A 55484-nucleotide genomic window follows, 5' to 3' on the forward strand; every position below is an offset into this window, starting at 1 on the left:
CCGAGGACCTTCTGGCTCTCCATCGCCAGGGAATCCCCGAGGTAGAGCACCGTGGGCGCCCGCTTGCGTTCGGGGCCGGGGGAGGCGGCGGAGGCGGGGGCGCGCTGATGGGTGGGGGCCGACGCACCGGGTGCGGTCGGCGCCGGCTCCTCGGGGGCGGACGCGGGATCGCCGCACCCGCCGAGGAGCACTCCGGTCAGCAGAACTCCCACGACCCACGGCTTGCGCATACGGCGACTCCCGCCCCGGCCAGCGAAACGGCACTCAGGCAAGCACAGTCGGGCCCCGGGGGGAAGACGTACACCGGTCGCGATGGCCGGGACCGGTCGGGGGACGGCGCGCACCCGCTCGCCGCGCGGGCCGGGCCCCGGGTGACTAGCGTGAGGAAGCGGACGATTCCACTCATGCGGAGAGGGCCGTGACCATGGCCGTGCAACCTGAGGGAACCCCCTGCTGGGCCGACGCGATGTTCGGCGACCTCGAAGGGGCCAAGAGCTTCTACGGAGACGTGCTGGGCTGGACCTTCGCCGAGGCGTCGGCGGACTTCGGCAACTACACGGAGGCCTATGCGAACGGCAAGGCGGTCGCCGCCGTCGTCCCGCCCATGCCCGGACAGGAAGGCCTGTCGCAGTGGTGCCTCTACTTCGCGTCGCAGGACGCCGCCGCCACCGCCGCCCGGATCGGTGAGCACGGCGGCGAGGTGCTGATGGAGCCGATGCGGGTCGCCGACTTCGGCACCATGTGCCTGGCCCGCGATCCCGGTGGTGTCGTCTTCGGCATCTGGCAGGCGGGCACCCACGAGGGCTTCCAGGCGATGGGCGAACCCGGCGCCTACACGTGGGCGGAGGTCTTCACCCGCGAGCCGGAGAAGTCCGACGCGTTCTTCCCCGCCCTCTTCCCCTACCGGCAGCGGGACATGGAGGACGGCGAGACGAACTTCCGGATCTACGACCTGGGCGAACACACCGTGCTGGGCCGGATGAAGATGACGGAGGAGTTCCCGCCCGAGATGCGGCCGTACATCAACGTCTACTTCGGCGTCGAGGACTGTGACGAGGCCGTGGCGAAGGCGACCGGGCTCGGCGGCGTCCTGCGGTTCGGCCCGATGACCACGCCGTTCGGCCGGTTCGCGGCGATCAGCGACCCACAGGGTGCGAACTTCTCGGTGATCGACACCTCGACCACCGAGGGAGAGATGCCGAAGCTGACCGACGTGGGGTAGGCGCCCGGACCTCGCGGCCGGACGGTCCCCGCGGCCATGGCATGATCGAGCGCATGCGTGAACGTGTTGTGGCCGCGTGTGACGGGGCTTCGAAGGGAAATCCCGGGCCCGCGGGCTGGGCCTGGGTCGTCGCCGACGCTTCCGAGACACCGGAGCGATGGGAGGCGGGGCCGCTCGGCAAGGCCACCAACAACGTCGCCGAACTCACCGCGCTGGAGCGCCTGCTGGCGGCGACCGACCCGGACGTGCCGCTGGAGATCCGGATGGACTCGCAGTACGCGATGAAGGCCGTCACCACCTGGCTGCCCGGCTGGAAGCGCAACGGCTGGAAGACCGCCGCCGGCAAGCCGGTCGCCAACCAGGACCTCGTCGTGCGCATCGACGAACTCCTGGAGGGCCGCTCGGTCGAGTTCCGCTATGTCCCCGCCCACCAGGTCGACGGCGACCGGCTCAACGACTTCGCCGACCGTGCGGCCAGCCAGGCCGCCGTCGTCCAGGAGCCCGCGGGCAGCGGCCTCGGCTCCCCGGAGCCGCCGCCCGCCCCGGACACCCCGGCGAAGGCCCCCCGGTCCCGCCCGCGCGGCGGCGCGGCCCGCACCGCCAAGACGGCGGGGAAGGGCTCCGCGCGCACGATCAAGGCGAAGTTCCCCGGCCGCTGCCAGTGCGGCCGCCCCTACGCGGCCGGCGAGCCCATCGCCAAGAACGACAGCGGCTGGGGCCACCCGGAGTGCCGCGCGGGCGCGACCGTCTGATCAGACGTCGAACGTGTAGTGCGGCGTGTGGTCCAGCAGATCCGCCGGACTCGTGTCGTGCCACGGCCGCATCGTCTCGTTCAGGTCGATCACGTTCGGCGTGCCCGCGGTGGGCAGATAGACCGAGCCGGGGTGCCGGCGCTGCCACTCGGCCCACAGCTTGTCTATGTAGGCGTGGTGCAGCCAGAACACCGGGTCGTTGGGGGAGACCCCGGTGGCCATCTGCCCGCCGACCCAGACATGGACGCGGTTGTGCAGATTGACGCCCCGCCACCCTTCGAGATGGTTGCGGAAGCCGTCCGAGCCGCTGTTCCAGGGCGCCATGTCGTACGTGGACATCGCCAGCACCGACTCGACGTCGGCCCGGGTCGGCAGCTCGCGCGTGCCGGAACCGAGCGCGCGCCGCAGGAACGTGCGGCCGTCGACCCGCACGGTGATCGGCCAGTTCCCGCTCGCCGCGGAGAACGGCCCGTCCGTCACCCGGCCGTCCCGTTCCCGCCCGGTGCCCCCGAGGAAGTCGGGCGCCCACAGCGAGGCGCGCGCGGTGCGGTCGACGGTCCAGTCCCAGTAGGGCAGCGTCACCGACGCGTCCACCGACTGCAGCGCCCGCTCGAACTCCAGGAGGAATCTTCGGTGCCAGGGCAGGAAGGACGGCGAGCGGTGCCCGGTCCGCTCACCGGTGTCGGTGTCGGAGACGATGAACGCGTTGTGCGTCGTGACGAACGCGTCGTAGCGGCCGCTGCGCTTCAGCTCCAGCAGCGCGGCGACGAAACGCCGCTTCTCGTCGGCGGTCAGGGTGGACTGGTTCTTGCGGACAGCCATGTGCGGGTGCTCCAGATGCCGTGCGTAGCGGGTCAGTTGGCGGGGAAGGGCAGCAGGGTCGCGCCCTGCAGCTCGTCCACCGCGGCGCGGGCGGCGGCGCGCGGGGTGGCCACCGGGTCGTAGTGGCTGACGACGCTGATCCAGCTGCCGTCGGCGTTGCGCATCACGTGCAGCTCCACACCGTCGACGAACACCGCGTATCCCGCGCCGTGATGGTGGTGACCGGGCCCGGCCGGCCGGCCCTGTATCCGGCGGCCCTTGTAGACCTCGTCGAAGGTCCCGGGGGAGTCGTGGTGTCCGGCGGCCGAGGCCGGGACGGCGGCTGACAACGCCCCGGCGCTCGCGGTGAGGACGGCCGCCGCGGTGAGCGCGCGGCGACGGCTGAGTTCCGGCACAGGGACCTCCTGTATCGATTCGGCTGATGACCCCGCATGCCTACCGGCCGGCCCGCTACCGGGAGAAATCCACGCGAGCCGGTTGGCTGCGATCAGGGCAATTCCCCTCACGCCGTGCAAGATTGAACGAAGATGATCTTGTCGTGGAAGGTCCGTACGCCGCGACGGAAGGGGAAATTCCACCCACAGGGAGTGCCGCGCCGGATGTTCCTGCCGGTGCGCTCCACGACCCGTGGTGCACGTCACGCCGCAAAACTGGCGCGATTCGGCGGTCCGGTCGACGGTGCCCGCGTGCTGCTACTCTGCGTCGGCAATCGACAGCTCTCGGTCATTCTCAGGGGTGTGCGTGAAGGTCGCCTGTGTCGGCGGCGGGCCCGCCGGTCTGTATCTCTCGATCCTGCTCAAGCGGCAGGACCCGTCCCACGACATCACCGTCCACGAACGTGACCCGGAGGGCTCGACCTACGGCTGGGGAGTGACGTACTGGCGCGAACTGCTCGACCGGCTCCACGAGCATGATCCCGAGTCGGCGCGCGTCCTGGACGCCGATTCCGTCCGCTGGAGCGACGGCGTCGCCCACGTCCGGGACCTGACGACCCGGCACCACGGCGACCAGGGCCACGGCATCGGCCGCCACCGGCTCCTGGAGATCCTCGCCGGCCGGGCGCGCGACCTCGGTGTCCGCCTGGAGTACGAACGCGAGATCACCGCCGGAGATCTGCCCTCCGACGCCGACCTGGTCGTGGCCGCCGACGGTGTCCGCAGCGCCCTGCGCACCCACCGCTCCGCGCACTTCGGCACCCGGCTCACGGCCGGGCGCAACCCGTACATCTGGCTCGGCACCACCAAGGTCTTCGACGCCTTCACCTTCGCCTTCGTGGAGACCGGCCACGGCTGGATCTGGTTCTACGGCTACGGCTACGGGCCCGACCGCAGCACCTGCGTCGTCGAGTGCGCGCCCGAGACCCGGGCCGGGCTCGGACTCGACCGGGCGAGCGAGGCCGACGGGCGCGCCCTGCTGGAGCGGCTCTTCGCCGGTGTCCTCGACGGCCACCCCCTGCTGGGCCGCCCCGGCGGCACCCCGTGGCAGACCTTCCGCACCCTCACGAACGACACCTGGCGGCACGGCAACCTCGTCCTGCTCGGCGACGCCGCCCACACCACCCACTACTCCATCGGCGCCGGCACCACCCTCGCCCTGGAGGACGCCATCGCCCTGGCCACCGCGCTGCGCGAACACGCGGATCTTCCGCAGGCCCTCGCCCGCTACGAGCGGGAGCGCAAGGCGGCCCTCCTGCCCGTGCAGAGCGCGGCCCGCTACAGCGCCCAGTGGTACGAGAACCTGCCGCGCTACATGGACCTGCCCCCGGAGCGCATGTTCGCCCTGCTCGGTCAGCGGCACTCGCCCCTGCTGCCCCATGTCCCACCCCGGCTGTACTACCGGCTCGACCGCGCGGCGGGACGGCTGGAGCCGCTGCGCCGGTTCAAGCGCTGGCTCGGTCCGAAGGTCGCGCGGACGGTGCACGCGCGGGCGCTGTCTTCCCGGGAGCGGCCCATGAGCCCTGGGTGAGTCGCTGTTTCACCCGCCAGGAACTCGGCCCGCACCCGGTCCGCACATGGCGGTCAGCCGGTGTGCGCGGGGCGCCGACCCGCTGCCGCGGATCCGTTCGTACCCCTGCCCGGCGGGCCGGGCGACACCCCGCACGCCAAACGGGCCGTCGCCATCCTGCTCGGCCCGGGTGTGAGGTCCGGCATCGCGCGCGGCGCCGAACCGGGAGGCGAGCACCGCCCGACATGCTGGTGGACCGGTACGCCCCGACCACGCCAACGGGCCGTCGCAGCCTGCTCGGCTGGGCGGCGTGAGATACCGCATCGCGCGTCGGCGAGCCGGGGGGTGAGCACCGCCCGCTGGTGGACCGGTACGCCCCGACCGGGCAGGCGCACACCACGCCCTAGTCGAACAGCCGGTCCAGGAAGGCGTTGCCGTACACCCGGTGTGGGTCGAGCCGGTCCAGCACCGCGTCCGCCTCCGCCCACGCGGCGTGGCCGACCGCCGCCGGAACGACGTCGCCCAGCACCTCCTCGTCGCTCCACACCGTGTCGTCCGTGTACGCCCAGCCCTTGGACCACTCCACCCGGGTGCGTGCGAACCCGCCGTCGAAGGCGCGCAGCAGGAACCGCTCGATCTCGCGCAGGAACGCCTCCGCGTCCGGCGTGCCCGGCAGCGTCAGGACGTCCAGCCATACGGCCGTGTCCCACTCGGGGTGGTCCTCGGGCGGCCGGAGGGCCGACAGCAGCGGCGGACGGGCCCCGGCCACCCCCGTGTCGCCCGGGTCGTCCAGTCCGGTCACCCGGATCTCCACGGAGCCGTTCACCGGGAAGCTGCCCCGGGCGGAGTAGGCCGTCAGCCGCTCGCGGTAGAACGCCGCGAACGCGGAGACCACCCGCTGCACCCGGTCCCGCGAGGTGAGGACCGCGTAGCCGTTGGCGTGCACGCGCAGTGTGGTCGGCTTCAGATAGAGCAGCGTGTTCTTGGACGGCCCCCAGAGGTCGGCGGACAGCGTGGTCACCAGCCCGAGCGCGGCGGCCTCGTACTGTGCCGTGCCGAGCACCGGAGCCAGGTACCAGGCGGACTCCGACGTCATCCGGCCGACCAGCGCCGCCACCGGCTCCGGGATGTTGTCCGAGAAGGGGTAGTTGTACGGCCGGGTCACCTTCCGCGAGGTCAGTGGCCGGACCGGGGAGACGCTCCACACCTTCAGCCAGGGGTGCTCGGTGAAGGCGAACCAGATCGCCTCGACCCGGCCCGCCTCGTCCAGGAAGCTCGCGAAGGTCCGCCCGTCGTCCGAACCGGGCGCGGCGAACAGTTCCCCGGCCGGGATGTCCGTACGGCTCACGCACCTGAGGTGTGTGTTCGCGCCCACCCGCAGCACCACCTCGGTCACCAGGGACCGCCCGAGATGGGCCAGCAGCGCGGCACAGTCGGCCTCGTCGCGGTGGAACGTGCGCAGCACGTACGCGCCGGCCCGCGGGTCCCACACGACCGCCGTCAGCGAAAGAACCAGGTTGCTGAGTGAGCCGTACGTGTGCCCGGGCCGCCGCCGCTCGCCGCGCGCGGGTACGGCGGTGCCGTGCGCGTCGACGGCGAGGGCACCGCCCAGGGTGAGTACGCCGGGAGCGGGGGTGGCCGTGACGCCGAGGCCGTGCTCCTCCAGGAAGGTCAGCAGCGCCTCCAGGGTCACACCGGTGCCCGCGCGCACGGCGGTGGGGGAGTCCAGGGCCAGGCCGGTGAGATGGGGTGCGGTGTCGACGAGGAGGACCGGCGCCCCGGACGGCGTCCCCTCGGTGACCGTCAGGGGCGACCAGCCGTGCGAGGCGCCCCGGGCGCGTACCCGCCAACCGTGCCCCCACGCCCAGTTGACGACGGCGACCACCTGGTCCGGGCCGTCCGGCGCGCAGGCCCACAGGCCGTCGGCGGTGATCTCGCCGACCCAGTTCCGGTAGGCCGAGTGGTACAGCGCGACGTCGGCGGGGAAGTCCGGCAACTCGGCGGCGGCGACCGCCGGATCCGCGGGCAGACCGGGCACGACGGCCAGGGCGGCGGCGGTGAGGAGAAACCCCCGGCGGGTCCAGGGCGACGCGTCCGAAGGGTGGTTGTTCGCTGAACCAGTGGTCACGGCAAGCACGCTAGAGGCCGGTTGACACGTGACGCGTCCCTGTCGCATCTATTCACTCGTGTGAGTGAATAGAGCCGGGTGGGCAGGCCGGAGCGATCTGTTCCGCGCAGTGCCCCGGCGGATGACAGACTGACGCCCATGGACGAGCGCACATTCGACAGATCGGGTCAGCACGCTTCCGTCGTCGGTCTCGGCACCTGGCAGCTGGGTGCCGACTGGGGAGACGTCGACGACAAGGAAGCCCTCTCGGTACTGGAGGCGGCGGCAGAGGCCGGGGTCACCTTCTTCGACACCGCCGACGTGTACGGCGACGGCCGCAGCGAGCAGACCATCGCCGCGTTCCTCAGCGGCCGCCCGGACCTGCACGTCATGGTCGCCACGAAGATGGGCCGCCGGGTCGACCAGATTCCCGGGAACTACGTGCTCGACAACTTCCGCGCCTGGAACGACCGCTCCCGGCGCAACCTCGGCGTCGACCGCATCGACCTGGTGCAACTGCACTGCCCGCCGACGCCCGTCTACTCCACGGACGAGGTGTTCGACGCCCTCGACACCCTGGTGGAGGAAGAGCGCGTCGCCGCGTACGGCGTCAGCGTCGAGACCTGCCAGGAGGCGCTGACCGCGATCGCGCGGCCGAACGTGGCGAGTGTGCAGATCATCCTCAACCCGTTCCGCATGAAGCCCCTGCGCCACGTGCTCCCGGCCGCCCGTGAGGCGGGCGTCGGCATCATCGCCCGGGTCCCGCTCGCCTCCGGCCTGCTGTCGGGCAAGTACACCCGGGACACCGTCTTCCCGGAGAACGACCACCGCACCTACAACCGGCACGGCGAGTCCTTCGACGTGGGCGAGACCTTCTCCGGCGTCGACTACGCCACCGGTGTGGAGGCGGCCGCCGAGTTCGCGGCGCTCGCCCCCGAGAGATACACCCCCGCCCAGCTGGCCCTGCGCTGGATCGTCGAGCAGCCCGGCGTCACGACGGTGATCCCGGGCGCGCGTTCACCCGAGCAGGCACGGGCCAACGCGGCCGCCGCCCGTCTCCCGGAACTGCCCGGCGAGACACAGGCGGCGATCCGCGACCTGTACGACCGGCGGATCAAGGACCAGGTCGAAGGCCGCTGGTAGGAAGCGGTCCCGGCTCACGGCTCCAGGAGCAGCTGCCTCTCCTGCTCCTGGTCGCCGGAGGCGGCGCCGTCGTCGCGTGCCGTGAATGCGGCGGTGAGGGTGTCGCTCGCCCGCCGCACGGCCTCCGGGCTGCCCTGCACGGTGACGGTCACCGGCGCCGACAGCCGGTCGGCCCCCTGACCGTCGCCGTCGCCGGGACCCGCCTGCGCCTCACCGCCGAAGGTCGCCGTGTGCACCGTCGCCTTCTCGTCGGCTGGACGCTCGTCCGGCGCCCCGAACGTGCCTTCCAGGGCGCGGACGACCGCCCGCGCGTCGTCGGCGCCTCCGCCGCTGAGCGTCACGGTGAGCTGCGTACCGGACATGCGTCCACGACCTCCTAGAACTCTGCGACATTCGCGCCGTCCGTGTAACCGTCCCCTGATCGCTCAAACCGTCGCGGAGCCCGGGAAGAGGAGTCGTTACGGGGAACCCGGGAAAGAGGAGGGCTCACGGCTCACACCGGGAGGAACAGTGGCGGACGCGTCAGAGGGCGGGATCATGCGCCGGGGGCGCAACGAGACGGAGGAGGAGAGAGCGGACCGGATGTGGGTGGAGCTCATCCAGGAGGTCCGCGTGGCACAGATGGGTGTGCAGATCCTGTTCGGCTTCCTGCTCACCGTGGTGTTCACCGAGAAGTACGACGACCTCTCCGGCACCGACCAGACCATCTACCTCGTGACGGTCGTGCTGGGCGCCTGCGCGACCGGAGCCCTCATAGGCCCGGTGTCCCTGCACCGTCTCGTCTCCGGCCGGCGCGTCAAGCCCCAGGCGGTGCGGCTGGCCTCCCGGCTCACCCTCCTCGGCCTCGTACTGCTGCTCGCCACGACGACCGCCTCACTGCTGCTCATCCTGCGCGTGGCGACGCACGACGGGTTCGTGCCCTACCTGGTCGCCGGCGTGGTCGGCTGGTACCTGCTGTGCTGGTTCGTCCTGCCGCTGTGGACCCGGCACCGGTACACGTCGAAGTGAGCGCGCCTTCGCCAGGTGCCGTTCGTGCGCCCGGCCGAGCCGCAGCACGGACGCGGTCGCCCCGCCCAGCGCGCAGAAAGTGGCGCGAGGCCGCCGCCCAGCGCAGACGCACCAGCAGCTCGCGCACCAGCACGGCAGGCACGAAGCCCCCGCCTCCTCGTACCGGCCGCGTCAACTCCCGGCGATGACGTCGGCCAGGAAGTCGTCGACACGGACCTCCTCGCAGCCCTGCGGGACCACGTCGTAGGTCTCGCGCAGGAAGGCCGCGAAACCCGGTGCCCATGCGAACACCACCGCGTGGTGCCGGCCGCCGTCGGGGCGGGCGTCGCCGAGGAACTCCATGCGCAGCTCCCGCCACATGCCCCGCGTCTCCGGACGCATCCGCACGTCGCCCACCCCGACCGGACGCCGCAGCGCGTCCCCGAGCATCTCCCGGTCCAGTTGCCACCGGGCGAGAACGCGGCCGTCATGGCTGAAGACCACGGTGACGGCGAACGGGTCCGCGGCGTCGTAGCTCAGGTGGGCGAGCACGGAGAAACGGTCCGTGTCGCCCGCCTGGAGCTGCACCACCAGGGTCTTGTGGACGAACGAGTTCACGAGGAGGCCTCCGGGAAGAACCGACGTAGACACCCTCTAGTACCCCCGATCCGGCCGGAATGCTCAGCCGACCGGGTGATTCCCGCGAGCGCCCCGCAGCGACTCGATACATACGGAGACGGCCCGCTGGAGTTCCTCCAGGCGCTGCACCATGTCGTCCTCGTAGAACTCCCCGGCGTCGTCGAAGGTCAGCTCCTCGAACACCTTGGTCGCCTTCTGCAGGCTGCTGTAGAACTTCGTGCGCCGCTCCCGCACCCGCAGCCCCGGGTCGGCCTCCACGACCTCGACGACGCGGGACTTCATCGTGTCGTACGCCTCCGCCGCCCACTCGCCGGCGTCCTCGTCCTCGTCCAGCTCGTCGAGGAGCGACAGGTGCCGCTCGGCCTCCTGGCGCAGGTCGGCGGGCGCGTCGACGGTCTGCCCGGCGGGCGTCTTGATCTGGCCCGACTCGACGATCTGGCGCACGTACCCGATCCGGTCGGCGGCCCTGCTCTCGCCGGCGACGGCCTTCTTCAACTCATCGGTGCGCACCACGTCACGGGCCAGCTCCGACTGGAGGCCGGGGTCCTCGCGCACGCGGTCCAGCAGGGCCTGGCGGGCCGCGCGGGCGGTGGCGGGGTCGGCGAGAATCGCGGCGCGCAGGGCGGTGGGGTTCTCCGCCACTTCCAGGGCCTTCGTGGGCCGGATGCCCTCGGCCTCGGCGGCCTCCGAGATGGCGGTGCCGCGTTCGGAGGCCGCGCTGCTGCGGGAGACGTAGTAGCTCAGCCACACGTCCGCGTCCGGCAGGTCCACCTCCTGGCCCGGTGCCAGCGCCTCGAAGTGCGGGACCATCCCGTCGTCGGCCGCCCGGTCCCATGCCTTGTAGTAGCGCATGACCCGCTCCGGGGAGCAGCCGGCGAGTTCCGCGAACTCCTTCGCGGACACCTTCGACGTCTCGTCCGCGCCCTGACCGCCGGGGCGCACGCTGCGCGCCACCTTCAGACCGAAGGCCCACCCTCCGGTCCGGGCATACGCCCCGAACTCCCGCGCGTCCCGCGCGACCGGGTCGCAGACGGGCTCCGGGGCAGCGGGGGACGTCTCGGGCGGGGTGATGGCTACGGTCACGGACGACTCTCCTGGGGTGGGGCAGGTCGGACTGCACGAGGTGCGGGCGGAAGCCTAGCGGCACCCGCTGACCTCGCCGTTCACCCCCGCGCGGCCCGGCCGAAAACCGCTGTCCCGGCCGGGCCCCGGTGCGCGAGGATGCCCGGCACGGTGCGACACTGCTCGTCCGGCGTCTGCTGTTGCCCCTTCTCCTGGCCGGGTGCCCACCCACTACCGAGGAGGCCCGGCGGATGAGCGCGCCCGTGAAGAAGAGCCCCCCGGGGCGGAGGGCTCTACTGGTCGAACAGGTCGTGGAGGCCCCGGCCGGGTACGTCAGCCGAACGCGTCGCGCAGCGCGGGCAGCAGGGTCTTCTCCGACCAGTCCAGATACGCCGGCTGCGTGTCACCGCCGATCTGGACGAGGGCGATCTCGGTGAACCCGGCCTCGGCGTACGGGCGGACGGCCTCGACGAAGGCGTCCGGGTCGTCACCGCACGGGATGGACTCGGCCACGTCGTCCTGCGTGACGAACTGGGTCGCCGCCTCGAAGGAGTCCGGGTGCGGGAGTTCCGAGTTGACCTTCCAGCCGCTGCCGAACCAGCGGAACTGGGAGTGGGCCCGCTTGACGGCCGTGTCCCGGTCCGGGTCGTAGCAGACGGGCAGCTGGCCGACGCGGGGCTTGCCCTGACCGCCGTGCCGGTCGAACGCCTCCAGCAGCCCGGCCTTGGGCTCCGTGGCGATCACCAGGTCGCCCAGCCGGCCCGCGAGTTCGCAGGACCGCTCGCCGGAGACGGCGATGCCGATGGGCGGCGCCTGGTCCGGCAGGTCCCACAGCCGGGCGGACTCCACGTCGAAGTGCGTGCCGCGGCGGTTGACGTGGCCACCCTCGAAGAGCGCGCGGATGATCTCCACGGCCTCCTCGAACATCTCGTGCCGCACATCGACGGACGGCCAGCCGCCGCCCACCACGTGCTCGTTGAGGTTCTCGCCCGAGCCCAGTCCGAGCCGGAAGCGCCCCTCGGACAGAAGCTGAAGGGTCGCCGCCTTCTGCGCCACGACCGCCGGGTGATAGCGGAACGTCGGGCACGTCACATACGTCATCAGCGGGATACGTGACGTGGCCTGGGCGGCGGCGCCGAGCACGGCCCACGCGTACGGCGAATGACCCTGCGAGCGCAGCCACGGGAAGTAGTGGTCGGAGGTCACCGAGAAGTCGAAGCCGGCCTCCTCGGCCCGCACCACGTGGTCGACGAGCTCTCGGGGGCCGGCCTGTTCGGTCATCATCGTGTATCCGATTTGCACCATAACCGGCGAGTCCCCTGAGAGAGAGCCCGGAAACGGCTCGATCAAGGTCAGCCGACGGGTGCAGGATGCATGTATGAGTGCTTCCGCCCTGCCGACGTCCCCTCCCGCCGCCCAGGGGGTCGACGCCTCCGGCGTCCAGGCCTTCCTCGACGCCCTCGAAGCCGCCCCCGAGATCGAGCCGCACAGCCTGATGATCATGCGGCACGGGCGTCTGGTCGCCTCCGGCTGGTGGGCGCCGTACACCGCCGAGCGCCCCCATCTGCTGTACTCGCTCAGCAAGAGCTTCACCGGGACCGCCGCCGCCCTGGCCGAGGCCGAGGGGCTGCTCGACTTCGACGCGCCGGTGATCTCGTACTTCCCGGAGTTCGAGGCGGACATCACCGACCCGCGCAGCCGGGCCATGCTCGTCCGGCACGTGGCCTCGATGGCGAGCGGCCACCGGCGGGACACCGTCGACGAGGCCTTCGGACGAGGCGTCGCCGAGCCCGTCCGGCAGTTCCTGCTGCTGCCCCCGGACGGCGACCCGGGGACCGTCTTCGCCTATAACCAGCCCGCCACCTACACGCTCGCCGCGATCGTCCAGCGGGTGACCGGGCAGCCGCTCACCCGATATCTGCGGTCCCGGCTGCTGGACCCACTGGGCATCGGAGAGGTGGCCTGGCTGCGGGACCGCACCGGCCGCGAACTCGGCTTCAGCGGTCTGCACGCCACCACCGACGCCGTCGCCCGGCTCGGACAGCTGTATCTCAGTGACGGGCTCTGGGCGGGTGAGCGGCTGCTGCCGCGGGGATGGGCGGCCCGGGCCTCGCGACCCCGCACGCAGACCGCGGGAGCCATGGGGGCGACGGACCGGCAGGACTGGGACCAGGGTTACGGCTACCAGTTCTGGACGTCCCGGCACGGCTACCGGGGCGACGGCGCGTTCGGCCAGTTCTGCCTGGTGCTGCCGGAGTACGACGTCGTGATCGCGGCGACCGCGGCGACCGAGCGGATGCAGGAGTACCTGAACCTGGTCTGGAAGCATCTCCTGCCGGCTTTCGGACCGGAGCCGCTGACCGGTCGTGAGGCCGCCGACGCGGAGCTGCGGGAGCGCCTCGGCCGGCTCGCGCTGCCGACCGCGCCGGGCCGGCCCACACCTGCGGAGGGGGACGGGGAGTGGGCGGCCACGCACTTCACGCCCTCCGCCGGCACCGGACCGGTCCGGTCGGCCGGGCTCGTCCCGGACACGGACGGCTGGACGCTCACGCTCACCGGAGCGGCGGACCGCCCGGACCAGCCGGACCGGCTGGACCTGCGCCTCGCGGAGGACGGCTGGACGGTCGCCGAGGAAAGCGTGCCGACCGCGGTGAGCGGCGGCTGGACCGGGCCGGGCACGCTGGCCGTGGAGGTGGTGTTCCTGGAGACCCCGCACCGCCTGGCGCTGACCTGCTCCCTCGCGGACCGGACGCTCACCGCGCACTGGCGCACCCAGCCCCTGCACGGCGGCCGGTTCACCTCCCTGCGCGCCCCGCGCGGCTCAGTCTGAGCCGGGCCGGAAGGTCTTGAAGAACGTGCGCAGTGCCTCCTGGTTGGCGGCGTCGTCCCAGTCGGCGTCGGGGGTCGTCCAGCGCAGCGAGAAACTCCGGCCCTCACCGAGCAGGAAGCCTCGGCCGTAGGTGTGCACGCGGGTGCCGTCGACGTCCGCCGTCCACTCCATGTCGGCGGCCTCGCGTCCCTGGTACCTCGTCGCACGGATCGTTCCGATCCGGTCGTAGCCGTCGGCGCGTTTCAGGTTCGGCTCGACGTCGTCCCGCCACACGACCACGGGGTCCGGGCCGACGCGTGCGCTGTAGGTGACGGCCAGCGTGCGGTCGTCACCCTCGGCGCCGAAGACGACCCGGTAGGCCAGCTCGCCCTGGCGGTCGGTGTCCAGCCGCTTCCAGCCTTCGGGGAGCGCGACGGAGAAGCCCTCCGCCGCCCGGTAGCGCTGGAAACCGCCCGGCAGGGCCGTGGCCGGACCGGACGGCGTGGGCGTGGGGGTGGGTGCCGGGGACGACGGAGTGGGGCTGGGGGAAGAGGACGGGGGCGGGCTGGGCGCCCCGGAGGGTTCGGGGCTGTCGCCGCCGGTGCCCTCGCCCGGCGTGGCGGCGGAGGCCGGCGGCCGGACCGGCGATCCGGCGGTGTCACTGCCGCCGTCCGTGCCGGGCAGCCCCTGGGTGGCGACGAGCACGGCGACCGCGACGGTGACGACGGCCAGGGCCGTGCCCGCCACCACGGTCCGTCTGCTCCACGCCGGGCTCCCCGGCCGCAGCGCGGCGTAGGCGCCCCGCAGCCGCGGGACGGGCGCCGAGGACAAGGCCGCCTCGGGGTCCTCTCTGAGCGCGCGGGTCAGCGCCTCGCGCACCACCGGACGGGTCAGCCGCTCCCGTGAGTCCTTGCGGAGCAGCCCCTGCACGACCTGGGTGAGCGGCCCGGCCCGCATCGGCGTGCGCAGCGGCAGCCGGTCCACGCCCTTGAGGGTGTTCTCCGGCCGCCCCCGGTCACGGAACGGCGGACGTCCCTCGACCGTCGTGTAGAGGATCGCGCCCAGTGCCCACAGATCGGCCGTGGGGCCGATGCGCTGGTCGCGGGCCTGCTCCGGGGAGGCGTACGCGGGCGCCGTGAGGCGGGGGGCGAGGGTCGCGCCGGCCAGGCCGAAGCCGGTGACGACGACCGAGTGGTCGGCGCGTACGAACACCTGGCCGGGGCTCAGCTCGCCGTGCGTGATGCCCTCGGCGTGCGCGGCGTCCAGCACGTCGAGCAGTCCGAGACCGATCCGTGCCGCCCGCACGTAGTTGAACGTGCCCTGTTCCGAGAGGAGTTCACCGAGGGGGGTGCCGTCGATCCACTCGTTGACGGTCCACAGCGCGCCGCCCTCCTCGACGGCGTCGACGACCGCGGCGATCCGGCCGGGGCACAGCAGCGCCATGCTCTCGGAGGTGCGCAGCAGACGGGAGGCAGCCCGTCGCTCGGCCGCGCGCGGGTCCTCCGGAAGCCCGACCTGGGTCACCAGACACGGGCGGGAGATCTCACCGGCTCCGGTGTCCTCGGCGTACCAGCAGATGCGGTTGGTCTCGCGCTGGATGATCTCGAGCAGCCGGTACCGGCCGGCGACCAACTGGTGTGTGGAGACGTGCGCCCTGCCCATGGCCATCCCTCGCTGGAAACCTGGCTCTCACCTTTTCCAGAGGTACGGGGAGCGGGGCGGCCTGCGTTCAATCCGATCGCAACTCCGCGGTCATTCTTGTCTTTTGTTCAAGGGATGGGAGCATGTGTGCGAAGAAAAGCGGTCTTTCGGGGGCGCGGGTGCGGTTTCACCTCGCCCGCGCTGGGCACGGCGGGGGCGGAGAATTCTCCGCTCCCCGCCCGGGGATTCACAATTCCGGGCCCGGCCAGCTGGTAACCGGCGGTAAATGCGGGACGTGCGCAACCTCTGTACGGGGAGCCCTCCGATGAATTCCAGGCGGATTCCCCGAGAGGGGCCGGGGCTTCAGCGCAGACCGAAGCGGCGCGACCAGGCGAACACATCACCGGTCGTCGCGTTGCCCCCGCACACCACCAGGCCCAGGCGCGCCCCCTCGCCGACCCGCTCCAGGACCTGCCGGGCGGCGGGCAGCAGACAGCCGGCCGCCGGCTCGGCCCACACCTTGGCATGGTCGGCCAGGTCCAGCGAGCCCTGGACGGCATCCCGGTCCGGGACCACGAGCACCTCGGTGACCAGGGCGGAGACATGGTCGTACGTCAGCTGCGAGACGGACGGGGCGCTGAGCGTGGAGACGATCGACGACAGGGCGACCGGCAGCGGGCCGCCCGCCGCCAGCGCCTCGGACATGGCCTGAGCGCCCTCGGTCTCCACGCCCCACACCCGCACCCCGGGCCGGCGCGCCCGCAGCGCCGCGGCGACCCCGGCGATCAGCCCGCCCCCGCCGATGCTCACGAGCACGTCGGTGAGCTCACCGGCGTCCGCGGCGAACTCCAGCCCGACCGTGCCCTGTCCGGCGATCACCTCCGGGTCGTCGAAGGGGTGGACCAGGGTCAGGCCCTCCTGCTGGAGCCGCGTCATCAGCGCGAACGCGCCGTCCATGTCGTCGGCCAGCCGCACGGACGCGCCGGCCGCCTCCGCGATCTCCACGGCTCGGGCGGGCGCCGAACGCGGCATCACCACGGTGGCCTTCACATCGAGGGCCGCGGCCATGACCGCGAGGGCGATCCCGTGGTTGCCTCCGCTGACCGCCACCACCCCGGCGGCCCGTTCCGCCTCGCCCAGCGACAACAGCTTCGCCGTCGCCCCACGCGCCTTGAACGAGCCGGTGCGCTGCAGCAGCTCCAGCTTCGCGGTGACCGGGGCGCCGAGCAGTGTCGACAGCCCCGGGCTGTCCACGGTCGGGGTGCGCACGACGTGCCCGGCGATCCGCCCGGCCGCGGCCTCGATCTCCGAGATGCCGATCATGACTGTCATCCTTCCGGCGCGGGGTCGCGGAGCACGCCGAGTCGAACCCTGACGTGTGAAAGGGAGCGAGGTCAACGCGATGTCCGAGGGAAGGACCGGCCCGTGCCCGCGTGTGGACCGGCCCTGTCGTGCCGAGCGCCTTGTACCGGTCGTGCTGAGGGCGGCCGTTCGGCTGGTGTGGACCGGCCGTGTCATGTCGAGCGCCTTGTACCGGTCGTGTTGAGGGCGGCCGTTCGGCTCGGTTCAGACCTCGCGCCTTAGCAGGTAGCCGAGCAGCGATCGGAGCTCGTCGGCGGGCGCTGCGGCCAGTGGCACTCCGGCAAGGGCTGTCTCGACGACGGTCATGTGCCGCCGGGCCTCGGCCATGGCCGTCGAGCGCCCGCCCGCCTCCTCGATCAGCGCCGCCGCGCGGGGCGCGTCGCCGGATTCCAGGAGTGCGGCGATCCGGTCACCCGCCGGGGAACCGAGCGCCACCAGCACCGGGAAGGTCTTCTTCCGCTCACGCAGATCACCGTGGACCGGCTTGCCGGTGACAGCGGGATCGCCCCAGATCCCCAGGACGTCGTCGACGATCTGGAACGCGATCCCCAGATGCCGGCCCACCCGGTCGAGCGCGCCGGCCGTCTCGGGGCCGGCGCCGCCGAGCACGGCACCGAGCGCTGCGGCGCACCCCAGCAGCGCGCCGGTCTTGTGCTCCGCCATCGCCCGGTACTCCTCGGGCCGTACCCGCTCCGGTCCGGTCCAGGGGCGTTCCGCGAACAGGAGATCGTCCGCCTGCCCGCGCACCAGGTCGGCCAGCGCCGCGGACAGCGTCCGCACGGCCCCGCCACCTCCCGGCTGCGCGGCGAGCGTCTCCACGGCCAGCGCGAACAAGGCGTCGCCGGCGAGCACCGCGGGCCCCGTGCCGTAGGCCTTCCACACGGCCGGACGGCGCCGCCGGTCCGCATCGCCGTCCATGATGTCGTCGTGCAACAGGGAGAAGGTGTGCACCAACTCCACCGCGACGGCCGCCGCCACCCCGGCCCGCCCCGGCGCACCGGCCGCCTCCGCCCCGAGCACCGCGAGCGCCTGCCGTACGCCCTTGCCGCCGGAGGCGGCGGCCGGCGCACCGCCGACCTCGCACCAGCCGAAGGAATAGGCGGCCATCTCACCGACCCAGGGGTGCAGCCGGCCGACGGCTTTCTCCAGAGCGGGCCGGGTCAGGGCGCGGCAGCGGTCGAGAACCCGGAGCGTGTCGTCGGCACCGGCCAGGAGATCGTGTCTCCCGTCCAGGCGTGTCGCTCGTCCCGCGCCAGGGGACGGTCGCGTCCGCGCGGCCGGGGACGAGCCCGTCGTGGTGCCCCCGCGTGCCCCCTCCACCGTCGTCGGCAGCGCTGTCACCGTGCCGCCTCCGTCGCCCGCGCGTCCGCCGGTATGCCGAGTTCCTCATGAGCCCGGGCCACCATCTCGCGGGCGTGCCGCAGGCCGATCCGCTCCAGCAGGCCGGCGAGGTCGGCCAGTTCGGCCGCCGTCTCGGCGCGGTCGCGGCCCAGCCGGGCGAGGGACTTGGCGAGGCCCAGCCGGGACAAGGCCTCCCCGCGCGGCTCGCTCATCTCGCGGAACTCCGCGAGCGCCCGCTCGTACAGCTCGCGCGCCTGCGTGTAGCGCCCCGCCCGGTACAGGATGTTGCCGCGCATCTTGTGGTTGTAGGCCAGCGCACTGGACAGCCGCATCGCCCGGCAGGTCGTCTCCGCCTCGCTCAACAGCTCAAGGGCCCGCTCGGTGTCCCCGTCACGGACCGAGACCACATCGGCCAGCCCGCGCAGCGCCCAGGCGTGACCGCGCCGGTCCTCGGCGCGAGCGGCGATCTGGGCGGCCTCCTCGAACAGGGCGTACGCCGTGTCGTAACGCCCGGTGTTGCGGTGCATCTGCGCGATGCCCTCCAGTGCCCACACCGTGTGCCGCGCCTCCCCGCGCCGCCGGGCCTCGGCGAGCAACTGCTCGTGCAGCCGCTCGACGGCCTCGTAGTCGCCCTGGATCCGGCCGGTCTCCGCCAGGCCTGCCAGTGAGTAGCCGCGGGCGACGACGTCCCCGCCGCGTTCGCCCAGGTCGGCCGCCAGTTGGAGCAGCCTTCGGGCCAGCGGGAGCGCGCCGCGCTGCCGGGCCAGCGTGCCGCCGCTCCACAGCGCCCAGGCCATCGCCGCGAGGTCGCCGGCCTGCCGGGCCGCGCGGTAACTCGCCTTCCAGGCCCGGTCCGCGTCCTCGACCCGGCCCAGCCGGCGGTACGCCTCGGCCACCGCCAGGCCGGAACGCGCCACCTCCCCGGGCTGTCCGGCACGCTCGGCGGCCTTCAACTGCTCGGTGCCGGCGGCCAGGACGTCGGTCAGTGAGGAGTTGACGGACAGGGTGGTGAGAGCGCCCTGGTACTCGGGGGCGAATGCCTTGCCGTACATCGGTGCCTTTCAGTCCGTACACACCCCATGTGTACACAGTGTGTATACATGGCATGTATAGAGGGGTGGAAGCGTGCCCTGGCCCAAAGGCCAGGGCATCACCTGTTGCCGATCAAGACGTCCGCGGAACGGACCGGGTTGCCTCTGAGGCGCAGATCACCGTGGGCGTCTCACCCAGGTCGAGCGAAACCGGAAGCACACGGGGGGAGTTCAGTGCTGACCGGGCTTGTGCGGAGTCGCCTCGCTCGGCCGGACGACGACGTACCCCTCGCCCTGGAGCAGCAACTGCACGGCCTCGCCGGAACCGCCGCGGAGCATGGACCCGATGGACTGGGAGCGGTGCAGCGAGGTCTGCAGGCCCGCGGTCCAGCCGACGATCGCGTCCGTGTCGACGTACACCGGGTACTGCGGTGAGACCGGGATGACGAGCGGGTTGCCCTCGCACACCAGGCCCAGCTTGCCCTGCCCGGTGAAGACGCTGTTGAACAGGCCGCCGCCGGTGATGCCGGCGCCCTTCACGGTCGCGATGCGGTACGACAACGTCGCGTCGAAACACAGGACGTTGCGGCCGTTGACCGTGAACTCGTCACCCGGTTCGACGTCGACGACGAAGCAGTTCTGCGCCTCGTGCGCGAACCACGCCTCGCCCTGCCCGCGCACCGCCATCAGGGGCAGCCCCTCCCCGGTGACCGCGCGCTTGAGCATGCCGCCCACGCCCTGGCCCTTGCGCTCGAACTGGAGGTTGCCGCGATAGGAGATCATCGCGCCCTGCCGGGCGAGCATCTCGCCGTTCACCGTGTATCGGATGCACTTGGCGTTCTCGACGGTCATGCCCGGCGCTACGGCCGGCTGCACCATGTGCTCACTGGAAAAGAGGTCACCCTTCATACCGGCATCCTCGCCCGAAGCGTCTCCCTCCGCCAAGATCGCGCGCGGAAGGGGCGGCCGCGCTCGCCATGATCGACATGCTCGCCCGGTCGCGACCGGGACACGTCCGGTCGCTGCCCGCCCTCCGGAAGGCCTGGGCCGGTGACGGCCGCGTCCGGGGCGTCGGCGTGCCCGGCGGCTTCCTCCTCGACCCGCGCCGGCGCGACGGCACGCCCGTCGAGGCCACCCCCGCACAGCGTCGACGGCCGCGCCACTACGGTGGCGTACGCCGCGACGACCCGCAGGATCAGCCTCGCGCCCGGCGGCTCCGTGACCCTCCGGAACCTCGCCCGGTGACCCCGTGCGCACACCACCGACCGGCCGAAGGAGCACCGACGATGCCCCGCACCGCACGCCCCCACGGGCGCGCCGCCCTGACCGCCCTCTCCACCTGCGTCGCGCTGGGCTGCGGGACCGGCACGGTGCCCGGCGAACAGCCGAGCCCGACGCCCGGCGGCCCGACAGCCGCCGGGCGCGACGTGGTGACCTGGGCCTCCTCCGCCGACCACGTCGGCGAGGCGGCCGACGGCCGGGGCTACCGGCTGATGGTGCACACCAGCGTCGGGGGCAGCGGCCTGCGGGTGCGGCTGTCCAACGCCTTCGGTGACCGGCCGGTGACCTTCGGCAGCGCCCACGCGGGCCTGCAACGGGACGGCGCCTCGCTCGTCCCCGGCAGCAACAGGCGCCTGACCTTCGGCGGCGCCCGCTCCGTCACCGTCCCCGCCGGCGGCATCGTCTACAGCGACCCCCTGCCCGGCCGCGTCCCCGCCGCGCGCACCCTCGCCGTCAGTCTGTACGTGGCCCGGGCGGGCGGCACGCTCACCGGGCACGGGATGGCGCTGCAGACGTCGTACACCACCGACGGCGACCACACCGCGGAGGAGGGCGCGGCCCACTGGAAGCAGCGGACCGGCTCGTGGTACTACCTCGACGCCGTCACCGTGCGGCCGCGCAAGGAGACGGGAGCGGTCGTCGCCCTCGGTGACTCCATCACCGACGGCCGGCAGTCCACGCCCGACCGCGACCGTCGCTGGCCCGACTACCTGGCCCGCCGCCTGAGCACGTCCGGCGGCACGGTCGAAGGGGTGGCCAACGCGGGCATCGCCGGGAACAAGGTCCTCCTCGACGGCCCCGGACAGAGCGCCCTGAACCGCCTGCGACGAGACGCGCTCTCGCTGCCGGGCGTGCGCACGGTGTTCCTCTTCCAGGGCGTCAACGACATCAAGGCCGAGCCCGGCGCCACGAGTGCCGGGCTGATCGCCGGATACCGCAAGCTGATCGACCGGGCGCACGCGGCCGGGAAGTGCGTCGTCGGCGCCACGATCGCCCCCTTCAAGGGCTGGCCGGAGTGGGACCCCGCGGGGGAAGCGGTGCGGCAGCGGGTCAACGCCTTCATCCGCGACAGCGGCGAGTTCGACGGGGTCACCGACTTCGACCACGTCCTGCGCAGTCCCCACGACCCCGAGCGGATGCTCCCCGCGTTCGACGGCGGTGACCATCTGCACCCCAACGACAAGGGCATGCGGGCGATGGCCGACGCCGTCGATCCGAAGACCCTCGACTGCGGGACCGGCCAGCGCGCCGGGAACGACGGGCCGGGCGGTCAGCCGGACGCCGACGGCCCCGGGGCGATCAGGCCCTCGCGGTAGGCGACCGCCACGGCCTCACCGCGGCTCGACGCGCCCAGCTTGGCGAGGATGTTGGAGACATGCACGCTCGCCGTCTTGCCGCTGATGAACAGTTCCTCGCCGATCTGCCGGTTGCTGCGGCCCAGGGCGAGCAACCGGATCACGTCCTGCTCACGTGCGGTGAGCACGGTGGCCCGGACGCCGTCACCCGGCCTGTCCGACAACCGGCCGCGTCGGATCAGGGTGTCCACCCGCTCCCGCAGCGGGGTGGCGCCGAGGAGGTCCGCGGTCTCCCGGACCGCCCGGGCCTCGGCCGCCGCCTCCTCACGCCGCCCGGCGGCCACCAGAGCCTCGGCGTAGCGCAGCCGGCACCGCACCCGCTCGTAGACGTCGCCGTAGCCGAACGCCGTCACCACCTTCGCCCAGGCGGCCGCCGCGTCCGGCCCCGCCGTCGCCCGGATCCACTCCGCCTCGGCCCGGGCCAGCCACGCCTGCCCCTCGGGGCCCTGAGGCGTGCCGTCGTCGCGGGTGGCCATCGTCCGCGCCAGTTCCACCAGTTCGGTCGCGGTCTCCGTCCAGCGGCGGGCCCCGGCCTCGTCACCGGGCCGCCGCTGTCCGACGGCCGCGTCGGCCACCGCCGACAACGCCAGCGCGGCGAGCCGCACCGTGACGTCCGGGCGGGCACCCGTCTCGTCGGTGAGGGCCGTGACCGTGGACCGCATCCACCGCACCGCGTCCTCGGGGTCCCGGCGCAGCGCCGCCGCGTCGGTGAGCACGATGCCCGCGACCAGGGTGGCCATCCAGTCGAACGGCCCCTCCAGCAGGGCGCGCGCCCGGTCGGCGGCCGCGAAGTCGCCCCGCGCGAGCATCACGAACAGCGCGGGACCGGCCGTGTAACCGCCGGCGGCCGGCAGCACCTCGGCATCGGCCGCCGCCGCGCGCACGCACTCGTCCCAGCGGCCCAGCACGTTCAGCACCAGCAGCCGTAGATAGCGCATCTCCAGCGGGTACGGCGACGACAGCAGACCGGCGCGCCGGGCCCGGTCCAGGCCCTCCGTGAGCCAGGGCACGCATTCCGCGAGGTTGCCGTTCTCGTAGCAGCCCATGGCGAGGTTGAACAGGGCCCGCAGCTCCACGGCCGCGTTGCCCGAACGCGCGGCCAGTTCCCGGGCCCGCAGCAGCCGTTCACGGCCCTTCGGGCTGCGCCTCCCACCGTCGTCGAAGCCGGCCAGGGAGATCAGCAGGTCGGCCTGGGCGTCGGTCACCCCCAGCCGCTCCGCCACGTGCAGGGCCCGGCGGGCGACCTCCAGCGCGGTGTCGTTCTCCCCGACGTAGCGGGCGGCCATGACATGCGTGGCCGCCGCCCACACCCAGGTGTGCGACGGAGGATCCTCCGGGATCATCGCCAGGGCCTCGCTGCTGTAGGCGAACGCCGCCGTCAGGCTGTCGACGCTCAGCAGGTTCCCGGCGAGGGTGTAGCGCACCCGCGCGGCCAGCTCCGAGTCGGCGTCCTGGCCGAGCTGGGCCAGCGCGGACCGGGCGAGGGACACCGCGCGGTGCAGCTCCCCGGCGTGCGCGGCAGCCGCAGAGGCACGCAGCGTCAGCGTGGCCCGGTCGGTACCCGCGCCGGAGGGCCGGGCCTCGGCACCGACCGCCGGCCACAGGTCCAGGGCCGCTTCGAGATGCCGTTGCTCCTCGGCCGGCGCACCGACCCGCTGGGCGTGATCGGCTGCCTCCAGGGAGGCGGCCAGCGCCTCGGCGAGGTCATGGCTCTCCCGGTAGTGGTGGGCGCGCTCGGCGGCACTCTCGGCGAGGTTCCCGCGTCCGGCGAGCAGCCGCGCGAACGCGCCGTGCAGCCGTGCCCGTTCCCCGGGCAGCAGATCGGCGTAGACGGCCTCGCGGGCCAGGGCGTGCCGGAAGGAGTACGTGTCGTCGTCCCCGGCGACGAGCAGCTGCCGCCCCACCGCCTCGCGCAGCGCCGACTCCAGCTCCGGCTCCGGCAGTCCGGCCGCCTCCCGCAGCAGACGGTGGTCCACCCGGCGTCCGGCGACGGCGGCGGTCCGTAGCACCTGCTGCGCGGTCTCGGAGAGCTGCTCGAAACGGATCAGCAGCACATCGGCGAGCCCGCTGGGCACCCCACCGGACGGGGTGTCGGTGGCGGCGAGCAACTCCTCGGCGTAGAAGGCGTTCCCCTCGGCCCGCTCCACGATCCGCCGCACCGTGGTGTCCGGCAGCGGCCGGCGCTCCAGGGCCCGCACCAGCCGGTCCACATCGGCATCGGCCAGTGGCCGCAGCTCCAGCCGCTCGACCGCGGGCAGCCGTATCAGCTCCGCCAGCAGCGGCCGCAGCGGATGCCGGCGGTGCAGGTCGTCCGCGCGGTACGAGGCGAACACCGCGAGCCGCTGCCGGAGCACGCCCCGGCCGAGCAGGAACCGCAGCAGATCGCGCGACGACTGGTCGGCCCAGTGCAGGTCCTCCAGCACCAGCAGCAGCGGCGCGGTCCGCGCGACCTCGGCCAGCAGTCCCGCCATCCCCTCGAACAGCCGCAACCGCCCGTCCCCGTCCCGTGCGGAGCCGGACCCGGCCCCCAGCAGCCGCTCGACCACGGGGTGATCGGCCAGGGCAGCCGAGAACCGCTCGTCGGCGGCGAGCACTCCCAGGATCTCGGTGAACGGCAGATAGGGCAGCCCGACGTCCCCGAGATCCACGCAGTGCCCGGTGACGACGGCCATCCCGGCGTCCCCGGCCCGTTCCGCGATCTCGTTCAGCAACCGCGTCTTGCCGACTCCGGCGTCCCCGCCCACCAGCACGGCCCGCGCGTCGCCGGCACGGGCGCGCTCCAGTACCCCGGACAGCCGGGCGAGTTCGGGATCGCGTCCGACAACCGGCGTGACGGATGAAGCCTGCGGCACAGAACCAACCTTCGTTTCCCAGGGCGCGGAAGAGGGACGGGGTGCGGCTGCGTCGTCCGCACGGTCAGCGTCCCCTCCCCGCCCGCGGGGCCCGGCGGGGTACGTACGCGCCGGGTCGGCGGCCTGTGCCATACGTCCCCACACCGGGCGGTCGACCCACGGCGCGGCGTCCCGGGGCACCGCGCCGACCTCCGCCCATCGTATGTTCGATCGCCCGGGCAGCGCTCCGATACGGAGATCGACTCCGGCGGGGTGGGCCCCACCGGGGGTAGGGAAGACTGGGCCGCGGCACGTAGTGATCGCGACAAGGGAGGCAGCGGGATGACACGCCCGATCACCGCAGGGGTCGACGGATCGCAGGAGAGCCTCGCGGCCCTCGCCTGGGCGGCGCGGGAGGCGGTACGGCGCGACCGGCCGCTGCGCGTCGTGCACGCCTGGCGGTTCGAGCCGCGCGAGGCGCTCGCAGCGGGGATCGAGGGCGACGCGGACAGCCATGCCGAGTGGGTGCACAGCGCGGTCGCCGAGGCCGTCGGAACCGTGAGCGAACGGCATCCTGACCTCGCGGTGACCACCGATGTCATCGAGGGCGCGGTGGTCGACACCCTGGTCGCCGCCGCGGCCGACGCCGAAACGCTGGTACTCGGTTCGCGCGGGCACGGCCGCATCGTCGGATTCCTGCTCGGCTCGGTCGGCCAGCAGGTGATCGCCGCGGCGACCCGGCCCGTGGTGCTCGTCCGGGCCGGTGACCAGCCCTCCTGCGAGGCCGCCGGGCGGGAGATCGTCGTGGGTCAGCAGGGCGACCCGGGGGACAGCGCCGAGGCGCTGCGTTTCGCCTTCGAGACGGCCGCGGCGCGCCGGGCGACCGTACGGGTCGTACGGGCCTGGAACCTGCCGCCCGTCTTCGCCTACAGCCCCGGCTCGCTGAAGCTGCTCGACGAGGCCGGGGGACTGGAGCCGTACGAGAAGAAGGCCTTGGCCGCCGCGGTGCGGCCCTGGCGGGAGCGCTTCCCGGAGGTGCCGGTCGAGGAGCACGTGGAGATGGGCAGCGCGAGTCAGGTTCTGCTGTCGGTGGCCGGGACGGCCCAGTTGATGGTCGTCGGTCGCCGGGCCCACCGCACGGCCGTCGGCGCCCGCATCGGCTCGGTGGCGCACGGGATGCTGCACCACGCGGACTGCCCGGTGGCGGTGGTGCCGCACGGGTGACGGCCCCGGCCGCTCACTCCGCCGTCGGCTGGAGCGTCTTGCGCGCCTTGGGCAGGATGTTCCTGATGTAGTCCTCGACGGCCGTCTCGATGCCGATGTCGTGCTGGGCCCGCTCGGACATGTACCAGCGGTGTTCGAGGAGCTGGTGGTAGATCTCCGCCGGGTCCATCGCACCGCGCAGTTCGAGCGGCACCGCCCGCACGGTCGGCCGGAACACCTCCCGCACCCAGCGGTGGGCCAGCACCTCGGGGCGGGCGCCATGGGGGTCCCCCCTGTTCGAGCGAAGCCGAGAACTTGGGGGAGGGTCGCCCGGCGCGTAGTCGTCCTGGGTCGCCATCCAGCTCTCCAGGTCGTTCAGCAGCCGCCGGGCCTGGTTCTCCTCCGTGTCCAGACCGGTCAGGCGCAGCAACTGCCGCTGGTGGTGGCCGGCGTCGACGACCTTGGGCACGAAGCTGACCGTGTCGCCGTTCGAGGCGTGCTCGATCTGCATCTCGGCGACGTCGAAACCGAGGTCGTTCAGGCGGCGGATCCGGCGTTCTATGTAGTGGTACTTGCCGGCCGGGTAGACGGAGGCCCGGGTCAACTCGTCCCACAGTCCGCGGTAGCGGGCGCAGATCTCCCTGCCGAACTCGATCGGGTCCACGGACGGGTGCAGTGCTCCCGAGGCCTCCAGGTCCAGCAGTTCCCCGCTGATGTTGACCCGGGCGAGGTCGAGGTCGTACTCGCGCTGCCCGGCGCTGAGCTGCGGATGCAGGTCACCGGTCTCGGCGTCGACGAGGTACGCGGCGTAGGCGCCCGCGTCGCGCCGGAAGAGGGTGTTGGACAGCGAGCAGTCGCCCCAGGCGAACCCGGCCAGGTGCAGTCGCACCAGGAGCACGGCGAGCGCGTCCATCAGCCGGTGCATGGTGGCCGGTCGCATGGTGGTCTCGAACATCGAGCGGTACGGCATCGAGCCGCCCAGGTGCCGGGTGACCAGGACACTCTCCAGCGGGGCGCCGCTGTCGTCGGTACGGCCGGTGACCACCGCCAGTGGGTCCACCGCGGGGATGCCGATCCGGTCGAGGCCGCGCAGCAGCTCGTACTCGCGCAGCGCGGGCCGCTCGGCCAGTTCCTTGACGGCGATCACCTCCTCGCCGGCGCGGGAGTAGCGCACCACGTGCCGGGAGATGCCGCGCGGCAGCGGGACGAGGTACTCCTCCGGCCAGTCCTCCAGGGGCAGGTGCCACGGCAGTTCCAGCAAGAGCGCGGGGTGCTCGGGATTCGTCGCGCTGATCTGCAGTGCCATGCGCCGGGTGTCCTTGTCTCGCCGCCGATCGTCGCCTCACTCTAAAGGGCGCGTTCCCGGGCCCGGTGCGCGGCGTCCCGCAGCGGCCCGCGGTGGACCGGCCCGTGCCCGGGGAGCAGCAGCTCGCCCTCCAGCCCGGCCAGGACGTCCAGGGAGGCGAGGGCCCGCGCCCGCTCCCGGTGGAACATGTCCGGCAGCAGTTGCGGTCCCTCGACGCGCGAGGTGGGGTGCCCGCTGACCAGGGCGTCCCCGGAGATCAGCGCACCGTCGGCGGGCAGGTGGTAGGCGCAGTGCCCGTCGGTGTGGCCCGGCGTGTGCACCGGTACCGGCCGTCCCGGCAGGTCCAGGGCGCCCGCCGCCGGGAACGCCCGCGGGGCGGTGACCGGGACATGGGCGGTGCCGCCCGAGCGCAGCGCGTGCACGGCCCAGGACAGTACCCCCGGCCGCCGGCCGTTCCGCAGTACCGTCCCGACGGTCACCTGGTGCAGGAAGTCCCGGCGGGCGTGCGGCATTTCGGCCTCATGGAGGTGGACGGGTGTGCCGTACGCGGCGCTCAGGTACTCGGCGGAACCCAGGTGGTCGTTGTGCGCGTGAGTGATCAGCACGGCCACGACCGCCTCCGGGGAACTGCCCACCTGCGCGAGGGAGGCGAGGACCTGCTCCCGGTCACCGGGGTAGCCGGTGTCGACCAGCGTGGCGGCGTCCCCTTCCGTGAGGATCACCCAGTTGGTGTTCGAGCCGTGCACCAGGTAGGTGCCGGCCGCGACTTGGTGCACGTCCGCCCGCATGTTCACCCCGCCCTGTGTATGTCCCGTACCCGCTCGACGGGAGAAGCGAAGCAGACCCGGCGGCGGACGGAAGAGCCGGGTCCGCATGAACGACCCGGTGGCGGACGGAAGAGCCGGGTCCGTCTGAATCGGGTCGCGCGGCGGGGGCGTTCGGTCCGCCGTCAGTGCACGCCGTGCGGGCGGAACTGGATGCTGATGCGCGGCTCCGTCGCCCGGGTGCTCTTGGGGATCGAGTGCTCCCAGGTGCGCTGGCAGGAGCCGCCCATCACGACGAGGTCGCCGTGTCCCAGCGGCCGGCGCACGGTGTCCCGGCCGCCTCCCACCGGGCGCAGGAGCAGGTCGCGGGGCGCTCCCACGGACAGGATGGCGACCATGGTGTCCTCGTGCGCACCGCGCCCGATGCGGTCGCCGTGCCAGGCGACGCTGTCCCGGCCGTCGCGGTAGTAGCACAGCCCGGCCGTGGTGAACGGCTCGCCCAGTTCCTCGCCGTAGTGGGCGCTCAACGCGTCCCGCGCGTCGGCCAGCACCGGGTGCGGCAGCGGGTCGTCCACGCCGTAGAACGCCAGCAGGCGGGGGACGTCGACCACGGTGTCGTACATCTTGCGCCGCTCCGCCCGCCACGGAACTTCGGCGGCGAGCTGTTCGAACAGTGCGTCCGAACCGCTGAGCCACCCGGGCAGCACGTCGAGCCAGGCGCCGAAGCCGAGGTGGGTCCGGCTGATCCCGTCCAGCGGACCGAGACGCAGCTCGTCGGCCTGGTCGAAGAGGGAGCCTTGCAGGTGCATACGGCCAGCCTACCTCTGAATCGAATGTATGTTCCATAATGGGCCGGGCCCTTTCGATACATCGGCGTATCCAATACAGTCCTGTATCCAAAGAGAGGCAGGGCATGGCTGTCGGAGGAAGCACCGGGCGCGGGACCAGGCGTCGTGTCCACACGCGCGCCAACCTCCTGGCCGCGGCGTTCTCCGTGTTCGCGGCCAAAGGCTTCGGGCACGTCTCGATCGAGGAGGTGTGCGAGGCCGCCGGCTACAGCAGGGGCGCCTTCTACTCCAACTTCTCCAGCCTCGACGAGCTGTTCTTCGCCCTCTACCGCGAGCGGGCCGACCTGATCGCGGAGCAGGTGTCCGGTGCTCTCGCCGTCGACGGGCCGGACCTCGACGTGCCGGCCGCCGTGGACCGCGTCACCGACGTGCTGCTCCTCGACCGCGACTGGCTCCTGGTGAAGACGGACTTCCTCGTCCACGCGGCCCGCGACCCGGAGGTGGCGCGCAGCCTCCTCGAACACCGCGCGCGGCTGCGTCGGGCGATCGCCGCCCGGCTCGGCCGGGCCCGCGGCCACACCGCGCTGCCCGCCGTCCTGGGTGACACCGACGGAGCCGCCCGCGCCGTCGTCGCCGCGTACGACGGCGTCACCACGCAACTGCTGCTGGACCGGGACCTGGAGCACGCCCGCGCCTGGCTGAAGCAACTGCTCACTGCCCTGCTGACCGACGGCAGCGGCACCCTCGATCACACGGATCACACGGATCACACGGATCACACGGGGAACTGAAGAAGGGAACGGTCGCCATGGATGCCGATGTCATCGTCGTCGGAGCGGGTCTCGCCGGTCTGGTCGCGGCGCACGAACTGACCAGCAGGGGCCGGCGGGTCGCCCTCGTCGACCAGGAGAACGCGGGCAACCTCGGCGGACAGGCCTTCTGGTCCTTCGGCGGCCTGTTCCTCGTCGGCTCACCGGAGCAGCGACGCCTGGGCATCAAGGACTCCTTCGACCTCGCCTGGAGCGACTGGCGGGGCAGCGCCGGCTTCGATCGGCTGGAGGACGAGGACTCCTGGGCCGTGCGCTGGGCGCGCGCCTACGTGGAATGGGCGGCGGGGGAGAAGCGGTCCTGGCTCGACGGGCACGGCATCACGTTCCTCCCCACGGTCGGCTGGGCCGAGCGCGGCGACCTCACGGCGCACGGGCACGGCAACAGCGTGCCCCGCTTCCACATCGCCTGGGGCACCGGCACCGGCGTCGTCGAACCGTTCGTGCGCTACGCGCGGCAGGCCGCCCGCGACGGTCTGCTCACCTTCCACCACCGCCACCGCGTCGACGCACTCGTCGTCGAGGGCGGCACCGCGCGCGGGGTGCGCGGCACCGTCCTGGCCGAGGATCCCGCACCCCGCGGCGTCGCCTCCAGCCGTGACGCGGTCGGGGGGTTCGAACTCACCGCCCAGGCCGTCATCGTCACCAGCGGCGGCATCGGCGCGAACCACGACATCGTCCGCCGCTACTGGCCCGAACGCCTGGGCACCCCGCCGCGCGAGATGGTCACCGGCGTCCCCGCCTACGTCGACGGGCGGATGCTCGACATCAGCGCCGAGGCGGGTGTCCGGCTGGTCAACCGCGACCGCATGTGGCACTACACCGAGGGCCTGCAGAACTGGGACCCGATCTGGCCCGGTCACGGCATCCGCATCCTGCCCGGGCCGTCCTCCCTGTGGTTCGACGCCCTCGGCCGCCGCCTGCCCGGCCCCTTCCTGCCCGGCTACGACACGCTCGGCACCCTCAAGCACCTGCGCACCACCGAGGACATCGCCGGATACGACCACTCCTGGTTCATCCTCACCCAGAAGATCATCGAGAAGGAGTTCGCCCTGTCGGGCTCCGAGCAGAACCCCGACATCACCGCCAAGGACCGGGCCGGATTCCTCAAGGAGCGCATCCTCGGCAAGGGCGCGCCCGGACCGGTCGACGCGTTCCTGCGCAAGGGCGCCGACTTCGTGACCGCGTCGAGCGTCGAACAGCTCGTGGCGAAGATGAACGAGCTCACCGACGAGCCGCTCCTCGACGCGACCGCGATCAAGCGCCAGATCGAGGCGCGGGACCTGCAGATCGCCCACCCGTACGCCAAGGACGCACAGGTGCAGGGCATCCGCAACGCCCGCCGCTACATCGGCGACCGCCTCGGCCGGGTCGCCACCCCGCACCGCGTTCTCGACCCCGCGGCCGGCCCGTTGATCGGAGTCAAGCTGCACATCCTCACCCGTAAGACCCTCGGCGGCATCCAGACCGACCTCGCCTCCCGGGCCCTCGGGACCGACGGCGAGCCGGTCGAGGGGCTGTACGCGGCCGGCGAGGTCGCCGGATTCGGCGGGGGCGGTGTGCACGGTTACAACGCCCTGGAAGGCACCTTCCTCGGCGGCTGCCTCTTCTCGGGGCGGGCGGCGGGGCGGGCGGCGGCCGAGCAGACCGCCTGATCGCCCGTCACGGCCCGTCTTCTCACCCCTGGAGGAGGCGGGCCAGCACGGTGGCGTGACTTCGCTCCGGCGTCCTGGACGAGGTCAGCAGCGTCACCTCACCCTTGCGGACCAGGTCACGCACGCCGTCGAGAGCGCCGGCGGCCTCGTCGGCGGCGAGCTCCGCCTCGTACCGCTCGGCGAACTCCTCGTACGAGCCCTCGCCCGCGTGGTACCAGCGGCGCAGTTCCGTGGACGGGGTGATCGCTTTCGGCCACTCGTCCACCCGTGCCGCCTCCTTCGCCAGTCCGCGCGGCCACAAGCGGTCGACCAGCACCCGCACCCCGTCCTCCGGCTCGGCGGGGTCGTAGACACGGCGCACGCGCACGCCCATGTTCGGCTCCTCTCCGCGGTGGTACGGGTGTGCCGCGAGCGTAACCCCGGCCGGGGCGCCCGGCCCGGCACCGCCCCGTGCCGAACGACCGGTTCCGCTCGGGCCGGGTGGGTACTCCGATCGCCTGGCAGCGTCGAGGAAGGAGGCCTTGGCATGAGTGCACCGGACGACCTGCCGGTCGTGCGCACTCTCGACGAACTCGCCGCGCTCGTGGAACGGCACCGGGGTCTGTACGTCCGCTGGTCGCGTGGTCCGGAGATCGATTGCCGCGCGGTGTCCAGCACCGACGACCTGACCGGCGTGCCCCTGCCGGGTCTGTCCGCCAACCCGCTCGGCGTCGAGGCATGGTGGCAGGATCGTCCGGTCCGGGTGTGGGTGGCCCGCCGACTGCACGACTACGCCCATCTGCCGCACGACAAGGGCCCGGGCGTGCACCCCTGGGTGCTCGCCGGCCTGGAAGCCGCCCGCGGACCGGACAACGAACCGCTGGTCACCGAGGTCCGGCCGATGTGCTGGATCGACCAGCAGGTCATCGACGAGGCGAAGGGCGAGGTGGCCCGGCAGGAGAACCCGTGGGGGCCGCTGCGCCGCGGCTAGGGCCTGGCGTTCGGACCAGGTCGCGGACGCGGGGCCCGGTGCGCGCGTCTGCGGCGTCGTCGTCGGTCATCGACGCTCCGCGTCGACTCCCTCCTCCGCCTCGCAGCCACACGCGCCAGACCCCGCTCACCGACAGGGAGAAGCACCGCCGATCCCCTGCGACCTGATCCGAACGACAGGCCCCGGCCCGAAGGGGGCGGGCATCAGCCGGAGCGGCGCCTGGCCGCCGCCCGGCGCTTCAGGGCACGCCGTTCGTTCTCGCTCGTCCCGCCCCAGACACCGATGGCCTGCCCCGTGTCGAGCGCCCATTGCAGACACTGCTCCTGCACCGGGCAGCGCCGTCGGCACACCGCCTTGGCCTGCTCCGTCTGCAGCAGAGCCGGCCCGGAGGTGCCGATCGGAAAGAAGAGCTCGGGGTCCTCGTGCCGACAGGCAGCGTGGTCGCGCCAGTTGTCCATCGAAGTCACCTGCATCGCGGTAGAAACGTGCTCTTTCGGAAGCATGCTCCCTTGCGGGTCACCTGTCGATGCTCGGTGAAACAGGGCGTTCTCGGACAGTCGTTCACTGCTCCCGCATTCCCCAGGGCGAACCGTAGTCCGTCAGCAGGTCGAGGAAGGGGCGGGCCGGGAAGGCCTCCGGGCCGAGCACACCCGAGCCGGACCAGCCACCGGTGGCGAGGAGTTCAAGTGCGACCACGGGGTTCACCGCCGTCTGCCACACCACCGCCTGCGACCCGTACTGAGCCATGGACCACTGGTTGTCGACCACGTGGTACAGGTACACCTCGCGCGGCTCGCCGTCCTTCACGCCCCGCACCCAGGTCCCCGCACACGTCTTGCCGCGCATCCGCGCGCCCAGCGTCGCCGGATCGGGGAGGCACGCGGCGACCACGTCCCGGGGCGAGACCGCCACCGGACCGTCCGGTCCGGGCACGGTCACCGGGTCGGTCCGGTCCAGGCCCAGCAGGTGCAGTGTCTTCAGCGTCTCGACGAACTCCCGGCCCAGGCCGTACTTGAAGGTCACCCGGCGGGCGTCCACCCAGCGCGGGACGAGCAGCACCTCCTCGTGCTCGACGTTCACGCACTCGACCGGGCCGATGCCCTCGGGGAAGTCGAAGACCTCGGGCTCGCTGAACGGCTCGGTGGTGAACCACCCCGTGCCGCTCTCGTAGACGACCGGCGGGTTCAGGCACTCCTCGATGGTGGTCCAGATGCTGAAGGAGGGCGCGAAGTCGTAGCCCTCGACGGTCAGGTTCGCGCCGTCGCGGATGCCGATCTCGTCGATCTCGTCGAAGAGCTCGTCGGCGGCGTACCGGGCGAAGACATCCGACAGGCCCGGCTCCACGCCCATGCCGACGAGCGCGAGCAGCCCCTCCTTCTCCCACTCGGCGGCCTGCGCGAACTGCTCGTCGCCGAGCTTCACCCCGCACTCCTCGTACGGCCGCTCGGCGTGCGGGCGGGACAGCGACATCGCCATGTCGAGATACGTGGCACCCGCGGCCCGGGCCGCGCGGAACAGAGGCATCACGAAGCGGGGGTCGGTGGCGTTGAGGAGGACGTCGCAGCGGTGCCGGGCGAGCAGGCCGGCCACGGCCGTCTCGTCACCCGCGTCCACCCGCTCTGCCGTGAAGCGCGCGTCGCCGCCCAGCGCGGCCACCGCCGCCTCGGCCCGGCCGGGGTCGTAGTCGGACACCACCATCGCCTCGAAGAACGACCGCCGAGCGGCGATCCGAGTGATCGCCCCGCCCACACCACCGGCACCCACAAGCAGTACACGCATGCCAGAAACTCCCTCTTTGCGAAGAACGTGACGCGTCCTCGGGACAGATACAACGCCGCCCCGTGTCATAAGGTCAATGGCGTTGGCATAAGGAGAGCAGGGAAGGTGACGGTCGTGCCCAAACCCGTGGTGCCCGAGGAGAAGCGCCGTCGGCGCAGGCCCACCAAGAGCGGCACCGTGCTGTCCGAGGAGCTGATCGTCGAGACCGCGCTGCGGATGCTCCGCGAACACGGCAGCGCCGGCCTGACCGCCCGCCGGCTGGGCCTCGCCCTGGACGCGGATCCGAGCACGCTCTACCGGTACTTCCGGGGCATGGACGACCTGACCCTCGCCATCGGCGACGCCCTCATCGGCCAGGCGCTGGAGGGGTGGCGGCCCACGGGGGAGTGGCGGGCGGATCTGCGGTCCTTCGGGCTGCGCATCCACGCGGCGTATCTGGCTCATCCCCAGGCCGCCCTGCTGACCACGAACCGCGTCACGGGCCGGGCCCATGAGCTGGCCGCCGACGAGGCCGTCCTGGACGTGCTGCGCACGGCCGGTTTCCCGCTGCCCGACACCGTGCGCGTCTACCACGCCTTCATCGACCAGACCCTGGCCTTCGCCGCGCTGGACGCCGCCTCACTGGCCCTGCCGAGCGACTCGCTCCACGCCGACGAGGACATGTGGCGCTCGACCTACGCCCGCCTTCCCGCCACCACCCATCCCCGTATCGCCGAGGCGGCGCCCCTGCTCGCCACCCGCATGCTCACCAGTGCCTACCCGACGGCCCTGGAGATGCTGCTGGACAGTGCCGCGGCCCGGCTGGCGGACATCGGCGCCTGAACAGGCCGGTGTCAGGTGCGCAGGGCTTCGGCCGCGGCCTGCGTCACCGTCTCCGCCACCTGCGCCAGCGCCGGCGAGTCGAGCTTCCACTGCTGCCAGTACAGCGGCACGTCGACCGTGCGGCGCGGGGCGATGCGGACGAGCCGGCCGTCGCGCAGCAGGGGTTCGGCCTGGGCCTCCGGCACCAGGCCCCAGCCCAGTCCGGCGGCGACGGCCTCGACGAAACCCTCCGACGTCGGCACGTAGGTGCGCAGCGCGCTCGCCGCGCTCCGCCCCCGGGTGAGGCCGCGGACGAAGCCGTCCTGGAAGTCGTCCCGCCGGTCGAAGACCACCACGGGCACCTCCGGCAGCACCCGTGCCGGGGGCCCGGTCAGGTGGCGGGCGGCGAAGTCCGGCCCGGCCACCGGGAGGTAGCGCATCCGGCCGAGCGAGCGCACGGAGCAGCCCGGCACGGGGTCCTGCGACGAGGTCACCGCGGCCATCACCGCGCCCTCGCGCAGCAGTGCCGCGGTGTGTGCCTCGTCCTCGCGGCGCAGCTCGAAGCAGAGCCGGGGCTCCGGCGGCACGCGGGAGAGCACGGGCAGGAACCAGGTGGCCAGCGAGTCCGCGTTCACCGCCACCGACACCCGGATCGGCTCCCCGGCACCGCTCAGCCCGAGCTCCGCATAGGCGTCGTGCTCCAGCCGTGCCACCTGGCGGGCCAGCCGGACCAGCACCTCACCCGACTCCGTCGGACGCACGGGCTTGGTCCGCAGCAGCAGGACCCGGCCGGTGCGCTGCTCCAGCGCCTTCACCCGCTGGCTGACCGCCGACGGCGTCACATGCAGCGCGGCCGCGGCAGCGTCGAAGGTGCCCTCGTCCACGACGGCGAGCAGGGTCCGCACCTGGTCGAGCGGAAGATCGGTCGTCATCACGCCAGCTAATGATACGTAAGAATCCTTAGCTGGACCCTGGTCGATCGTGTCCGTAGCGTCGACGCCATGACCAGCACCTTCACCGCCGGCGCCGCCGGTTTCGGCACCGGACTGTCCCTCATCGTCGCCATCGGTGCCCAGAACGCCTTCGTCCTGCGCCAGGGCGTCCGCCGCCAGGCCGTCCTCGCGGTGGTCGCCATCTGCGCCCTGTCGGACGCGGCGCTCATCGCGCTCGGGGTCGGCGGGGTCGGCGCGGTGGTGGTGAAGTGGCCGGGAGCGCTGACGGCGGTCGGCTGGATCGGCGGCGCGTTCCTGCTGGGCTACGGCGTCCTGGCCGCCCGCCGGGTGTTCCGGCCCCGTGGCGAGGCGCTGCGCAGCGAGGGGGAGGCAGCCGGATCGGCACGCCGGGCCGTGCTCACCTGCCTGGCCATGACCTGGCTCAATCCCCATGTCTACATCGACACCGTGTTCCTGCTGGGCTCCGTCGCCGCCGACCACGGTGCACTGCGCTGGACGTTCGGTCTCGGAGCGGTACTGGCCAGCCTGTGCTGGTTCACCGCCCTCGGCTTCGGCGCCCGGTTGCTCGGCCGGTTCCTCGCCAAGCCGTCGGCCTGGCGGGTCCTGGACGGCCTCGTCGCCGCCACCATGATCGTGCTCGGCGCCGCGCTGATCACCGGAGGCTGAGACCGGCCGCCGGGCCGACGGCGACCGGTGCGATAGTGATCTCCGCCCGGAAAGATGTAGCGAGCATCGAGGAAGCGGCGTGGACACGAGCGAGAGCACAACCGAAGAGCGGGACTCCGGCCCCCAGGTGCCCCGGCGGCGTGGCCGGCGGTGGGCCATGGACACCCGCCCTCTGCGCCGCCCCGCCTACCGGCGGCTGTGGGGCTCGACGATCGTCACGGCCGTCGGCAGCCAGCTCACCGCCGTCGCCGTGCCCAAGCAGATCTACGACATCACCGGCTCCTCGGCCTGGGTGGGGGCCGCGAGCCTGGCCGGTCTGGTGCCCCTGATCGTGTTCGCGCTGTGGGGCGGGGCGATCGCCGACACCATGGACCGGCGCAAGCTGCTGCTGGTCACCAACAGCGGCATCGCCGTCACCTCGGTGCTGTTCTGGCTCCAGGCCTTCGCCGGCCTGGAGTCGGTGACCGCGCTGATGCTGCTGGTCGCGGTGCAGCAGGCCTTCTGGGGCCTGAACGCGCCGGCCCGCAACGCCTCCATAGCCCGGCTGGTCCCCGACGACGAACTGCCTGCCGCCAGCGCCCTCGGTTCGACCGTGATGCAGACCGGGCAGGTGGCCGGACCCCTGCTCGCCGGTGCCCTCATCCCCGTCATCGGGCTGCCCGAGCTGTACCTCATCGACGCGCTGGCCCTGTGTGTGACGGTGTGGGCGGTGTACCGGCTGCCCGCGCTGCCGCCTCTGGCGGGCACGGCGGTGCGGTGGGCCGGTGTGAAGGAGATCGCCGCCGGTTTCCGCTACATCTCCGGGCACACTGTGCTCCTGCTGTCCTTCCTCGCGGACATCATCGCCATGGTGCTCGGCATGCCCCGCGCCCTGTTCCCCCAACTCGCCTCCCAGACCTACGCCCCGTACGGCGAAGGCCTCGCGCTGGGCCTGCTGTTCGCGGCGATCCCCATCGGTGCCGTGCTGGGCGGGCTCTTCTCCGGCACCTTCTCCCGGGCGCGACGGCACGGCTGGATGGTCATCGGGGCGGTGGTCGCCTGGGGCGTGGCCATCACCGGCTTCGGGCTCAGTCGCAACCTCTGGGTCGCGGTGGCGTTCCTCGCCCTCGCCGGGGTGGCCGACATGGTCTCCATGGTCTTCCGCGGGGCGATCCTGCTGTCCGCCGCCACCGACGAGATGCGCGGGCGCATGCAGGGCGTCTTCACGGTCGTCGTGGCGGGGGGCCCGCGCCTGGCCGACGTGCTGCACGGCACCGCGGGCTCCGCCCTCGGCCCGGGCACCGCCGTGGCGGGCGGCGGACTGCTGGTCGTCGCGGTGATGCTGGCCCTGGCGGCCGCCGTACCGGCACTGCGGCGCTACCGCGTCTGACGCCTCACAGGGCTCCGCGCCGGTGCAGCGTGTACTGCTCCATCAGCTTGCCCCGGGTCATCTCCAGCCGGTGCGCGAGCACCTCGGCGACATTGCGCACCAGCATCATCCCCAGCTCCGGGTCCTCCTCGCACAGCGCCAGCACGGCCCCCGCGTCGAACTCGTAGGCCCGCACCGGGCTGAACGCCACCGCGCCGAAGTCCCAGGCGTAGGGCGGGAACAGCCAGGACCAGCCGAGCAGGTCACCCGCGCCGAGGCTGGCCACGGTCACCCGCTGCAGGGAGTTCACCTGCTGGTCCAGGGAAACGGCACCGGAGCGGATGACCCAGAAGCGGTCGGCCGGGCCGTCCGCCTCGAAGATGCGGGCGTCCTCGGGGAAGGACACCTCCCGGGCGAGCGTCATCAGACGCCGGCGCTGGGGTGGAGGCAGAGCGGTCAGGAGTTTGATCGCTTTGGTCATGCGGAGCTCCTCGCCGGGCGGTCGACTGCGGTGCTGTCCCTGAGGGGTCCTCTCACTAAGCCCATTTCAGCCGCTGTCGGGGCCCTGGGCACCTCGGCGTACACGACTTCTTCCGACGGGCCGCCCGGGCAGGAGAAAGCCCTGGCTGGACGGGGGAGACCAGCCAGGGCCGTATGCAGTGGCGCACGGAGGGCGGGGGGTCCACTCCGTCACCACGTATGAATGAACGGTAAACCATCCAGGGGGTGTGCTCGCCACCCGAAACCCGGTTGCGTGACCTGTTTCACTTTCGCGGGCCTCACGATGGGCTTGATCATCTCAGCCGCGATCCGCCCGGGGGCGGGCTTCGGCCACCGGCACGGCCTCGGCCGGGCCGAGAACGCGTCACGGGGCCGCACCACCTGCTCCCTGCGCGGCTCCGCGGGCGACGGTGGGTCGGCTGTCATGTGCACCGGGTTTCCGGCGTGTGTCCGCGCGATCCGCCCCGGCCGCCCGGGCGCCGGCCCTCACCCGGTCAGCCCCCGGGCGCGTGCGAGCCGGGGGCCACGATCTCGTCCAGCACCCGCAGCACCGCCTCGTAGGACATCCGCCGCACGGTCGCGTCCCGGGCCCCCTGCGGGTCGGTCGCGTCCAGCTCCTCGCTCCTGGTCCGCCACGTTCGTTCCTCCTGGACCGCGCACTCCCTCGCACGCTGGATGCGCCGCAGCAACTCGTCTGAATCCACCACATCGGTCATCCACACCGCGTACCCGTTCAGCGCACGGAGATGGCACCGAGTCACGGCCGTCGGAGGTGTTTTCGGGCCTTCCGGGCGTATCCGAGGTTTGCAGGTGCGGGGAGAGGTGAGCCGATGAGTAACGACCGGCGCTTGCGCGGCGCGTGCCCGGAACGCCGCGGCAGGTCGAAGAAGGCTTATGGGTCCGCCGGCCCGGCCAGTCCGGTACGGGGGCCAAGGACGCGGTCCGGGCCCGGCGTCCGTTTGTGCTGACAGGGAGCTGCAGTATGTGCGAGGAGCACATGACCGAATCCGTTTTCGAACCGCCCGGCGGCCATCGTGCCCGGCCGTCCAAACCCGCCGAGGCCCGCCGGGCGGTCGAACGAGCCGTTGCCGAGCGCTGCCGGGCCACCCACATACCGTGCGACACCGACGCCCTGTCCGACGCGCTGCTCGTCGTCTCGGAGCTCACGACCAACGCGATCCTGCACGGCGGCGGTGTCACCGACTTCCAGGTCGACGTCGACGGCCCCGGCGTGCGCGTCTCGGTGAGCGACCGCAGCGACGCGCTGCCCGTGACGGCGCCCCGCGCCGACGGACGGTTGCGGCACGGCGGCCACGGCTGGCCCATCGTCTGCCGTCTCGCCCGCGACGTGCGGGTGTCGGATCTGCCTGCCGGGGGCAAGTGCATCACCGCCGTCGTGCCCCTGTCCTGACGTCCGTGAACCGGCGTCCGGCAGATTGCTCAGCAAAGCGGAGTTTGTTCCACCGGGGCCAGGGCAGACGCAGTTTCGTGCTTCGGACCGGAGGCGCGCCAGCGGGAGCGGTATGACTGCCCCGGAGGGCGTCCAGGCGCATCCGGGCAGCGACCTTCCCGCGGTCAGTCCCTGAAACCACCGTTCAGGAGCGAATCCGCATGCTCATCGAAACGCCCACCCATCGTCCCGGCACGCCCGAAACGACGACCACCGCGACCCGGCGCCGTCACGACGACGCCCCCGACACCGCCGCCCTGTTCACCCGGATGGCGGAGCTGGAGGACGGTCCCGAGCGGGACGCCGTCCGCGACGAACTGGTCACCCTGTGGCTGCCCATGGCCCACCGCATCGCCGGCCGCTTCCGCGACCGCGGAGAGTCCATCGAGGACCTCCGGCAGGTCGCGGCGCTGGGCCTGGTCAAGGCCATCGACCGGTTCGACCCGAGCCGGGGCGCCTTCGAAAGTTACGCCGTGCCCACCATCACCGGTGAGGTCAAGCGGCACTTCCGGGACCGCATGTGGGCCCTGCGTGTCCCCCGCCGTGTCCAGGAACTGCGCAACAAGGTGCGGGTGGCACGCCGCGAACTCACCCAGAACCCGGGCAGCCCCGAGCCCTCGGTGGCGGACATCGCCACCCACACCGGCCTGACCGAGGACGAGGTCAACGCCGGGCTCGAGGCCCTGGACAGCTTCAGCACCCTGTCGCTGGACGCCGAACTCTCGACCGACGACGACGGCTACAGCCTCGCGGACACCCTCGGCGCGGCCGACTCGTCCTACGACGTCGTCGTGGACCGTGAGTCCGCCAAGGAAGGCCTGCGCCGACTGCCGGAACGCGAGCGGGCCATCCTCTACATGCGCTTCTTCGAGGACATGACCCAAAGCCGTATCGCCGACCACCTCGGCATCTCCCAGATGCACGTCTCCCGCCTCATCAGCCGCAGCTGCGCCCGGGTGCGCGACGAGGTGCTGGGGCAGCGGACGGGCACCCGGGGGAGCGGCGGCCCCTCCGCCACGGCCTGACCATCCGATCCCACGAGGAGCTGACGAACCATGCTGAGGCCCCATCCCGCCGTGCTGCGCCGACTCGTCGACGAGTACGAGGCCCTGGCCGCCGCCGAGGCCGTGCGCGGGCCGGTGGACGCGAACCCCAGAGCGCGCGACCTGGAGTACACGCTCTGCGTGTCCACCGGCACCCGGGACGTCGAGCGCGCCCTGCAAGCCGCCCACCAATGGCTCGCGACCGCACCCGCACCGGTCCGCGAACCCGCCGCGGCGACGGCGTCACAGCGCGAACCCGCTGTGACCGCGGTCGGCCGGCGCATGCCGGCCACCGAGCCCGCCTGATGCGCGTGTGCCACTGACACGACGGGGAAGACGAGGCAGAACAAGGGCCCGGCCGACGGCGGAAGCCGCGGCCGGGCCCGTTCGCGTCATGCCACTCACACCGGGAGACCCGTGTCCACAACCGGGCGGGCAGCGGCCGCCGACGACGGCGAGCTGGAGCGCCTGCGTGCCGAGGTGCGCGACCTGCGGGCCCGGGCCCGCGTGCGCCCGCTGATCTCGCAGGCGCAGGGCATTCTGCGGGAGCGCTACGCACTGCCCGACGCCGACAGTGCCTTCGTGCTGATGCAGATGGCCTCGCAGCGGTACAACGTCAAGCTGCGCACCCTGGCCGACGTCCTGGTGACGGCGCCCCGCCCCGACGGGCAGGACACGCTGTGGTTCCCGGAGCGCGTCCGCGGACCGGAACCAGGTCTGACCTTCACACAGGCGCACCGGTCCGGCTCCGGCAGCCGCGGTGCCCTCCTGAAGGCCGTGCTGCGTTCGACCCTGGCCGTGACCGGCACCGACATGGGCAACGTGCAGCTCCCCGACCGGGCACGGGGAGGTCTGCGCATCGAGCAGCACACCGGCCTCACGGCCGACTTCGTCGACTTCTTCGCCCACGTCGGTGAGGACGGCACGTCCTGTGCGCAGGCCGCGCGCGACGTCTCCCAGGTCACCGTGCGCGAGGTGGAGAGCGACCCGGTGTTCACCGAACCGGCTCGCAGGGCCATCCTCGCGGCGGGCAGCAGGGCCTGTCACAGCGTCCCGCTGACCAGCGAGTCCGGGCGCTGCGTGGGCATGGTCTCGGCTCACATGGACCGGCCCCTCGACGGCCTGACGGCGACCCAGAGGAAGGCCCTCGACACCATCGGCGGCCAGGCGGGCCGCTGGCTCGCCTGGCACGACCGCACGGTGGTCCTCGACGCCCTGGAGCACCTGCACGCCCTCGGCAGCGCCGGCCGCGGATCGAGGTTCCGGCGGTCCTGAGCCCGTTACGGACATGACGCCGCCGTGCCGCGGGGAGGGCCGCACCCGGCCGTGAACCGGAATCCGCTGGTCCGGAAGGTGTGCAGGGTGTGTGGACGCCGACCCGGGGCATCAGGACTCCCGGGAGGTCGACATGAACACGAGTGCGATGGCACGGAGCGGTCGGTTCCGGGCCCGGCGGATGGCGCGGGGTTCCATGACCGAGGGGGCGGCACGGGCGGGGTTCGCCGCCCGGGGCGTGATCTATCTGCTCGTCGGGGCGCTGGCCCTGCAGATCGCCTTCGGCGACACCGGGCGGCAGGCCGACCGCGGGGGAGCCGTTCAGGAACTGGCGCAGAAGCCGTTCGGCGCGGTGCTGCTGTGGGCGCTGGGCATCGGGCTCGTCGGCATGGCCCTGTGGCGGCTGTCCGAGGCTCTCTTCGGTTCGATCGGCAAGGACGGCCGCAGCGCCCGCAAGCGGCTGATGGCGGCGGTCCGCTTCGCGTTCTACGTCTTCGTCGCCTACTCGGTGCTGTCGTTCGCGATCAGCCGCCATCAGAGCGGCGGGAACAGCGACCAGCAGTCCCGGGACGCCACCGCCAGGGTTCTGGAGATACCCGCCGGCCAGTGGCTGGTCGGGGCCGCCGGCGTCGCGATCGTGGTGGTCGGTGGCTGGATCGCCGTACGCGCGGTGATGCGCAAGTACCACGACAAGCTCCGGCTGGGGCAGATGAGCCACCGTACGCGGCAGCTGGTGGACGTCACGGGCGTGGCCGGTGGCGCCGCCCGGGGGCTGGTCTTCGCGGTGGCCGGCGTCTTCGCCGTGCGCGCCGCCGTCGCCTACGAACCGGACCAGGCCAAGGGCCTGGACGACACCCTGCGCTCCTTCGCCGAGACTCCGCTCGGCCCCTGGCTGCTGGTCTGCGTCGCGGCCGGGCTGGTGCTGTTCGGAGTGTTCTCCTTCGCCATGGCCCGGTGGCGACGCGTCTGAGTCGCGTCGTGTGGGGAACACGATGCCCATGAGCGATTCCGAGATTCCGCATGGCGATGGCCGGCCCGTGGACATGTACCTGGACCTCCTGCGCATCCGGATGGACACGGAGGACTACCGCCTTCTGATGCGCGCGGTGGAGCCCGTCCTCGAGGCGATCGAAGAGGAACGCCTGTCCAGCCTCGACTTCGCGCTCGACTCCGGGACCAACGACGAACTCCCCCAGGAGGTCCGTGACGAGGTGGCCCTCGTCATCGCCACCGCCGTCACCGGCCGCCTGGACAACGAAGTGGTCGAACTCGACGTCGACGACACCGGCCCGGTCAGGATCGTCACGGACGCCACCACCGCGTCCGACCCGATCCGCCTCGGCGAGATAGCCGACTACATCCGGGACCGGCACAAGCAGAACGAAGAACTGCGAGGCATCGCCGAGGCGAGCGGGCTGCCCACGGACTTCTGACGGGCAGCCCCTCCCACCCCGTGCGCGGCTCTCACGCCTTGGGCGCCGCCACCGGCACGCCCAGCGGCCGGGCGAGACCCACCACGGCCTCGTCCAGCCTCTCCAGATGCCGCAGCACGCGGTCGGTGATCCGGCCGTAGCGCGGCGTTCCGGCGTCGGACCCCAGCAGCGAGGCGATGCTCGGCCCGGTCTCCACCCGCGCGTCCGCGTGCTCGTCGGCCACCCGGGCCGCGATGGTCCCGATGTTGCGCACGGTGCGTCCGGCCGCGCCGCGCAGTCGAGGGTCCGCCGCGATCGAGGGATGCGTGGGCAGCAGCTCGGCGGTCGCCGCCAGGGTCCGCGCGTGGTACGCGCACGTCTCCAGCAGCGCCACCACGTACCGGGCCGTGTGACGCCGGGTGCGCAGCGGCGTGACCGGGTGGATCAGCGGCTGGGTCGCGGCCCGCAGGTCGGCCAGCGCCTGGTCCAGGTCACGTGCCCGGTCCAGCAGCTCGTCCGCCGGCCCGCCGCTGAGCTGGCCGACAGCGGCCTCGGTGACCTCGGCCAGCCGTTCCAGCACGGTGCCGAGCAGTTCGTCCGTACGGCGGTCGGTCCGCACCGGCAGGACCAGCGCCGCCGCCACCACCCCGCACACCGCGCCGAGCGCCGTCTCCTCGATCCGCAGGACGAGCACGTCGAGGCTGTAGGTGTGCAGCAGCGTGTAGAGCAGCCCCAGCATCGCGGTGACGAAGAACGACATCAGGGTGTACGACAACGGCGCCGTGTAGAACATGGCGAAGATCAGCACCATCACCAGGGCGAACGCCGTCCAGGTGTGGGTGCCGACCAGTCCCGCCAGGACGATGCCGGCCACCACCCCGAACACCGTGCCCAGCAGCCGCCGGTAGCCCTTGACCAGGATCTCGCCCGTCGAGGCGGTGTTCAGGAAAACGATCCAGCAGGTCAGCACCGCCCAGTACCAGCGCTGCGTGGACAGCAGCTCCCCGCCGACGATCGCCAGTGAGGAACCGACGGCCACCTGCACGGCCGCCCGCGTGGTGGGCCGCCGCAGGCCCGTCTGCTCCTCCTGCGCCGGTTCCTCGCCGCCGCCGTCGATCGCGGCGTCCTCGGCGTCCAGCTCCTCGCGGGAGCGAGCCGTGGCGGGGGTGTCGTCCGACTCGTCCTGCGGGCCGTCCAGCGCGATCCGCAGCCCGAGCACCGCGCGGGCCGACTCGCCGACGCCGCGGAAGACGTCCTGGACGGCGGTCGACGCGGGCGGCAGGTTCTCCTCGTCCCGGTAGCCGAGCAGCCGGTTGCGCACATGCGCCAGCCCGGTGCCCGTGTCGGCTGTGCCGGTCCGCAGCACCAGGGCGTGCAGCGCCCGCAGATCGCGGCGGAGCGTGGCGCCCGCCTCGTCCGGTACGGCAGGACCGGCCGGTGACGGAGCGGGCGCGCCGGGCAGGTGCAGGGTGAGCGTGTCGGCCCGTTCGGCGCTGCGGGCGGTCAGCAGGAGCAGGCCGAGCCGCTCGGCGGCGATCTCGGCGTCCGCGATCCTGCGCTGCACCAGCCGTGCCGCCGACTCGTCCGGGGTGCCCTCCTCCAGCCGGTCCTGGATCATCATCGCCGTCTCGTGGAGCCGTGCGGTGCCCTGGCGTACGCCTGCCAGCGCCTTGTCCATCGCGTCCGCCGGGGCGTCGAGGAGTTCGAGCTGCGCGGTGACCAGCTGGGCCAGCCGGGCGCGGAAGGCCAGACGCAGGCGCAGCAGCACGCCGGAGGGGGTGGCGGGCACGATCGCGAAGCGCACCAGGGCACTGGAGCAGAAGGCCAGGGCGATGGCACCGCACAGCGAGGGCAGCCCGGAGACGGTGGCGCCGACGAACAGGGACAGGAAGTAGACCTGGAAGCCGATCAGCCCGAGTGCGGTGCCCCGGTCGCCGAACCGGCGGCCGTAGACGGCGCAGAAGATCAGGGCGACGAAGAAGACGTCACCGACGACCAGACGCGTGTTGAGGACCGCGCCCAGGGACACCGAGACCAGGGCCACCGGCAGCCCCAGCGCCAGCGTCACGGCCTGTGCGCCCGGCTGCTTCTCCCGGATGGCGAAGGTGGCGACCATCGCCGCCATGGCCCCCGCCACCAGGAGGTGCACATCGGCTCCCAGCAGGGAGAGCACGGACAGGGTGAGAGCGATCGCGCCGACCGTCCGCAACCCCGCCGTCAGACGCAGCAGTCCGGGGTCGGACGCCGCGATCCGGTCCCGCACGCGTGCCCGTACCGCGCGTCCCGCTGCCCTCACTCCGTCGCACTCTCTCCCGACTCACACCAAGATCCGTATCTCAGCATGACACGCCACGCGCACAGGCTCCCGTCCGGCCCGGTCCTACAGCGGCGGACCCGACCCCTCGACCTGCTCCCGCACCTGTTCCGGCGTCAGGTAGGCGTCGGTGTACTCGAAGTCCTTCAGCCGCGCGGCCTTGCGGGCCTGGAAGCCGGTGCGTACGAAGTCGTCACCGGCGACCGCGTTGAGCAGCCAGTTCGTCATCACCCGCGTCTTGGCCACGTTGGTCCGCAGCGCCGACCAGTGGTAGCCGCGGGCCACGGCCTGGGCGGGCAGCCCGCGCAGTTCCACGCCCAGCGGCTTGGAGACCGCGTCGGTGCCGCCGAGGTCGACGACGAGCCCGAGGTCCTTGTGGACGTACGGGTTCATGACCTGCCCCCGCAGCGACGCGATGACGTTGTCGGCGACATGCCTTCCCTGTCGCAGGGCGTGCTGCGCGGTCGGCGGGCACATGGCCCCGTCCCCCTTGGCCAGGTCGGGCACGGCCGCCGAGTCGCCGAGGGCGAACACGCCGTCGTTGCCCGGCAGGTTCATCTCGGGGGCGACCGCGAGCCGTCCCTTGACGGTCTCCGCGCCGAGCGTGGCGATGAGCGGGCTCGCGACGACGCCGGCGGTCCAGATGAGCGTGCGGGTCGGGATCACCCGCCCGTCGGTGAAGGTGACCTCCTCGGGACCGGCCTTCGCGATGGAGGTGCCCAGGGAGATCTCGATGCCGCGGCGGCGCAGGATCTCCTGCGCGCTACTGCCGAGTTTGTCGCCCAGCTCCGGCATCAGCTTCGGCGCGATGTCGATCAGATGCCACTTGATCAGACCGGAGTCCAGCCGCGGGTAGCGCTTGACCGCCGCGTGCGTCAGCCGCTGCAGGCACGCCGCGGTCTCGGTGCCGGCGTAACCGCCGCCGACCACCACGAACTGCAGCCGGGAGGCCCGCTCCACGGGGTCCTGGCTCGCGTCGGCCAGGTCCAGCTGTGAGATGACGTGGTCACGGATGTACGCCGCCTCGGCGAGGGTCTTCATCCCGAACGCGTGGTCCGTCAGCCCCGGGATGTCGAAGGTGCGGGTGATGCTGCCGGGCGCCAGCACGATGTAGTCGTACGGCTCGTTGACGATCTCGTCGGTGATGGTGCGGATGACGCAGACCTTGGACTTCAGGTCCACGCCGATGGCGCCGCCCGGGATGATCCGCGTGCGGTACTTCTTGCTGCGCCGCAGCGAGACGGCGATCGACTGCGGCGTCAGCACGCCGGAGGCCACCTGGGGGAGCAACGGCAGGTAGAGCTGGTAGGCGAACGGCGTCACCAACGTGACGTCGGCCTCGTCCGGGGAGAGCTTCCGTTCCAGACGGCGGACGCACTCCACGCCGGCGAAGCCTGCGCCAACCACCAGGATCCTGGGTCGTGTCACGGTGTTCATCCCTTTCTGCGGCTCCAGGCGGTCTGCCTCGAACGCCTTCCGACTGCCCCTGGATCGCTGGTTCGCACCCTTTCGATCCCACCGTGTGTCCGGCCGTAGCGCCAGTCGGATGCGGCCGGCAGACGAACGCGTCGATCACCACCATGCCCGCACCGTGGCCGAAAAGCACCAGGCGGGAGTGAAGAACGCGTGCACACCCGGTCGGCCGGACCCGCCGTCAGGAGTCCGCGCCGCCTTGGAGGTGACAGAGCAGCAGACACACGTCGTCGTCCCGCTCGGAATCGCTCAGCAAGGGGTTCAGAAGCCGGTCCGCCGCGCCCTCCAGGTCCGCGTCCAGCTCCGCGGAACGGAACCCGCCGAGCGCGGAGGCCAGTCGCTCGATGCCCGGGTCTATGCCCTGCGCCCGCCGCTCCACCAGCCCGTCCGTGTACAGGGCGAGGGTCGAGCCGGGCTCCAGCTCCTCGGTGTGGTCGGCGATCTCCTGGGTGAGCGGAATGCCGAGCATCGCGCCGGGCTTGGCGTGCAGGGTGCGCACGGTGCCGTCGGGCAGGCGCAGCACCGGCGGCGGATGCCCCGCGGCGGCCCAGGTCAGCGTGGGCTCGTCCGGATGGAACCGGGCGATGACGGCGGTGGCGTACAGGTCCGGCTGGAGATGGTGCAGGAACCGGTGCAGCCGGGTCAGCAGCCGGCCCGGGCTGTCGCCGTCGACTGCGTACGCCCGCAGCGCGGTGCGCAGCTGGCTCATCATGACCGCCGCGTGCAGTCCGTGCCCGGTGACGTCGCCGATGACGGTGATGAGGCCACCGTCCCGCTGGGGGAACGCGTCGTACCAGTCACCGCCGATGTTCAGCCCGTGCGTGGCCGGAAGGTACCGCGCGGCCAGGCTGAGGCCCGGCGTGGCCGGCAGGTCCGTCAGCAGGGCGCGCTGCAGCGTCTCGGCGATGTCGCGGTTGTGCTCGAAGCGCCGGGCGTTGTCGATCGCGATGCTGGCCCGCCGGGTGAGCTCGATCAGCATCACCGCGTCGTCCGGGTCCCAGCGCCCGCCGGGCGGCGACAGCGTCAGGACGCCCAGCGGGGCCCGCCGCGTCGGCAGCGGCACACACAGCAGCGGCCGCCCGGGATCCAGCGCCGACGGCGGCTGGTCCTCGACGCCGGGCAGGTTGCCGGGGTGGTCGGCGGCGTACTGGGGCCGCCCGGTGCGGGCCGCGACCACGGCCGCGGCCGGATGCGGCGCCGACCGGTGCCTGTCCTCCTCCTGGTCGAAGAGCCAGACGTCGACGCTGCTCGCGTACTCCGGCACCAGCAGGTCCGGCAGCCGGCGCACGATCTCCTCGTGGTTCAGCGACGCCGTCAGTACGGCGCTCGCGTCCGCGAGGAACGTCAGTCTGCGCCGGGCGCTCTCCGCCTCGTTGCGGGCGCTGCGCTCGGCGGCGAAGGCCTCGCGCTGGGCCCGGCCGGCCGCGTCCAGCTCGGCGTGCAGGGCCAGGACGCCCTGGTTGGTCTGGTGCAGCTCCTCGCGGTGGAAGGAGACGAGATCCTCCTGCTCCGCGAGCTTCTCCAGCACCACGGCCGCGTCCTCGTCGGCGCCGAGCAGCGCTTCCGACAGGGCGGCGGGGTCGTCGGCGACGGTGCCGTCCTCGGTGGCCTCGGCCCGCTCGGGGCAGGGGACGGTCACCTCCCACGGGGGCTCCCCGGCGGCGCACGCCTCCGGCGACGGGGTCACCACGAGGTGCAGCAGACCCTCCTCGGCGGGGGAGCTCGCCAGGTCCATGGTGAGCCGCCAGGTGCCGCCCTTGGTGAGGCACTGCCGCAGGTGGGCGCTGAGGCCGGCGGCCAGCCGGGTCCGTTCCACGGTGGGCACACCGTAGGCGGAGGCCAGGCGCGCGAGCGAGATGCGGGCGCGGGCCGCGTCGGTGACGGTGGTGATCTGCCAAGTGCGCATCATGGGCGTTCCGGCGGGGTCGAGGTCAGCACGGCCACGGCGGTGTCGTCCCGCACCGGCCGGGCGGGACTGCTGGTGTCGCGTATCGTCACGGCGGCCGTCACGGCCGGGTCCGCCGCGGGCAGCCCGGGGTCGGACGGCGGCGTCCAGCGACTGGGCAGACCGTCGGTGTGCAGGATCAGCAGCGGGTCACCCGTCCAGTCGGCCTCCTCCTCGCGGAGGGTGGTGGGCCGGTGGACCCCGACGATGCCGGGCCTCGACAGCAGGGGGTGCCAGATGCCGTCGGTGCGCAACCGCGCCCCCACGTTCCCGATGCCGGCGAACCGGAGCCGCCGGGCCGGCAGGTCGAGCTGGGCGAGGGCGACGGCCGCGCCGCGCGTGCCCGTCAGCGCGTCGTGCAGCCGGCGCAGCGACTCGGCGGGGGAGAGGTGGGCCCACCGATGCACGGCCGCGACCGCGGCGGACGAGGCATGCGCGGCCTCCGGACCGTGCCCCAGTCCGTCCGCCAGCATCAACGTCACCCGGTCTCCGGCCCGGACCCATGCCCAGGCGTCCCCCGAGTACTCGGCCCCGCCGTAGGGGATGTTCACCCCACCGGCCCGCACCCCGGCTCCGGGCAGGGAACGGCTCTGCCGGACCGCCCCGGGGTCCGGGAGACCGTGAGCGGGTGCCGCGTGGGCTGCTGGCGTGTTCGTCTTCGCGGTGCCCGGCGTGACGGCGTCAGCCGGTTCGTGGGACGGCGCCGTCCGGGAAACCGAGCCGGTCCCCGGGGTGCCGGCGGGGGCGAGGTCGTGGGCCCGTGCCGCCTGCGGGCCGGGTCGCCGCCCGGTGGTCCCGGTGCGCCGGAGATCATGATCCGGCGCTCCGTACGGCCGGTGCCCGGTGCCCTGCGCAGGGTCGGCTTCGGGCGTCGGGCCATCTGGGGCCCCGTGCACTTGCCCGGCTTCGGGCGTCGGGCTGCCCGGGGTGCCATGTACCTGCCCGGCTTCGGGCGTCGGGCCGCCTGGGGCGCCCTGCACCTGCCCGGCGGAGCCCGGCGCGCTGCCCGGCACCGCCGCATGGCCCGTCAGCGCGCCACAGGCCATCACGCCGAACGGCGGCTCGCCGCCCGGCCGCCGTCCGCCGGCGAAGACCCCGCCCTCGAACCGCCCCGGCGCCTGTACGCCCCGGGGCGCGGTGCTCACGCGGGCGACGGCGACCGTGCCGCGGCCGGGGACGCTGTGCAGGGCGAAGTCGTCGGACAGGCGCCGGCACGTGCCCAGGCCCGCACCGAGCGAACGGGTCGTGGAGAAGCCGTCGCGCAGGGCCGCGGACACGTCGGGGATGCCCGGGCCGTGGTCGACCGCGGCGATCTGCACCACCCTGGATGCCTCGCCGCCCTCCCGCAGCACGGGTGGGGGCACGACCTCGATGAGCACCTGACCACCCTCGGCATGCTTCAGCAGGTTCGTGGCGAGCTCGGTCGCCACCAGCGCGGCGGCCGCCGTACGCCGCTCGTCCAGCCCGGCCAGCGCGGCGGCGCCCTCCGCCGCGACCCGCGCGTCCCACACCCGGGTCGAGTCGCGCACCGGCACGTCCCATACGCGCGGCATCAGACCTCCTCGCGCGGACGCGGCGGCCGGCCCACCCAGCAGGTCACCCGCACCGTGGTGCCCGAACCCGGCGTGGTGTCGATGTCGAAGTCGTGCACCAGGCGCCGCGCACCGCTCAGCCCCATGCCCAGACCGCCGCCGGAGGTGTAGCCGTCGCTCAGCGCCTGGTCCAGGTCCGTGATGCCCGGCCCCTCGTCGCTGAAGGACAGCCGCAGCCCCTGCGCACCCGCGCTGCTGACCTGCGTGGCGCGCATCTGTCCGCCACCGCCGTGCACCAGGGTGTTGCGGGCCAGCTCGCTGGCCGCGGTGATCAGCTTGGTCTGGTCCACCAGACCGAAGCCGAGCCGGGCAGCGGCCTGCCGTACGTGCTGACGCACCCACACCAGGTCCATGTCCGACCGGATGGGCAAGCAGGCCTCCACGCCCGCGGCAGTGTGCATCACGGACTCTCCTGACGCGGGCCGCCGGGACGGGTCACCGGGGCCTGCCGGGCGAGGAGCTCCATGCCCGCCTCGGTGCTGAGCGCGGTGCTCAGCCCCGGCAGCGTCAGACCCAGTTCGACCAGGGTGATGGCGACGGCCGGGCGCATGCCGGCCACCACGGTGCGCGCGGCCAGCAACGTGGACTGCGCGGCGATCTCGGCCAGCACCCGGCCGAGGAAGGAGTCGACGATCTCCACACCGGAGATGTCGATGAGGACCCCGCGCACCCCGGTACGCGAGATGGTCTCCGAGAGGTCCTGCTGAAGCTGCTGCGCCGTGCTGTCGTGCAGATCGCCCTGGAGCGTGACCAGCAGGACGTCGCCGAGCCGGAGGACCGGCACGTGGCCGGTCACGGGGTGGGGGGAGGCGTCGTTCACCGCTGGCCCGTACCCGGATTCACGATGTCCGCGCCGAGCTGGTGCAGCGCGTACCGGAGCGCGTCGGCGAGGCCCGCGCGGGTGATCACGTCCAGGTCCAGTCCGAGATGCACGATGGTCTGCGCGATGGCGGGGCGGATGCCCGAGACGATGCACTCGGCGCCCATGAGCCGCGCCGCGGCGACCGTCTTCATCAGGTGCTGCGCCACCAGCGAGTCGACGGTCGGCACCCCGGTGATGTCGAGGATCGCGAACCGCGCGTGCTGCTCGACGACGGCGTTCAGCAGCGTCTCCATCACGATCTGGCTGCGGGCGCTGTCGAGCGTCCCGATCAGCGGCACGGCCACGACGCCGTCCCACAGCCGGATGACGGGTGTGGCCACCTCCATCAGCTGCAGCCGCTGACGGTCGCTGAGCGCCTGCCACTCGCTCAGCGCCGTCTGCATCGCCACCAGCCGAAGGGTGCCCATCAGCACGGTCAGGGCGGTCGAACACGCCCGCAGGTGCTCGGGGGACGCCTGTTCCAGATCGGCGGCCAGCAGATTCTCCACGGGCGGCCGCAGGGCGGCCAGCTCGCTGGAGACCTGGGTGTTGGACAGCCCGGCACGGGAGCGGGCCACACCCATCCGCGCCAGCTGCTCGCGCACCCCGCTGAATCCCGCGGCGTCCGGGTCCTCCACCTGCTCCGAGTCGGCCACCTGGGCCAGCGCGTCGACAACGGCCTTGCCCGCTTCCACCGCCTCGTCGCGCGAGACGCTGAACACGGTGCGGAACAAGGGCTCGTCCGCCCACCGCTGGGCGATCTGCTCCCGCCGGCGGTGCAGGAAGTCCCTGACCTCGTGGCTGGGGGTGGCGAGCTGTCCGTCCGCTTCGTGCTCCGGCACCTGGTTCTCTCCTCATCCGCGTTGCGTCGACCGAGCCCGCTTCTGGCAACGAGACGGCGATGTGACACTTGCCGGGCGACAACTCTAACCATGCGCCGACCTCGTACGACACCTGCTCCGGTGCAAGCGATCCGGTTCAGGGGAAGGGCGGTTGCCACCGCCCGGGTATCGGCGCGAGGAGGGGTGAGCCGTCGTTCGGGCAGGGCGGAGCCGGGGCACCGGCCGACCGTTCTTCGACGGCGCCGTGCCCGAGGGGGAGCCGGTCCGTCAGAGGCTCTGGTCGCCCGGTCCCTCGGGGACGCTCGGCCCTTCGTCGGCACGGGCCAGAGCCTCGTCGACACTCTCCGATATCGGCACCGTGATGCTGACGCCGGTCAGGTCGAGGATGCGCCGCACGGCAGGCGTCGGGCTGATGACGTGCACACTGCCCTCGGTCTTACGGGTCTCCTGGTACACCCTCAGGATGATGTTCATCCCGGACGAGTCCATGAAGGGGACGGACGAGAGGTCGAGCAGGAAATGCCGACGGCCGTGGTGGAGTTGATTGGCCAGATGGGCCTGGAACTCGGTCGCGGTGTCGACGTCCAGGTAGCCGTCGACCGTGATCAGGGCCACGTCCTCCCGGGGCAGTTCGACTTCCACGGACAGCGGGTTCTGGGCGAGGGGCACGGATACCTCCAACAAGTGCTACGGCCAGGGCTGGTCACCTCTGGGGATGACCGCGGTGCGAGGGGACACCGGTCGTTCTCCGGACTCGAATGCCGTTCCTCATGCGCCTCCCTTCCTCGACGGGCTTCGGATGTCACCGCGCCCCCGCGATTACCCCGGAAACCCTCCTCCATGCATCCCGGTCCGAACATCGTCGGGACCGGGTCGCGGGACGACTTGCGGTAGCAGGCGTGTTCGCCGAATGCGCTTGCGGCAGGAGGGTAATTGCTGCTGTGGAACGGGGCGGGCGGAATGCGTTCGCCGCGGGCACGACGATCATGACGATCCGCACATCGCCAGGGAGGATGGAACAGCGTGGCCATCGACAGAATCTGGTCGTACGCGCCGGACAGCGGTCACAGCGAGGGGCAGGACCTGACCGGTTTCGCGGTCGCCGCGACCGACGGCACGATCGGGCACGTGGACCGGGAGGCCGCCCCGCACGGCATGCGGCACCTGGTCGTCGACACCGGGGTCTGGGTGTTCGGCCGCAGCGTCCTGGTCCCGGCCGGAGTCGTCACCGGCGTGGACACACAGGCACGGAAGATCACAGTCGCCTGCAGCAGGGGGGACGCGAAAGCCGCGCCCCGCTTCCAGACGGACAGCGAGACGCGGGACCAGGGGTACCTGCGGGCCGTGGGCGACTACTACGACCGGCTGCCGCCCCGCGAGGCGGCCCAGGTCTGAGTCGGGTGTCACGGGCGCACGGCGCCCGTGACACCCGACTCACCAGGGCATGAACACGTGCACATCCTTGCCGTGATCGTCGGCCACCACGCTGACCTGGTCGCACAGGGTGTGGACCAGGTGCCAGCCGATGCCCCCGCCACCGCTGCGCGGGTCGAAGGGGCGAGGGGCGGGCTCGGTGGTGCTGGTGTCGTGCAGGACCACATGCACCCCGTCGAACGTCCGGCGCATCCGCAGCGCGAACGGACCCGGGGCGTACTGGACCGCGTTGGCGGCCAGTTCCGTCACCACCAGCAGGATGTCGTCCCAGTACTCGGGGGCAGAGGGCGGGGAGGAGCGTGCCAGATCACGCAGGAACTCCTCCGCTGCCAGCCGCGCACCCGTCACATCATGCGGCTCGCCCACGAAGCTGTTCGTGCGGCTCGGGATCTCCTCGGAGGTCAGGGCGTCGTCCCCACGCGGCTCGGTTGACATATCGCCTTTCCGGCCCGGGCGTCAGCAAGGGCTGTCGTCAGGGCTGTCGTCCTTTCTCTTGCGTCGCCACTGTTGCGTGTTCCCGACGGGGCGAGGCCTACGCGTCCGGTCGCACGCTCAGCGGAACACATTGTCGGAATCATCCAAGTTCGGCGGTTCGTCCGAGGTGTTCGGCCTGGTGGGACGCCTGCGTGACTGGTACATCGCGTCGATCTCGGTCGCGTAGCGCCGCACGATCTCGTCCCGGCGCAGCTTCATCGACGGCGTGAGCAGCCCGTTGGTCACGTCGAACGCCTCCGGCAGGACCCGGAACACCCGGATCGACTCCGATGGTGACACAACGCTGTTGGCCGCTGCCACGGCCCGGGCGACCTCCTCCCGCAGCGCGTTCTCCTCCCGCGCCTCCCGCATCTCACCCTGCAGGGCCAGCCCGGCCCGCCAGTGTGCCAGGAACTCGGGATCCAGGGTGATCAGGGCGCCCACACAGGGCCGGTTGTCCCCCACCACCACCGCCTGGTGGATGAGCGGGTGCATCCGCAGCCGCTGCTCCAGGGCCAGCGGGGCGACGCTCTTGCCGCTGCTGGTGATGATGATGTCCTTCTTGCGGCCGGTGATCGTCAGATAGCCCTCCGAGTCAAGCCGCCCGAGGTCCCCGGTGGCAAGCCAGCCGCCGCGCAGCGCGGCCCGGGTGGCGGCCTGGTCGCCCACGTACCCCTGGAACACCGACGGGCCGCGCACCAGGATCTCCCCGTCCTCGGCCACCCGGATCTCCATGCCCGGCAGGGCCTGCCCCACGGTCCCGGACTTCTCCCGCCCCAGCGGCTGCATGGTCACCCCGCCGGAGGTCTCCGTGAGGCCGTACCCGTCGTGCACGTAGATGCCGATGCCCTCGTAGAAGAGGGACAGCTCGCGGCTGAGGGGGGAGCCGCCCGACGTCGCCCGCCGCACCCGGCCGCCCAGCGCGGCCCGCAGCCGGCGGTACACCGTGCGCTCGTACAGCGCGTGCTGGAGCCGCAGGTCGAATCCGGGCCCGCGCCCCCGGCCCAGCCGCCGGCGTTCCAGGGCCGCGGCGAAGTCCCGGGCGGTCTCGGCGGCCCGCTCGAACAGTCCGCCGTGGCCCCCCTGCTGCGCGGTGCGCAGGAAGTTCTTGTAGATCTTCTCCAGGACCGAGGGAACCGCGTAGAGGTACGTGGGGCGGAAGGAGCGCAGCGCCGACGACAGTGCCTCCCCGCTCAGCTCGGCCTGGTGCCCCATCAGCAGCCCGCCGCGCACGCACAGCCCCTGGATCATCAGCCCGTACACATGGGAGAAGGGCAGGAACGCGAGCACCGAGCCCTGTTCCCCGCGGGATGCGGCCGTGTGCCCCCAGCCCGCCAGCAGCGTGTCGCAGGGGCCGGCGAGGTTGCGGTGGCTGAGCGCGCAGCCCATGGCGCGGCCGGAGGTGCCGGAGGTGTAGGCGATGGCGGCCGTGGAGTCCGGCAGCACGATGCGCCGCATCGAGTCGACGGTGGCGATCG

The 55484-nt window shown here is 72.7% G+C and carries 53 protein-coding genes and 2 pseudogenes (2 of these 55 running past the window's edge); 21 read left to right on the forward strand and 34 right to left on the reverse strand.

Features of this window, described 5'->3' with window-relative positions; genetic code table 11:
* Nucleotides 1–230: the 5' portion of an SGNH/GDSL hydrolase family protein gene (locus tag QNO09_RS06755; protein WP_283969124.1), read on the reverse strand. It extends 679 nt beyond the left edge of the window; only the first 230 of its 909 coding nucleotides appear in the window; the start codon lies at nt 228–230; its stop codon lies off the left edge, out of view.
* A 194-nt stretch (nt 231–424) separates the two neighbouring features.
* Here QNO09_RS06755 and QNO09_RS06760 point away from each other — a divergent pair, with 194 nt between their 5' ends.
* Nucleotides 425–1222 (forward strand): VOC family protein, encoded by a 798-nt coding sequence (locus QNO09_RS06760; protein ID WP_283969125.1) that lies wholly within the window; start codon nt 425–427, stop codon nt 1220–1222.
* A 41-nt stretch (nt 1223–1263) separates the two neighbouring features.
* Nucleotides 1264–1974: a ribonuclease H family protein gene (locus QNO09_RS06765; RefSeq protein ID WP_283969126.1), complete on the forward strand. Its 711-nt coding sequence runs from the start codon at nt 1264–1266 to the stop codon at nt 1972–1974.
* Here the strand turns inward: QNO09_RS06765 and melC2 are convergent, their stop codons facing one another.
* Together melC2 and melC1 are read right to left on the reverse strand one after the other, a co-directional pair.
* Nucleotides 1975–2796: a tyrosinase MelC2 gene (gene melC2, locus QNO09_RS06770; protein ID WP_283969127.1), complete on the reverse strand. Its 822-nt coding sequence runs from the start codon at nt 2794–2796 to the stop codon at nt 1975–1977.
* Between the two features lie 32 nt (nt 2797–2828).
* On the reverse strand, nt 2829–3191 hold the full coding sequence (gene melC1 / locus QNO09_RS06775) for an apotyrosinase chaperone MelC1 (protein WP_283969128.1): 363 nt from the start codon (nt 3189–3191) through the stop codon (nt 2829–2831).
* A gap of 340 nt (nt 3192–3531) precedes the next feature.
* On the opposite strand from melC1, the gene QNO09_RS06780 reads away from it, so the two are divergent.
* A complete protein-coding gene (locus QNO09_RS06780; RefSeq protein ID WP_283969129.1) occupies nt 3532–4761 on the forward strand; it encodes an FAD-dependent monooxygenase in 1230 nt (409 codons plus the stop codon).
* A 382-nt stretch (nt 4762–5143) separates the two neighbouring features.
* Here QNO09_RS06780 and QNO09_RS06785 read toward each other — a convergent pair whose 3' ends face one another.
* Nucleotides 5144–6868 (reverse strand): cholesterol oxidase substrate-binding domain-containing protein, encoded by a 1725-nt coding sequence (locus QNO09_RS06785; RefSeq protein WP_283969130.1) that lies wholly within the window; start codon nt 6866–6868, stop codon nt 5144–5146.
* Between the two features lie 138 nt (nt 6869–7006).
* On the opposite strand from QNO09_RS06785, the gene QNO09_RS06790 reads away from it, so the two are divergent.
* Nucleotides 7007–7990: an aldo/keto reductase gene (locus tag QNO09_RS06790; protein WP_283969131.1), complete on the forward strand. Its 984-nt coding sequence runs from the start codon at nt 7007–7009 to the stop codon at nt 7988–7990.
* A gap of 14 nt (nt 7991–8004) precedes the next feature.
* On the opposite strand, the gene QNO09_RS06795 is transcribed toward QNO09_RS06790, so the two are convergent.
* Nucleotides 8005–8352, reverse strand: a complete 348-nt coding sequence (locus QNO09_RS06795) for a hypothetical protein (protein WP_283969132.1) — start codon at nt 8350–8352, stop codon at nt 8005–8007.
* Nucleotides 8353–8500: 148 nt separating this feature from the next.
* On the opposite strand from QNO09_RS06795, the gene QNO09_RS06800 reads away from it, so the two are divergent.
* Nucleotides 8501–8998 (forward strand): DUF6328 family protein, encoded by a 498-nt coding sequence (locus QNO09_RS06800; protein WP_283969133.1) that lies wholly within the window; start codon nt 8501–8503, stop codon nt 8996–8998.
* A 171-nt stretch (nt 8999–9169) separates the two neighbouring features.
* On the opposite strand, the gene QNO09_RS06805 is transcribed toward QNO09_RS06800, so the two are convergent.
* The 3 genes from QNO09_RS06805 to QNO09_RS06815 form a co-directional block, all read right to left on the reverse strand.
* The gene (locus tag QNO09_RS06805) at nt 9170–9595 is read right to left on the reverse strand and encodes an SsgA family sporulation/cell division regulator (protein WP_283969134.1); all 426 of its coding nucleotides are present in this window, start codon (nt 9593–9595) and stop codon (nt 9170–9172) included.
* 63 nt (nt 9596–9658) lie between these two features.
* The gene (locus QNO09_RS06810; protein WP_283969135.1) at nt 9659–10699 is read right to left on the reverse strand and encodes a hypothetical protein; all 1041 of its coding nucleotides are present in this window, start codon (nt 10697–10699) and stop codon (nt 9659–9661) included.
* A 312-nt stretch (nt 10700–11011) separates the two neighbouring features.
* Entirely contained in the window at nt 11012–11983 is a 972-nt protein-coding gene (locus QNO09_RS06815) for an LLM class F420-dependent oxidoreductase (RefSeq protein WP_283969136.1), read from the reverse strand.
* A gap of 73 nt (nt 11984–12056) precedes the next feature.
* On the opposite strand from QNO09_RS06815, the gene QNO09_RS06820 reads away from it, so the two are divergent.
* The gene (locus QNO09_RS06820) at nt 12057–13508 is read left to right on the forward strand and encodes a serine hydrolase domain-containing protein (RefSeq protein WP_283969137.1); all 1452 of its coding nucleotides are present in this window, start codon (nt 12057–12059) and stop codon (nt 13506–13508) included.
* Here QNO09_RS06820 and QNO09_RS06825 read toward each other — a convergent pair.
* The 5 genes from QNO09_RS06825 to QNO09_RS06845 all read right to left on the reverse strand — a co-directional run bounded on the left by QNO09_RS06825 (nt 13500) and on the right by QNO09_RS06845 (nt 19771).
* Entirely contained in the window at nt 13500–15149 is a 1650-nt protein-coding gene (locus QNO09_RS06825; RefSeq protein WP_283969138.1) for a serine/threonine protein kinase, read from the reverse strand. The genes QNO09_RS06820 and QNO09_RS06825 overlap by 9 nt on opposite strands.
* A 342-nt stretch (nt 15150–15491) precedes the next feature.
* The gene (locus tag QNO09_RS06830) at nt 15492–16451 is read right to left on the reverse strand and encodes a threonine/serine dehydratase family protein (protein ID WP_283969139.1); all 960 of its coding nucleotides are present in this window, start codon (nt 16449–16451) and stop codon (nt 15492–15494) included.
* A 243-nt stretch (nt 16452–16694) separates the two neighbouring features.
* Nucleotides 16695–17831 carry a polyprenyl synthetase family protein gene (locus tag QNO09_RS06835; protein ID WP_502962253.1) on the reverse strand — a complete coding sequence of 379 codons (1137 nt, stop codon included), beginning with the start codon at nt 17829–17831 and terminating at the stop codon, nt 16695–16697.
* Nucleotides 17828–18883: a tetratricopeptide repeat protein gene (locus tag QNO09_RS06840; RefSeq protein WP_283969140.1), complete on the reverse strand. Its 1056-nt coding sequence runs from the start codon at nt 18881–18883 to the stop codon at nt 17828–17830. Before QNO09_RS06840 ends, QNO09_RS06835 begins: the two co-directional genes overlap by 4 nt.
* A 210-nt stretch (nt 18884–19093) precedes the next feature.
* On the reverse strand, nt 19094–19771 hold the full coding sequence (locus tag QNO09_RS06845; protein ID WP_283969141.1) for an AIM24 family protein: 678 nt from the start codon (nt 19769–19771) through the stop codon (nt 19094–19096).
* A gap of 377 nt (nt 19772–20148) precedes the next feature.
* Between QNO09_RS06845 and QNO09_RS06850 the strand changes: the two genes are divergently transcribed.
* On the forward strand, nt 20149–21459 hold the full coding sequence (locus QNO09_RS06850) for an SGNH/GDSL hydrolase family protein (RefSeq protein ID WP_283969142.1): 1311 nt from the start codon (nt 20149–20151) through the stop codon (nt 21457–21459).
* Here the strand turns inward: QNO09_RS06850 and QNO09_RS06855 are convergent.
* Entirely contained in the window at nt 21414–24350 is a 2937-nt protein-coding gene (locus tag QNO09_RS06855) for a helix-turn-helix transcriptional regulator (protein ID WP_283969143.1), read from the reverse strand. The two genes, QNO09_RS06850 and QNO09_RS06855, sit on opposite strands and share 46 nt — an antisense overlap.
* Nucleotides 24351–24671: 321 nt before the next feature.
* Here QNO09_RS06855 and QNO09_RS06860 point away from each other — a divergent pair, with 321 nt between their 5' ends.
* The gene (locus tag QNO09_RS06860) at nt 24672–25553 is read left to right on the forward strand and encodes a universal stress protein (protein WP_283969144.1); all 882 of its coding nucleotides are present in this window, start codon (nt 24672–24674) and stop codon (nt 25551–25553) included.
* Between the two features lie 13 nt (nt 25554–25566).
* On the opposite strand, the gene QNO09_RS06865 is transcribed toward QNO09_RS06860, so the two are convergent.
* From QNO09_RS06865 to QNO09_RS06875, 3 genes are all read right to left on the reverse strand, one after another.
* Nucleotides 25567–26838, reverse strand: coding sequence for a DUF4032 domain-containing protein (locus tag QNO09_RS06865; RefSeq protein WP_283969145.1), 1272 nt, complete (start codon nt 26836–26838; stop codon nt 25567–25569).
* Between the two features lie 41 nt (nt 26839–26879).
* Nucleotides 26880–27626 carry an MBL fold metallo-hydrolase gene (locus QNO09_RS06870; protein WP_283969194.1) on the reverse strand — a complete coding sequence of 249 codons (747 nt, stop codon included), beginning with the start codon at nt 27624–27626 and terminating at the stop codon, nt 26880–26882.
* Between the two features lie 161 nt (nt 27627–27787).
* On the reverse strand, nt 27788–28411 hold the full coding sequence (locus tag QNO09_RS06875) for an alpha-ketoglutarate-dependent dioxygenase AlkB (protein ID WP_283969146.1): 624 nt from the start codon (nt 28409–28411) through the stop codon (nt 27788–27790).
* 104 nt (nt 28412–28515) lie between these two features.
* On the opposite strand from QNO09_RS06875, the gene QNO09_RS06880 reads away from it, so the two are divergent.
* Both QNO09_RS06880 and QNO09_RS06885 read left to right on the forward strand, forming a co-directional pair.
* Nucleotides 28516–29181: a TetR/AcrR family transcriptional regulator gene (locus QNO09_RS06880; RefSeq protein WP_283969147.1), complete on the forward strand. Its 666-nt coding sequence runs from the start codon at nt 28516–28518 to the stop codon at nt 29179–29181.
* A gap of 17 nt (nt 29182–29198) precedes the next feature.
* A complete protein-coding gene (locus QNO09_RS06885) occupies nt 29199–30872 on the forward strand; it encodes an FAD-binding dehydrogenase (protein WP_283969148.1) in 1674 nt (557 codons plus the stop codon).
* 22 nt (nt 30873–30894) lie between these two features.
* On the opposite strand, the gene QNO09_RS06890 is transcribed toward QNO09_RS06885, so the two are convergent.
* Nucleotides 30895–31245 (reverse strand): DUF488 domain-containing protein, encoded by a 351-nt coding sequence (locus QNO09_RS06890; RefSeq protein WP_283969149.1) that lies wholly within the window; start codon nt 31243–31245, stop codon nt 30895–30897.
* A gap of 153 nt (nt 31246–31398) precedes the next feature.
* On the opposite strand from QNO09_RS06890, the gene QNO09_RS06895 reads away from it, so the two are divergent.
* Nucleotides 31399–31842, forward strand: a complete 444-nt coding sequence (locus QNO09_RS06895; RefSeq protein WP_283969150.1) for a DUF6098 family protein — start codon at nt 31399–31401, stop codon at nt 31840–31842.
* 203 nt (nt 31843–32045) lie between these two features.
* Here the strand turns inward: QNO09_RS06895 and QNO09_RS06900 are convergent, their stop codons facing one another.
* Both QNO09_RS06900 and QNO09_RS06905 read right to left on the reverse strand, forming a co-directional pair.
* Nucleotides 32046–32300 (reverse strand): WhiB family transcriptional regulator, encoded by a 255-nt coding sequence (locus QNO09_RS06900; RefSeq protein WP_283969151.1) that lies wholly within the window; start codon nt 32298–32300, stop codon nt 32046–32048.
* Nucleotides 32301–32403: 103 nt separating this feature from the next.
* On the reverse strand, nt 32404–33621 hold the full coding sequence (locus QNO09_RS06905; protein ID WP_283969152.1) for a saccharopine dehydrogenase family protein: 1218 nt from the start codon (nt 33619–33621) through the stop codon (nt 32404–32406).
* Between the two features lie 114 nt (nt 33622–33735).
* On the opposite strand from QNO09_RS06905, the gene QNO09_RS06910 reads away from it, so the two are divergent.
* Nucleotides 33736–34443, forward strand: a complete 708-nt coding sequence (locus QNO09_RS06910; protein WP_283969153.1) for a TetR/AcrR family transcriptional regulator — start codon at nt 33736–33738, stop codon at nt 34441–34443.
* An 11-nt stretch (nt 34444–34454) separates the two neighbouring features.
* Here the strand turns inward: QNO09_RS06910 and QNO09_RS06915 are convergent, their stop codons facing one another.
* Nucleotides 34455–35354, reverse strand: coding sequence for a LysR family transcriptional regulator ArgP (locus tag QNO09_RS06915; RefSeq protein ID WP_283969154.1), 900 nt, complete (start codon nt 35352–35354; stop codon nt 34455–34457).
* Nucleotides 35355–35423: 69 nt separating this feature from the next.
* Between QNO09_RS06915 and QNO09_RS06920 the strand changes: the two genes are divergently transcribed.
* Both QNO09_RS06920 and QNO09_RS06925 read left to right on the forward strand, forming a co-directional pair.
* Nucleotides 35424–36041 (forward strand): LysE/ArgO family amino acid transporter, encoded by a 618-nt coding sequence (locus QNO09_RS06920; protein WP_283969155.1) that lies wholly within the window; start codon nt 35424–35426, stop codon nt 36039–36041.
* A 79-nt stretch (nt 36042–36120) separates the two neighbouring features.
* Nucleotides 36121–37410: an MFS transporter gene (locus QNO09_RS06925; protein WP_283969156.1), complete on the forward strand. Its 1290-nt coding sequence runs from the start codon at nt 36121–36123 to the stop codon at nt 37408–37410.
* A gap of 4 nt (nt 37411–37414) precedes the next feature.
* On the opposite strand, the gene QNO09_RS06930 is transcribed toward QNO09_RS06925, so the two are convergent.
* Nucleotides 37415–37870: a cyclic nucleotide-binding domain-containing protein gene (locus tag QNO09_RS06930; RefSeq protein ID WP_283969157.1), complete on the reverse strand. Its 456-nt coding sequence runs from the start codon at nt 37868–37870 to the stop codon at nt 37415–37417.
* A 514-nt stretch (nt 37871–38384) separates the two neighbouring features.
* Complete coding sequence (locus QNO09_RS06935) at nt 38385–38606, reverse strand: hypothetical protein (protein ID WP_283969158.1); 222 nt, start codon at nt 38604–38606, stop codon at nt 38385–38387.
* Between the two features lie 266 nt (nt 38607–38872).
* On the opposite strand from QNO09_RS06935, the gene QNO09_RS06940 reads away from it, so the two are divergent.
* From QNO09_RS06940 to QNO09_RS06965, 6 genes are all read left to right on the forward strand, one after another.
* On the forward strand, nt 38873–39301 hold the full coding sequence (locus QNO09_RS06940) for an ATP-binding protein (protein WP_283969159.1): 429 nt from the start codon (nt 38873–38875) through the stop codon (nt 39299–39301).
* A 200-nt stretch (nt 39302–39501) separates the two neighbouring features.
* On the forward strand, nt 39502–40365 hold the full coding sequence (locus QNO09_RS06945; RefSeq protein WP_283969160.1) for an RNA polymerase sigma factor SigF: 864 nt from the start codon (nt 39502–39504) through the stop codon (nt 40363–40365).
* Nucleotides 40366–40395: 30 nt separating this feature from the next.
* On the forward strand, nt 40396–40689 hold the full coding sequence (locus QNO09_RS06950; protein ID WP_283969161.1) for a DUF5133 domain-containing protein: 294 nt from the start codon (nt 40396–40398) through the stop codon (nt 40687–40689).
* 111 nt (nt 40690–40800) lie between these two features.
* A complete protein-coding gene (locus QNO09_RS06955; RefSeq protein ID WP_283969162.1) occupies nt 40801–41658 on the forward strand; it encodes an ANTAR domain-containing protein in 858 nt (285 codons plus the stop codon).
* Nucleotides 41659–41791: 133 nt separating this feature from the next.
* Entirely contained in the window at nt 41792–42628 is an 837-nt protein-coding gene (locus QNO09_RS06960; RefSeq protein ID WP_283969163.1) for a DUF1206 domain-containing protein, read from the forward strand.
* Nucleotides 42629–42656: 28 nt separating this feature from the next.
* Nucleotides 42657–43091, forward strand: coding sequence for a hypothetical protein (locus QNO09_RS06965; protein WP_283969164.1), 435 nt, complete (start codon nt 42657–42659; stop codon nt 43089–43091).
* Between the two features lie 31 nt (nt 43092–43122).
* Here the strand turns inward: QNO09_RS06965 and QNO09_RS06970 are convergent, their stop codons facing one another.
* From QNO09_RS06970 to QNO09_RS07010, 9 genes and pseudogenes are all read right to left on the reverse strand, one after another.
* Nucleotides 43123–45366, reverse strand: a complete 2244-nt coding sequence (locus QNO09_RS06970) for an FUSC family protein (protein WP_283969165.1) — start codon at nt 45364–45366, stop codon at nt 43123–43125.
* A gap of 84 nt (nt 45367–45450) precedes the next feature.
* A complete protein-coding gene (locus tag QNO09_RS06975) occupies nt 45451–46821 on the reverse strand; it encodes an NAD(P)/FAD-dependent oxidoreductase (protein WP_283969166.1) in 1371 nt (456 codons plus the stop codon).
* Nucleotides 46822–47038: 217 nt separating this feature from the next.
* Nucleotides 47039–48766 carry a PP2C family protein-serine/threonine phosphatase gene (locus tag QNO09_RS06980; protein ID WP_283969167.1) on the reverse strand — a complete coding sequence of 576 codons (1728 nt, stop codon included), beginning with the start codon at nt 48764–48766 and terminating at the stop codon, nt 47039–47041.
* Nucleotides 48763–49530, reverse strand: a pseudogene (locus tag QNO09_RS06985) (SpoIIE family protein phosphatase); the annotation flags it as partial. The pseudogene QNO09_RS06985 and the gene QNO09_RS06980, both read right to left, overlap by 4 nt.
* Before the next feature lie 321 nt (nt 49531–49851).
* A pseudogene (locus QNO09_RS06990) lies at nt 49852–50355 on the reverse strand (anti-sigma regulatory factor); the annotation flags it as partial.
* Nucleotides 50355–50795: an anti-sigma regulatory factor gene (locus tag QNO09_RS06995; protein WP_283969168.1), complete on the reverse strand. Its 441-nt coding sequence runs from the start codon at nt 50793–50795 to the stop codon at nt 50355–50357. The gene QNO09_RS06995 and the pseudogene QNO09_RS06990, both read right to left, overlap by 1 nt.
* The gene (locus QNO09_RS07000) at nt 50795–51214 is read right to left on the reverse strand and encodes an STAS domain-containing protein (RefSeq protein WP_283969169.1); all 420 of its coding nucleotides are present in this window, start codon (nt 51212–51214) and stop codon (nt 50795–50797) included. Before QNO09_RS07000 ends, QNO09_RS06995 begins: the two co-directional genes overlap by 1 nt.
* Nucleotides 51211–52098: an STAS domain-containing protein gene (locus tag QNO09_RS07005; RefSeq protein WP_283969170.1), complete on the reverse strand. Its 888-nt coding sequence runs from the start codon at nt 52096–52098 to the stop codon at nt 51211–51213. The genes QNO09_RS07000 and QNO09_RS07005 overlap by 4 nt, the downstream gene beginning before the upstream one ends.
* A gap of 267 nt (nt 52099–52365) precedes the next feature.
* On the reverse strand, nt 52366–52767 hold the full coding sequence (locus tag QNO09_RS07010; protein WP_283969171.1) for an STAS domain-containing protein: 402 nt from the start codon (nt 52765–52767) through the stop codon (nt 52366–52368).
* A 354-nt stretch (nt 52768–53121) separates the two neighbouring features.
* Between QNO09_RS07010 and QNO09_RS07015 the strand changes: the two genes are divergently transcribed.
* On the forward strand, nt 53122–53493 hold the full coding sequence (locus tag QNO09_RS07015) for a PRC-barrel domain containing protein (protein WP_283969172.1): 372 nt from the start codon (nt 53122–53124) through the stop codon (nt 53491–53493).
* 39 nt (nt 53494–53532) lie between these two features.
* Here the strand turns inward: QNO09_RS07015 and QNO09_RS07020 are convergent, their stop codons facing one another.
* The gene (locus QNO09_RS07020) at nt 53533–53967 is read right to left on the reverse strand and encodes an ATP-binding protein (protein WP_283969173.1); all 435 of its coding nucleotides are present in this window, start codon (nt 53965–53967) and stop codon (nt 53533–53535) included.
* Between the two features lie 117 nt (nt 53968–54084).
* Nucleotides 54085–55484: the 3' portion of an AMP-dependent synthetase/ligase gene (locus QNO09_RS07025; protein WP_283969174.1), read on the reverse strand. 499 nt of this gene lie beyond the right edge of the window; only the last 1400 of its 1899 coding nucleotides appear in the window; the start codon falls outside the window, past its right edge; the stop codon is at nt 54085–54087.

This window comes from Streptomyces sp. 378 (genome assembly GCF_030124145.1).
In the GTDB taxonomy this organism is placed as follows: Bacteria; Actinomycetota; Actinomycetes; order Streptomycetales; family Streptomycetaceae; genus Streptomyces.

Excerpts from the sequence above, each read along its gene's own strand:
- QNO09_RS06920 (WP_283969155.1), top strand. The coding sequence starts at position 35,424 with ATGACCAGCACCTTCACCGCCGGCGCCGCCGGTTTCGGCACCGGACTG.
- QNO09_RS06930 (WP_283969157.1), bottom strand. The coding sequence starts at position 37,870 with ATGACCAAAGCGATCAAACTCCTGACCGCTCTGCCTCCACCCCAGCGC.
- QNO09_RS06870 (WP_283969194.1), bottom strand. The coding sequence starts at position 27,626 with ATGCGGGCGGACGTGCACCAAGTCGCGGCCGGCACCTACCTGGTGCAC.
- QNO09_RS06760 (WP_283969125.1), top strand. The coding sequence starts at position 425 with ATGGCCGTGCAACCTGAGGGAACCCCCTGCTGGGCCGACGCGATGTTC.
- QNO09_RS06830 (WP_283969139.1), bottom strand. The coding sequence starts at position 16,451 with ATGATCGGCATCTCGGAGATCGAGGCCGCGGCCGGGCGGATCGCCGGG.
- melC2 (WP_283969127.1), bottom strand. The coding sequence starts at position 2,796 with ATGGCTGTCCGCAAGAACCAGTCCACCCTGACCGCCGACGAGAAGCGG.
- QNO09_RS06865 (WP_283969145.1), bottom strand. The coding sequence starts at position 26,838 with ATGGCACTGCAGATCAGCGCGACGAATCCCGAGCACCCCGCGCTCTTG.
- QNO09_RS06885 (WP_283969148.1), top strand. The coding sequence starts at position 29,199 with ATGGATGCCGATGTCATCGTCGTCGGAGCGGGTCTCGCCGGTCTGGTC.
- QNO09_RS06825 (WP_283969138.1), bottom strand. The coding sequence starts at position 15,149 with ATGGGCAGGGCGCACGTCTCCACACACCAGTTGGTCGCCGGCCGGTAC.
- QNO09_RS06945 (WP_283969160.1), top strand. The coding sequence starts at position 39,502 with ATGCTCATCGAAACGCCCACCCATCGTCCCGGCACGCCCGAAACGACG.
- QNO09_RS06795 (WP_283969132.1), bottom strand. The coding sequence starts at position 8,352 with ATGTCCGGTACGCAGCTCACCGTGACGCTCAGCGGCGGAGGCGCCGAC.
- QNO09_RS06790 (WP_283969131.1), top strand. The coding sequence starts at position 7,007 with ATGGACGAGCGCACATTCGACAGATCGGGTCAGCACGCTTCCGTCGTC.
- QNO09_RS06960 (WP_283969163.1), top strand. The coding sequence starts at position 41,792 with ATGAACACGAGTGCGATGGCACGGAGCGGTCGGTTCCGGGCCCGGCGG.
- QNO09_RS06900 (WP_283969151.1), bottom strand. The coding sequence starts at position 32,300 with ATGGACAACTGGCGCGACCACGCTGCCTGTCGGCACGAGGACCCCGAG.
- QNO09_RS06915 (WP_283969154.1), bottom strand. The coding sequence starts at position 35,354 with ATGACGACCGATCTTCCGCTCGACCAGGTGCGGACCCTGCTCGCCGTC.
- QNO09_RS06890 (WP_283969149.1), bottom strand. The coding sequence starts at position 31,245 with ATGGGCGTGCGCGTGCGCCGTGTCTACGACCCCGCCGAGCCGGAGGAC.
- QNO09_RS06875 (WP_283969146.1), bottom strand. The coding sequence starts at position 28,411 with ATGCACCTGCAAGGCTCCCTCTTCGACCAGGCCGACGAGCTGCGTCTC.
- QNO09_RS06850 (WP_283969142.1), top strand. The coding sequence starts at position 20,149 with ATGCCCCGCACCGCACGCCCCCACGGGCGCGCCGCCCTGACCGCCCTC.
- QNO09_RS06845 (WP_283969141.1), bottom strand. The coding sequence starts at position 19,771 with ATGAAGGGTGACCTCTTTTCCAGTGAGCACATGGTGCAGCCGGCCGTA.
- QNO09_RS06840 (WP_283969140.1), bottom strand. The coding sequence starts at position 18,883 with ATGTACGGCAAGGCATTCGCCCCCGAGTACCAGGGCGCTCTCACCACC.
- QNO09_RS06765 (WP_283969126.1), top strand. The coding sequence starts at position 1,264 with ATGATCGAGCGCATGCGTGAACGTGTTGTGGCCGCGTGTGACGGGGCT.
- QNO09_RS07020 (WP_283969173.1), bottom strand. The coding sequence starts at position 53,967 with ATGTCAACCGAGCCGCGTGGGGACGACGCCCTGACCTCCGAGGAGATC.
- QNO09_RS06940 (WP_283969159.1), top strand. The coding sequence starts at position 38,873 with ATGTGCGAGGAGCACATGACCGAATCCGTTTTCGAACCGCCCGGCGGC.
- QNO09_RS06995 (WP_283969168.1), bottom strand. The coding sequence starts at position 50,795 with ATGCACACTGCCGCGGGCGTGGAGGCCTGCTTGCCCATCCGGTCGGAC.
- QNO09_RS06815 (WP_283969136.1), bottom strand. The coding sequence starts at position 11,983 with ATGGTGCAAATCGGATACACGATGATGACCGAACAGGCCGGCCCCCGA.
- QNO09_RS06905 (WP_283969152.1), bottom strand. The coding sequence starts at position 33,621 with ATGCGTGTACTGCTTGTGGGTGCCGGTGGTGTGGGCGGGGCGATCACT.
- QNO09_RS06950 (WP_283969161.1), top strand. The coding sequence starts at position 40,396 with ATGCTGAGGCCCCATCCCGCCGTGCTGCGCCGACTCGTCGACGAGTAC.
- QNO09_RS06975 (WP_283969166.1), bottom strand. The coding sequence starts at position 46,821 with ATGAACACCGTGACACGACCCAGGATCCTGGTGGTTGGCGCAGGCTTC.
- QNO09_RS06880 (WP_283969147.1), top strand. The coding sequence starts at position 28,516 with ATGGCTGTCGGAGGAAGCACCGGGCGCGGGACCAGGCGTCGTGTCCAC.
- QNO09_RS06820 (WP_283969137.1), top strand. The coding sequence starts at position 12,057 with ATGAGTGCTTCCGCCCTGCCGACGTCCCCTCCCGCCGCCCAGGGGGTC.
- QNO09_RS06935 (WP_283969158.1), bottom strand. The coding sequence starts at position 38,606 with ATGACCGATGTGGTGGATTCAGACGAGTTGCTGCGGCGCATCCAGCGT.
- QNO09_RS06895 (WP_283969150.1), top strand. The coding sequence starts at position 31,399 with ATGAGTGCACCGGACGACCTGCCGGTCGTGCGCACTCTCGACGAACTC.
- QNO09_RS06860 (WP_283969144.1), top strand. The coding sequence starts at position 24,672 with ATGACACGCCCGATCACCGCAGGGGTCGACGGATCGCAGGAGAGCCTC.
- QNO09_RS06965 (WP_283969164.1), top strand. The coding sequence starts at position 42,657 with ATGAGCGATTCCGAGATTCCGCATGGCGATGGCCGGCCCGTGGACATG.
- QNO09_RS06980 (WP_283969167.1), bottom strand. The coding sequence starts at position 48,766 with ATGATGCGCACTTGGCAGATCACCACCGTCACCGACGCGGCCCGCGCC.